Annotated in this window: 54 protein-coding genes, 2 pseudogenes and 1 other annotated feature (1 of these 57 running past the window's edge); of the genes and pseudogenes, 19 read left to right on the forward strand and 37 right to left on the reverse strand. The window is 52.1% G+C overall.

The annotated features are described in order from the left end of the window. Positions 1 to 70 precede the first annotated feature (70 nt). The 8 genes and pseudogenes from ACSZPU_RS01165 (at position 71) to ACSZPU_RS01200 (ending at position 6,713) form a co-directional block, all read left to right on the forward strand. Positions 71 to 1,144: a 1-propanol dehydrogenase PduQ gene (locus tag ACSZPU_RS01165; RefSeq protein ID WP_498994639.1), complete on the forward strand. Its 1,074-nt coding sequence runs from the start codon at positions 71 to 73 to the stop codon at positions 1,142 to 1,144. An 11-nt stretch (positions 1,145 to 1,155) separates the two neighbouring features. Continuing rightward, positions 1,156 to 2,510, forward strand: a pseudogene (locus ACSZPU_RS01170) (4Fe-4S dicluster domain-containing protein). A gap of 2 nt (positions 2,511 to 2,512) precedes the next feature. Then, positions 2,513 to 3,067 carry a propanediol utilization microcompartment protein PduT gene (gene pduT / locus ACSZPU_RS01175; protein WP_498994641.1) on the forward strand — a complete coding sequence of 185 codons (555 nt, stop codon included), beginning with the start codon at positions 2,513 to 2,515 and terminating at the stop codon, positions 3,065 to 3,067. Next, positions 3,067 to 3,417, forward strand: a complete 351-nt coding sequence (gene pduU, locus ACSZPU_RS01180) for a propanediol utilization microcompartment protein PduU (RefSeq protein WP_498994643.1) — start codon at positions 3,067 to 3,069, stop codon at positions 3,415 to 3,417. The genes pduT and pduU overlap by 1 nt, the downstream gene beginning before the upstream one ends. 4 nt (positions 3,418 to 3,421) lie before the next feature. Further along, the gene (locus ACSZPU_RS01185; protein WP_498994645.1) at positions 3,422 to 3,874 is read left to right on the forward strand and encodes a EutP/PduV family microcompartment system protein; all 453 of its coding nucleotides are present in this window, start codon (positions 3,422 to 3,424) and stop codon (positions 3,872 to 3,874) included. Beyond that, on the forward strand, positions 3,859 to 5,067 hold the full coding sequence (locus ACSZPU_RS01190) for an acetate/propionate family kinase (RefSeq protein ID WP_498994647.1): 1,209 nt from the start codon (positions 3,859 to 3,861) through the stop codon (positions 5,065 to 5,067). Before ACSZPU_RS01185 ends, ACSZPU_RS01190 begins: the two co-directional genes overlap by 16 nt. Continuing rightward, on the forward strand, positions 5,064 to 5,807 hold the full coding sequence (gene cobA / locus ACSZPU_RS01195; protein WP_498994649.1) for a uroporphyrinogen-III C-methyltransferase: 744 nt from the start codon (positions 5,064 to 5,066) through the stop codon (positions 5,805 to 5,807). Before ACSZPU_RS01190 ends, cobA begins: the two co-directional genes overlap by 4 nt. A gap of 39 nt (positions 5,808 to 5,846) precedes the next feature. Further along, complete coding sequence (locus ACSZPU_RS01200) at positions 5,847 to 6,713, forward strand: L-threonine kinase (protein ID WP_498994651.1); 867 nt, start codon at positions 5,847 to 5,849, stop codon at positions 6,711 to 6,713. Between the two features lie 25 nt (positions 6,714 to 6,738). Here the strand turns inward: ACSZPU_RS01200 and ACSZPU_RS01205 are convergent, their stop codons facing one another. From ACSZPU_RS01205 to dacD, 4 genes and pseudogenes are all read right to left on the reverse strand, one after another. Next, on the reverse strand, positions 6,739 to 7,074 hold the full coding sequence (locus ACSZPU_RS01205) for a DUF496 family protein (protein WP_498994653.1): 336 nt from the start codon (positions 7,072 to 7,074) through the stop codon (positions 6,739 to 6,741). 163 nt (positions 7,075 to 7,237) lie between these two features. Continuing rightward, on the reverse strand, positions 7,238 to 8,296 hold the full coding sequence (locus ACSZPU_RS01210) for an FUSC family protein (RefSeq protein WP_498994655.1): 1,059 nt from the start codon (positions 8,294 to 8,296) through the stop codon (positions 7,238 to 7,240). A gap of 132 nt (positions 8,297 to 8,428) precedes the next feature. After that, positions 8,429 to 8,899: pseudogene (sbmC, locus tag ACSZPU_RS01215) on the reverse strand (DNA gyrase inhibitor SbmC). A gap of 117 nt (positions 8,900 to 9,016) precedes the next feature. Continuing rightward, positions 9,017 to 10,180 carry a serine-type D-Ala-D-Ala carboxypeptidase DacD gene (dacD, locus tag ACSZPU_RS01220; RefSeq protein WP_498994657.1) on the reverse strand — a complete coding sequence of 388 codons (1,164 nt, stop codon included), beginning with the start codon at positions 10,178 to 10,180 and terminating at the stop codon, positions 9,017 to 9,019. A 208-nt stretch (positions 10,181 to 10,388) separates the two neighbouring features. On the opposite strand from dacD, the gene sbcB reads away from it, so the two are divergent. Next, entirely contained in the window at positions 10,389 to 11,813 is a 1,425-nt protein-coding gene (gene sbcB, locus ACSZPU_RS01225; RefSeq protein ID WP_498994659.1) for an exodeoxyribonuclease I, read from the forward strand. A gap of 62 nt (positions 11,814 to 11,875) precedes the next feature. On the opposite strand, the gene ACSZPU_RS01230 is transcribed toward sbcB, so the two are convergent. The 3 genes from ACSZPU_RS01230 to ACSZPU_RS01240 all read right to left on the reverse strand — a co-directional run bounded on the left by ACSZPU_RS01230 (position 11,876) and on the right by ACSZPU_RS01240 (position 14,463). Then, positions 11,876 to 13,237 (reverse strand): APC family permease, encoded by a 1,362-nt coding sequence (locus ACSZPU_RS01230; protein ID WP_498994661.1) that lies wholly within the window; start codon positions 13,235 to 13,237, stop codon positions 11,876 to 11,878. Beyond that, entirely contained in the window at positions 13,227 to 13,289 is a 63-nt protein-coding gene (yoeI, locus tag ACSZPU_RS01235; RefSeq protein WP_103245917.1) for a membrane protein YoeI, read from the reverse strand. The genes ACSZPU_RS01230 and yoeI overlap by 11 nt, the downstream gene beginning before the upstream one ends. A gap of 349 nt (positions 13,290 to 13,638) precedes the next feature. Beyond that, positions 13,639 to 14,463, reverse strand: coding sequence for an SDR family oxidoreductase (locus ACSZPU_RS01240; RefSeq protein ID WP_498994663.1), 825 nt, complete (start codon positions 14,461 to 14,463; stop codon positions 13,639 to 13,641). A gap of 175 nt (positions 14,464 to 14,638) precedes the next feature. On the opposite strand from ACSZPU_RS01240, the gene hisL reads away from it, so the two are divergent. The 9 genes from hisL to hisIE all read left to right on the forward strand — a co-directional run bounded on the left by hisL (position 14,639) and on the right by hisIE (position 21,937). Then, positions 14,639 to 14,689, forward strand: a complete 51-nt coding sequence (gene hisL / locus ACSZPU_RS01245) for a his operon leader peptide (protein ID WP_103245916.1) — start codon at positions 14,639 to 14,641, stop codon at positions 14,687 to 14,689. Then, positions 14,665 to 14,788: a sequence feature (His leader region), on the forward strand. (Overlaps the previous gene by 25 nt.) Positions 14,789 to 14,822: 34 nt before the next feature. Continuing rightward, complete coding sequence (hisG, locus tag ACSZPU_RS01250; RefSeq protein ID WP_498994665.1) at positions 14,823 to 15,722, forward strand: ATP phosphoribosyltransferase; 900 nt, start codon at positions 14,823 to 14,825, stop codon at positions 15,720 to 15,722. 98 nt (positions 15,723 to 15,820) lie between these two features. Then, positions 15,821 to 17,125 carry a histidinol dehydrogenase gene (hisD, locus tag ACSZPU_RS01255; protein ID WP_498994667.1) on the forward strand — a complete coding sequence of 435 codons (1,305 nt, stop codon included), beginning with the start codon at positions 15,821 to 15,823 and terminating at the stop codon, positions 17,123 to 17,125. Further along, the gene (gene hisC, locus ACSZPU_RS01260; RefSeq protein WP_498994668.1) at positions 17,122 to 18,183 is read left to right on the forward strand and encodes a histidinol-phosphate transaminase; all 1,062 of its coding nucleotides are present in this window, start codon (positions 17,122 to 17,124) and stop codon (positions 18,181 to 18,183) included. The genes hisD and hisC overlap by 4 nt, the downstream gene beginning before the upstream one ends. Next, positions 18,180 to 19,247 carry a bifunctional histidinol-phosphatase/imidazoleglycerol-phosphate dehydratase HisB gene (gene hisB / locus ACSZPU_RS01265; protein ID WP_498994670.1) on the forward strand — a complete coding sequence of 356 codons (1,068 nt, stop codon included), beginning with the start codon at positions 18,180 to 18,182 and terminating at the stop codon, positions 19,245 to 19,247. Before hisC ends, hisB begins: the two co-directional genes overlap by 4 nt. Beyond that, positions 19,247 to 19,837 (forward strand): imidazole glycerol phosphate synthase subunit HisH, encoded by a 591-nt coding sequence (gene hisH, locus ACSZPU_RS01270; RefSeq protein ID WP_498994672.1) that lies wholly within the window; start codon positions 19,247 to 19,249, stop codon positions 19,835 to 19,837. Before hisB ends, hisH begins: the two co-directional genes overlap by 1 nt. Beyond that, positions 19,837 to 20,574 (forward strand): 1-(5-phosphoribosyl)-5-[(5-phosphoribosylamino)methylideneamino]imidazole-4-carboxamide isomerase, encoded by a 738-nt coding sequence (hisA, locus tag ACSZPU_RS01275; RefSeq protein ID WP_498994674.1) that lies wholly within the window; start codon positions 19,837 to 19,839, stop codon positions 20,572 to 20,574. Before hisH ends, hisA begins: the two co-directional genes overlap by 1 nt. Continuing rightward, positions 20,556 to 21,332, forward strand: coding sequence for an imidazole glycerol phosphate synthase subunit HisF (gene hisF, locus ACSZPU_RS01280; RefSeq protein WP_498994675.1), 777 nt, complete (start codon positions 20,556 to 20,558; stop codon positions 21,330 to 21,332). Before hisA ends, hisF begins: the two co-directional genes overlap by 19 nt. Further along, positions 21,326 to 21,937, forward strand: a complete 612-nt coding sequence (gene hisIE, locus ACSZPU_RS01285; protein WP_498994677.1) for a bifunctional phosphoribosyl-AMP cyclohydrolase/phosphoribosyl-ATP diphosphatase HisIE — start codon at positions 21,326 to 21,328, stop codon at positions 21,935 to 21,937. Before hisF ends, hisIE begins: the two co-directional genes overlap by 7 nt. A 47-nt stretch (positions 21,938 to 21,984) precedes the next feature. Here the strand turns inward: hisIE and rfbA are convergent, their stop codons facing one another. The 9 genes from rfbA to rfbC all read right to left on the reverse strand — a co-directional run bounded on the left by rfbA (position 21,985) and on the right by rfbC (position 30,386). Further along, on the reverse strand, positions 21,985 to 22,848 hold the full coding sequence (gene rfbA / locus ACSZPU_RS01290; protein WP_498994678.1) for a glucose-1-phosphate thymidylyltransferase RfbA: 864 nt from the start codon (positions 22,846 to 22,848) through the stop codon (positions 21,985 to 21,987). Positions 22,849 to 22,850: 2 nt separating this feature from the next. After that, positions 22,851 to 23,930: a dTDP-glucose 4,6-dehydratase gene (gene rfbB, locus ACSZPU_RS01295; protein WP_498994681.1), complete on the reverse strand. Its 1,080-nt coding sequence runs from the start codon at positions 23,928 to 23,930 to the stop codon at positions 22,851 to 22,853. A gap of 192 nt (positions 23,931 to 24,122) precedes the next feature. Continuing rightward, entirely contained in the window at positions 24,123 to 25,397 is a 1,275-nt protein-coding gene (locus ACSZPU_RS01300) for a rhamnosyltransferase WsaF family glycosyltransferase (protein WP_498994683.1), read from the reverse strand. Positions 25,398 to 25,410: 13 nt separating this feature from the next. Beyond that, the gene (locus ACSZPU_RS01305; protein WP_498994685.1) at positions 25,411 to 26,274 is read right to left on the reverse strand and encodes a dTDP-4-dehydrorhamnose reductase family protein; all 864 of its coding nucleotides are present in this window, start codon (positions 26,272 to 26,274) and stop codon (positions 25,411 to 25,413) included. A gap of 53 nt (positions 26,275 to 26,327) precedes the next feature. Next, a complete protein-coding gene (locus ACSZPU_RS01310; protein WP_498994687.1) occupies positions 26,328 to 27,047 on the reverse strand; it encodes an ABC transporter ATP-binding protein in 720 nt (239 codons plus the stop codon). Positions 27,048 to 27,049: 2 nt separating this feature from the next. After that, positions 27,050 to 27,829, reverse strand: a complete 780-nt coding sequence (locus ACSZPU_RS01315; protein WP_498994688.1) for an ABC transporter permease — start codon at positions 27,827 to 27,829, stop codon at positions 27,050 to 27,052. Positions 27,830 to 27,892: 63 nt separating this feature from the next. Next, entirely contained in the window at positions 27,893 to 28,837 is a 945-nt protein-coding gene (locus tag ACSZPU_RS01320) for a rhamnosyltransferase (RefSeq protein ID WP_498994690.1), read from the reverse strand. A gap of 5 nt (positions 28,838 to 28,842) precedes the next feature. Beyond that, the gene (locus ACSZPU_RS01325; protein WP_498994692.1) at positions 28,843 to 29,784 is read right to left on the reverse strand and encodes a glycosyltransferase; all 942 of its coding nucleotides are present in this window, start codon (positions 29,782 to 29,784) and stop codon (positions 28,843 to 28,845) included. A gap of 59 nt (positions 29,785 to 29,843) precedes the next feature. Continuing rightward, positions 29,844 to 30,386, reverse strand: coding sequence for a dTDP-4-dehydrorhamnose 3,5-epimerase (rfbC, locus tag ACSZPU_RS01330; protein ID WP_498994694.1), 543 nt, complete (start codon positions 30,384 to 30,386; stop codon positions 29,844 to 29,846). Between the two features lie 943 nt (positions 30,387 to 31,329). Between rfbC and ACSZPU_RS01335 the strand changes: the two genes are divergently transcribed. Then, the gene (locus ACSZPU_RS01335) at positions 31,330 to 32,334 is read left to right on the forward strand and encodes an NAD-dependent epimerase (protein ID WP_498994696.1); all 1,005 of its coding nucleotides are present in this window, start codon (positions 31,330 to 31,332) and stop codon (positions 32,332 to 32,334) included. A 36-nt stretch (positions 32,335 to 32,370) separates the two neighbouring features. Here ACSZPU_RS01335 and ugd read toward each other — a convergent pair whose 3' ends face one another. The 21 genes from ugd to wzc form a co-directional block, all read right to left on the reverse strand. Beyond that, a complete protein-coding gene (ugd, locus tag ACSZPU_RS01340; RefSeq protein ID WP_498994698.1) occupies positions 32,371 to 33,537 on the reverse strand; it encodes a UDP-glucose 6-dehydrogenase in 1,167 nt (388 codons plus the stop codon). A gap of 198 nt (positions 33,538 to 33,735) precedes the next feature. Continuing rightward, a complete protein-coding gene (gene gnd, locus ACSZPU_RS01345; protein ID WP_498994700.1) occupies positions 33,736 to 35,142 on the reverse strand; it encodes an NADP-dependent phosphogluconate dehydrogenase in 1,407 nt (468 codons plus the stop codon). A gap of 313 nt (positions 35,143 to 35,455) precedes the next feature. Continuing rightward, complete coding sequence (gene galF / locus ACSZPU_RS01350; RefSeq protein WP_498994702.1) at positions 35,456 to 36,349, reverse strand: GalU regulator GalF; 894 nt, start codon at positions 36,347 to 36,349, stop codon at positions 35,456 to 35,458. A gap of 175 nt (positions 36,350 to 36,524) precedes the next feature. Beyond that, on the reverse strand, positions 36,525 to 37,937 hold the full coding sequence (wcaM, locus tag ACSZPU_RS01355; RefSeq protein WP_498994704.1) for a colanic acid biosynthesis protein WcaM: 1,413 nt from the start codon (positions 37,935 to 37,937) through the stop codon (positions 36,525 to 36,527). A gap of 11 nt (positions 37,938 to 37,948) precedes the next feature. Further along, positions 37,949 to 39,169 (reverse strand): colanic acid biosynthesis glycosyltransferase WcaL, encoded by a 1,221-nt coding sequence (wcaL, locus tag ACSZPU_RS01360; protein ID WP_498994706.1) that lies wholly within the window; start codon positions 39,167 to 39,169, stop codon positions 37,949 to 37,951. Continuing rightward, a complete protein-coding gene (wcaK, locus tag ACSZPU_RS01365; protein WP_498994708.1) occupies positions 39,166 to 40,443 on the reverse strand; it encodes a colanic acid biosynthesis pyruvyl transferase WcaK in 1,278 nt (425 codons plus the stop codon). Before wcaK ends, wcaL begins: the two co-directional genes overlap by 4 nt. 95 nt (positions 40,444 to 40,538) lie before the next feature. Next, positions 40,539 to 42,017: a colanic acid undecaprenyl disphosphate flippase WzxC gene (wzxC, locus tag ACSZPU_RS01370; RefSeq protein ID WP_498994710.1), complete on the reverse strand. Its 1,479-nt coding sequence runs from the start codon at positions 42,015 to 42,017 to the stop codon at positions 40,539 to 40,541. Positions 42,018 to 42,173: 156 nt separating this feature from the next. Further along, positions 42,174 to 43,568, reverse strand: coding sequence for an undecaprenyl-phosphate glucose phosphotransferase (gene wcaJ / locus ACSZPU_RS01375; RefSeq protein ID WP_498994712.1), 1,395 nt, complete (start codon positions 43,566 to 43,568; stop codon positions 42,174 to 42,176). A gap of 153 nt (positions 43,569 to 43,721) precedes the next feature. Further along, a complete protein-coding gene (gene cpsG / locus ACSZPU_RS01380; protein ID WP_498994741.1) occupies positions 43,722 to 45,092 on the reverse strand; it encodes a colanic acid biosynthesis phosphomannomutase CpsG in 1,371 nt (456 codons plus the stop codon). Positions 45,093 to 45,288: 196 nt separating this feature from the next. Beyond that, on the reverse strand, positions 45,289 to 46,725 hold the full coding sequence (cpsB, locus tag ACSZPU_RS01385) for a mannose-1-phosphate guanyltransferase (protein WP_498994713.1): 1,437 nt from the start codon (positions 46,723 to 46,725) through the stop codon (positions 45,289 to 45,291). Then, positions 46,722 to 48,026, reverse strand: coding sequence for a colanic acid biosynthesis fucosyltransferase WcaI (wcaI, locus tag ACSZPU_RS01390; protein WP_498994715.1), 1,305 nt, complete (start codon positions 48,024 to 48,026; stop codon positions 46,722 to 46,724). Before wcaI ends, cpsB begins: the two co-directional genes overlap by 4 nt. Next, positions 48,023 to 48,496, reverse strand: a complete 474-nt coding sequence (locus ACSZPU_RS01395; RefSeq protein ID WP_498994717.1) for a GDP-mannose mannosyl hydrolase — start codon at positions 48,494 to 48,496, stop codon at positions 48,023 to 48,025. The genes wcaI and ACSZPU_RS01395 overlap by 4 nt, the downstream gene beginning before the upstream one ends. Positions 48,497 to 48,498: 2 nt before the next feature. Continuing rightward, positions 48,499 to 49,464, reverse strand: a complete 966-nt coding sequence (gene fcl / locus ACSZPU_RS01400) for a GDP-L-fucose synthase (protein WP_498994719.1) — start codon at positions 49,462 to 49,464, stop codon at positions 48,499 to 48,501. 2 nt (positions 49,465 to 49,466) lie between these two features. After that, on the reverse strand, positions 49,467 to 50,588 hold the full coding sequence (gene gmd / locus ACSZPU_RS01405; RefSeq protein ID WP_498994721.1) for a GDP-mannose 4,6-dehydratase: 1,122 nt from the start codon (positions 50,586 to 50,588) through the stop codon (positions 49,467 to 49,469). A 146-nt stretch (positions 50,589 to 50,734) separates the two neighbouring features. Further along, on the reverse strand, positions 50,735 to 51,280 hold the full coding sequence (gene wcaF, locus ACSZPU_RS01410; protein WP_498994723.1) for a colanic acid biosynthesis acetyltransferase WcaF: 546 nt from the start codon (positions 51,278 to 51,280) through the stop codon (positions 50,735 to 50,737). Between the two features lie 147 nt (positions 51,281 to 51,427). After that, entirely contained in the window at positions 51,428 to 52,174 is a 747-nt protein-coding gene (gene wcaE / locus ACSZPU_RS01415) for a colanic acid biosynthesis glycosyltransferase WcaE (RefSeq protein ID WP_498994725.1), read from the reverse strand. Positions 52,175 to 52,187: 13 nt separating this feature from the next. Next, entirely contained in the window at positions 52,188 to 53,408 is a 1,221-nt protein-coding gene (gene wcaD, locus ACSZPU_RS01420) for a colanic acid polymerase WcaD (RefSeq protein WP_498994727.1), read from the reverse strand. Then, positions 53,383 to 54,600: a colanic acid biosynthesis glycosyltransferase WcaC gene (gene wcaC, locus ACSZPU_RS01425; RefSeq protein WP_498994729.1), complete on the reverse strand. Its 1,218-nt coding sequence runs from the start codon at positions 54,598 to 54,600 to the stop codon at positions 53,383 to 53,385. The genes wcaD and wcaC overlap by 26 nt, the downstream gene beginning before the upstream one ends. Continuing rightward, complete coding sequence (wcaB, locus tag ACSZPU_RS01430; protein WP_498994731.1) at positions 54,597 to 55,088, reverse strand: colanic acid biosynthesis acetyltransferase WcaB; 492 nt, start codon at positions 55,086 to 55,088, stop codon at positions 54,597 to 54,599. Before wcaB ends, wcaC begins: the two co-directional genes overlap by 4 nt. Then, positions 55,088 to 55,930, reverse strand: a complete 843-nt coding sequence (gene wcaA / locus ACSZPU_RS01435) for a colanic acid biosynthesis glycosyltransferase WcaA (protein ID WP_498994733.1) — start codon at positions 55,928 to 55,930, stop codon at positions 55,088 to 55,090. Before wcaA ends, wcaB begins: the two co-directional genes overlap by 1 nt. Positions 55,931 to 56,079: 149 nt before the next feature. Beyond that, a protein-coding gene (wzc, locus tag ACSZPU_RS01440) for a tyrosine-protein kinase Wzc (protein ID WP_498994735.1) crosses the window boundary here: on the reverse strand, positions 56,080 to 57,671 show its 3' portion. Its footprint extends 571 nt past the window's final position; 1,592 of the gene's 2,163 nt are visible here — the last part of the coding sequence; its start codon lies beyond the right edge, outside the window; it ends in the stop codon at positions 56,080 to 56,082.

Genomic DNA, 57,671 nt, shown 5'->3' on the forward strand with positions numbered 1-57,671 from the left:
GCTTCATCGGGAATATCGTAGCGAGCCATAGTTCAATATGTTGTTGAAAAAGACAGTTACTATAACTCAGGTGATTAAGGGACACAGCCTAAAGCGCTTTCGCAACAAGCATATCTGGATTATCTGCGACGGTTTTCTTGCCAGCTCGCCGCTTATTGAGATGCTGCGCCAGGCCATTCCGGCAGATAATCGCATCAGTGTCTTTAGCGACATCACTCCGGATCCGACCATCGCCACTGTGGTGGAAGGCATTACGCAAATGCATGCACTCCAGCCACAGGTGGTGATCGGTTTTGGCGGCGGCTCCGCGCTGGATGCGGCAAAAGCGATAGTCTGGTTCAGCAAACAACAGGGCGTCAATATCGAAACCTGCGTCGCGATCCCCACTACCAGCGGCACAGGCTCAGAGGTAACCAGCGCCTGCGTGATAAGCGATCCCGAGAAAGGCATCAAATATCCGTTGTTTGATAATGCGCTCTATCCCGACATCGCCATTCTCGATCCTGCACTTGTCGTCAGTGTGCCGCCCACCATCACGGCGAACACCGGTATGGATGTGCTGACGCACGCCCTTGAAGCTTATGTATCGCCTCGCGCCAGCGATTTTACCGATGCGCTGGCGGAAAAAGCAGCACGGCTGGTGTTCCAGTACCTGCCGACGGCGGTGCGCAAAGGCGACTGTCTGGCAACGCGCGGCAAAATGCACAATGCCGCGACGCTCGCTGGAATGGCATTTAGCCAGGCAGGATTAGGCATCAACCACGCTATCGCCCATCAGCTTGGTGGGCAATTTCATCTGCCGCACGGGCTGGCCAACGCACTACTGCTGGGCGCAGTCATCCGCTTTAATGCCAGCGATCAACGCGCGGCCAAACGCTATGCCCGGCTGGCAAAAGCCTGCCATTTTTGCCCTACAGGCGCGAATGACCCGGTCGCCATCAATTCGCTGATTCGCCAGATTGAGCAGCTTCGTCAACAGTGCGAAATGCCGACCCTCGCGGTAGCGCTGAAAGCCGACAAAGCCAGGTTCCGTGAGCGTATTCCCGCGATGGTCCAGGCCGCACTGGCGGATGTCACGCTGAAAACCACGCCTCGCCCTGCCGATGGCGACGACATTCGACATCTGCTGGAGGAATTGCTGTGAGCGAAGCGGCCATTCTCCCGTCCCCCTGGGGCGAACTGACACCGGCAACGGCAGAAACCATTCGCCAGCGCGTGTGTGAAGCGGGCGTCGTCGGTGCGGGCGGAGCCGGGTTTCCAACCCATGTAAAACTGCAGGCGCAGGTTGAGATTTTCCTGGTTAATGCGGCCGAATGTGAACCGATGCTGAAAGTAGACCAGCAGTTGATGCCGCAACAGGCGGCCCGACTGGTGCGCGGCGTGCTTTATGGCATGACCGCAACGGGTGCTCACGAGAGCATTATTGCCCTCAAAGAGAAATACCATGCAGCCATTACCGCACTCACTCCATTACTGCCTGCACAAATTCGCCTGCATATTCTGCCGGATGTTTACCCCGCCGGAGACGAGGTCATCACCATCTGGATGGCGACAGGACGGCGTGTGCCACCTGCCGCACTGCCGGTTAGCGTCGGGGTTGTGGTCAATAACGTGCAAACCGTCCTCAATATCGCACGCGCCGTTGAGCAGCAATATCCCGTAACCCGCCGGACTCTGACGGTGAACGGTGCGGTACGCCATCCCTTGACCGTAACGGTCCCACTGGGCATCTCACTCCGGGAAGTACTGGAACTGGCGGGCGGTGCCACGGTAGACGATCCCGGTTTTATTAATGGCGGCCCGATGATGGGTGGCCTGCTGCCGTCACTGGATGCGCCGGTGACAAAGACCACCGGCGGCTTGCTGGTACTGCCGAAATCACACTCGCTGATTCAACGTCGCTTACAGAACGATCGCACCGTACTGACAATTGCCCGTACCGTCTGTGAACAGTGCAAGCTATGCACCGATCTCTGCCCACGCCATTTGATCGGGCATGAACTGTCACCTCACCTTCTGGTGAGGGCCGTCAATTATCAGAACGTCGCCACGCCACAAACGCTGCTGAGTGCGCTGACCTGTTCTGAATGCAACGTCTGCGAAAGCGTCGCCTGCCCGGTGGGTATCTCACCGATGCGGGTCAATCGTCTGCTTAAAGCTGAATTACGCGCCGGCGGCGCACGCTATGAGGGGCCGCTGCGCGAGGCCGATGAGATGGCGAGTTACCGACTGATTCCGGTTAAACGCCTGGTGACCAAACTTGGCCTGCGCGACTGGTATCAGGATGCGCCGCTGGAAGAATGCGACCTTACCCCTTCGCAGGTCGTATTGCCGCTGCGCCAGCATATTGGTGCGCCAGCCATTCCCTGTGTAACAGAAGGCGAAATCGTCATTCGTGGACAGCGTATTGCCGATGTTCCTGGGGCGCTCTGGGGGTTCCCCTTCATGCCAGTATCGACGGCGTTATTGCGTCGGTAACAGATAAAACCATTACGGTTGTACGAGGATAACCATGTCACAGGCTATTGGAATACTTGAATTAACCAGCATCGCGAAAGGCATGGAGCTTGGCGACGCCATGCTGAAAAGCGCGAACGTGACGCTTTTGGTCAGCAAAACACTCTGCCCCGGCAAATTTTTAGTGATGGTTGGGGGTGATGTCGGCGCCGTTCAGCAGGCTATTGCCACCGGGGACAGCCAGGCCGGTGAGATGCTGGTCGACAGCCTTGTCCTACCGAATATTCATGCCAGCATCCTGCCTGCCATTAGCGGGCTTAATGCCGTAGAGCAGCGTCAGGCGGTAGGTATCGTTGAAACCTGGAGCGTGGCGGCCTGCGTCAGTGCAGCAGACCGTGCGGTGAAGGCTTCCAGTGTCACACTGGTACGCGTCCATATGGCATTCGGCATCGGCGGCAAATGCTACATGGTGGTGACCGGTGATATCTCGGATGTGGAAAATGCCGTCACCGTCGCCAGTGAAAGCGCGGGCGAGAAAGGATTGCTGGTGTATCGCTCAGTGATCCCGCGTCCGCATAAAGCCATGTGGCGACAGATCGTGGAGGGGTAATGGAGACGCAACGCAGTACTGAACGCATGATTCAGGAGTATGTGCCCGGTAAACAGGTCACTCTGGCCCATTTGATCGCCAATCCCGGCAAAGAACTCTATAAGAAACTGGGCTTAAGCGAGACGGCGTCTGCCATCGGCATTCTGACGATTACCCCCAGTGAAGCGTCGATCATCGCCTGTGATATCGCGACTAAATCCGGGGCGGTAGAGATCGGTTTTATCGATCGTTTCACCGGCGCGGTGGTCCTCACGGGGGATGTCTCCTCGGTGGAGTATGCGTTACGCCAGGTCACCCGCTCCCTTGGCGACATGCTCCATTTTACGACCTGCCAGGTCACCCGGACCTGACGTTATGAAACGAATGATGTTAATTGGCGCAAGCCAGTGCGGTAAAACATCGCTGACGCAACGCTTACGCGGCGAAGCGATGCGTTATCAAAAAACGCAGGCCATTGTCTGGTCGCCTGAGACCATCGATACACCGGGGGAATACCTCGAGAATCGCTGCCTGTACAGCGCTCTGCTCACCAGTGCCTGCGAAGCCGACGTGGTGGCACTGGTACTGAATGCTGACGCCCAATGGTGCCCTTTTTCACCCGGATTTACGCTACCGATGAACCGCCCAACGATTGGCATCATCACCAAAGCCGATCTTGTCGCAGAACAACAGATTACGCAGATCGGTGAATGGTTGCGGCAATCCGGTGCAGAACGCCTTTTTATCACCAGCGCGCAAACCGGTCAGGGTGTCGCGGAGGTAATCGCTTTTCTTCAACCCCAGGAGCACGCATGTCCCGCACAATAATGGCGATCAACGCCGGTAGTTCATCGCTTAAATTTCAGCTTCTCACCCTGCCTGCAGGCGATCTGCTTTGTCAGGGGCTGATCGAACGCATCGGGTTCTCCGACGCGATCTTTACCCTCAAACAGGGGGATCAGGAATGGCAAGAGACGCGCGCGATCGCCGACCATAAAGAGGCGGCGACGTTACTGCTGGAAAAACTGCTCTCCCACAACATTATCGCGTCGCTGTCGGCAATAGACGGGGTCGGACATCGCGTTGCCCACGGCGGAGAAACATTTAAGGATTCCGCGCTAATTACCGACGACGCGCTGGCAGAGATTGAGCGCCTTGCAGAACTGGCACCGTTGCACAACCCGGTCAACGCGGCGGGCATTCGCATTTTTCGCCAGGCGCTGCCGCATGCTCCTGCGGTTGCCGTGTTTGATACCTCGTTTCACCAGACGCTGGAGCAAAGTGCGTTTATCTACCCCCTGCCATGGCGCTATTACGAGGAGCTCGGGGTTCGCCGCTACGGTTTCCACGGTACCAGCCATAAATATGTCAGCCAGCTGTTAGCCGAAAAGCTGGGCGTTCCGTTAAGCGCATTACGGGTCATCTCCTGCCATTTGGGTAATGGCAGCAGCCTGTGCGCCATTAAAGGCGGGCGTTCCGTCAATACCTCAATGGGGTTCACACCGCAATCCGGCGTAATGATGGGCACCCGCAGCGGGGATATCGATCCCTCAATTTTGCCCTGGGTCGCATTAAAAGAAGACAAATCGCCGCAACAACTCAACGCCATGATTAACAACGAATCAGGTCTGTTGGGCATCTCAGGCGTGTCTAACGATTTTCGCGATGTCGAACAGGCCTCAAATGCGGGCAACAAGCGTGCCGCACTGGCGCTTACTCTGTTTGCAGAACGTATCCGCGCCACTATCGGCAGCTATGTGATGCAACTGGGCGGGCTGGATGTATTGCTGTTTACTGGCGGTATTGGCGAAAACTCCGCACGGGCCAGAGAGGCCATCTGCCGTAACCTGCACTTCCTCGGGCTGGACGTTGATGCCGAGAAAAACGGCCGTAACGCTACGTTTATTCAGACTGACCATTCGGTCGTGAAGGTCGCGGTTATCAACACCAATGAAGAGTTGATGATTGCCCGCGACGTTATGCGTATCGGGTTACCGGAATACGCGGAGGCGCAGGTATGACAGGCAAAGTCTGGCTGGTTGGCGCAGGTCCTGGCGACCCGGGTCTGATGACCGTAAAAGGTTTACACTGCCTGCGGGAAGCTCAGGCCGTTGTGTTCGACAGGCTGGTGAATCCGGTTCTGTTGCAGGAGGCACCGGCAGGCTGTGAGTTTCACGATGTGGGTAAAGAGGCGAACCGACACCCTATCCCACAGCCGCAAATCAACCAAATTCTCATCGATTGTGCCAGGCGAGGACTCAACGTCGTGCGCTTAAAAGGCGGCGATCCTTTTGTTTTTGGCCGGGGAAGTGAAGAAGCACAAGCACTACGGGAATGCGGTATCGAATGTGAAGTTGTTCCGGGCATCACCTCAGCCATCGGCGGGCTTGCTGCGGCAGGCATTCCCGTAACGCATCGGGATTTTGCCTCCAGCTTCCATGTGGTGACCGGGCATTTGCAGGACGGCAAAGAGCCACAGGACTGGGGGAGACTTGCGGTCCTGCCCGGAACGCTGGTGATCCTGATGGGCATGTCGCAGATAAAGACAATCTGTACAGCACTTATCGGCGCAGGCAAACCTGCCAACACACCAGCGGCGGTGGTGATGCGCGCCAGCACGCCGGAACAGAAAGTCCTCTGCGCACCACTGTCTGAGCTTGCTCACCAGAGCGAGGCCGCCGGGTTTCACGCTCCGGCGCTGATTGTGATTGGCGGCGTGGTGTCATTACGGGAAATCCTGGCGTTCAGCGGATCGGCGTGACACTATCCTCACGTTACGTACCACAATGAGAGGTTGAACTTGGCGCTGGCACGATGTCCCGCATCCTGCGGCGAAATCATTCAGGGATGGATTCTGGGCAGTGAAAAACTGGTTTCCTGCCCGGTTGACTGGTACAGCGAGGTTGAAATCACGACCGGCGCGCCCTTGCCTGATGAACGCCCCCTGGTGAGAGCGATGGTCAAACAGGTGCTGATGCACTGGCACTTACCGGGCGCATTAAGCAATGAGATCCGCATCGATTGCCGCTCAACTATTCCCGTTGCTAAAGGGATGGCGAGCAGTACGGCGGACATTGCGGCAACGGCAGTGGCCACATCACGCCATCTTGGGTTTACCCTCGATGACATCAGTATTTCTCAGCTTTGCGTCGCGCTGGAACCCACCGACAGCACCGTTTTTCGTTCTTTGACGTTGTTTGACCATAACACTGCGCAAACCCGTATTTCCTGTGAACACCTCCCCAGCCTCGACATTTTGTTGCTGGAAAGCCCGTTAACCCTTCGCACAGAGGATTATCATCGCCTGCCCCGCCGGGCCGCGCTGATGAGCAGCGCCGATGCCCTCGACAGTGCCTGGCGCAAAGTGCAGCACGCCTGTATGACAAAGGATCCTGCGCTATTGGGCGAGGCGGCATTGCAAAGCGCAATGGCAAGCCAGACGCTGCTACCGAAACCAGGTTTTAACGCGCTGATGGCCATCGTAGAACAGTGCGATTTGTACGGGCTGAATGTCGCCCATAGCGGAAGTGTTGTGGGTTTATTGCTGGACAGGCAGAGGCATGATCTGGAGAAAGTACGCGCGTTGCTCAGTCAACCTGCGTTACAACGGCACTGGCCACAGCAACATCTGTTGCGCATGGTGGAAGGCGGGGTAAGAGAACGGTGAGAGAGGCTCTCTCACCGTCTGCGAATTACTCTTCTTTCGACTCGACAGGTTTCTGCTCACCCATCGTTTTCAGTTTTTTGGAGATCTCGCGGCGCTCTTTGGAGATCTCGGCGTTTTTGATGATGTAATCGTCTACGCGATCTTCATAGTCGCTTTTCATGCTGGCGATAATCCCCTGAATAGCTTCCACGCTCATACCCGGTTTGATGTAGTCGCTCAGGTTGTCCAGCAGCAGTACGCGTTTCTGGTTATCACGGATCTTTTTCTCAACATCCTGGATTTCGCGCTGCAGTTTATTCTTACGGCGGAACAGACGAACAAACTCCAGAACGTCCTGGAATGAAGGCTTAGTTGTTTCCATTTTTGGCACCCCTACTAATGTGAGATTCGGATTCGTTAAAGCAACCGCCTAAGACCTTACTTTTAGCCGTTGCTGATGACAATGATTTTATCCTTTTGCCTAGCATAACCCCAAATCGGGCTGAATCGAAACAGCCCGCCTGCTTTTCCGGAGTATGTGAGGCTTATTTGCGCAGCGCCCGACAAATCAAATGGGACATTAACTCCAACTGCCGCGCCAGTTCCATGCTCAGCCAGACATAGCCGTGAATCGAGTTCTCCGCCAGCGCATCGCCCTGATGATCGCGCAGCAAACTACGCAATTCCGCCACAATATCAGTGAGTTTCTCGGTATTGGCAAGGATAGGCTGCGGATTTCCTTCATATAAAGCATGGGCAATGGTCAACAGCGTCTGCTGCGTCATCTGCTGCGTTTCGCGTAAGGTACTGGCGTTGATCATCACGAAGTGGCTGGCGCGCGAAGCCCAGTGGGCATTCATTTGCAGCTCCAGCACGCACACCATATTGCGGCTTACGGTCTGGATAGCCTCAAAAATGGCTTTCTGAATATGCGTTTCTTTGCTGGCAGGGGTAATCAGGCCACGCATCTTCACTACGTCATTGAGTATCTTTTGCAGATGCTTGTCCAGGCGTGGGCGCTCAACGAGGTTACGCGAAAAGCCGGCCTGATAAACCCGGTTAAAGGCCGTAACGTAGTTCGCCATTTGAATGCGCCAGTGCAGAAAAGCCCGCTGCGGCCAGATGCCGGTAAACAGCATGGCAAGTAGTGAACCAAAAATAACGTCACCGCTCCGCCACAGCGCGGTATGCATATCCCCGGCCGGAGCCCCAACAACAACTGACAGCGTGATACCGATAAGCAGCGATTGATAAGGTTTTTTACCCAGCGCCAGCCAGCCACAAAGGAACATCGCCCCTGCACACCACATCAACATCAGCGGCAGGGAGATTAGTTCAAGCTTAAGCGCGACAAGGCCCAGCGCGGAGCCGCAGATTGTTCCGCCGATACGTTCAAAGGCACGGGGAACCACATTTCCCCAAAATGAAATCGGCCCCATGATCACCACCAGGGTGATAAGTGGCCAGGTGCCTTCCGGAACATTCAGCAGGCGAACCAGCAGAAAGGTCAGAATAAATGCCAGCGCAATACGGACGCCGTGAACCACGCGATAATGTCGGTAAAGACGAATTTCAAAAGGACTGAGTGATTTGTCGGGACGCACACCCGCTCTCCAGTCAAAAACAACGAAGGCGCAATTGTAGCGATTTTTCTGTGGCTGGGATCGCTGTTCTGAACAAAAAAAGGAACGGAAGATGTTTGTCATCCGTTCCCTGTCGTCGGTATGAATGGGGTATCAGGAGGCGAGATCGACCGGAATATACATATCGATTTCCCAGTAGCCATCATCCTGCGCGCAGTTCAGATAGACCTCAAAGCACGGACGAAGCGCCATGCGATACTGGGTATCGACCATTAAATCATCAAAAAACGCTTCCCATGCCTCTTTAAATTCTTCGTTACGTACTTTGGCGCGAGCAACCGCATAAAGCCCACCCGGGAGCTCCGTTTTCATCACCCCTTCGCTGTTTTCAGGAATGACAAAATCGTCTGGCACCGAAATAACCACATCGGCACGCAGCTTTTCCGCGGGCACTTCATCCGGGTTATCGTAGTATGCACAAATCCACTCAATGGGTTGAATTTAACGACTGCTCACCCACATGCTCAGTTGCTCAAAGCCTTGTTTGACGGTGACATCCCAGGGGCCAACCAGATGAAACCCGGCAATAGTGCGCTTCTCAATCTGTTTTACGTTGTATGTCATGCGACCCTCCTTTTTACTGTTTTTTTATACAGTACATTTAAATAACAGGAAATGAGCACGAAGGTAGGATCAATTATGTGAGCGGACTCGCACCTGTGCCAGCCCGCCCCTAGAATGTCACACTTTATGATGGAGGTAGTCGCTCAGGCGCGAGAACAAACCGCCTTTACCCACATCCTCCAGCGTCACCAGCGGCATGTGCGCCACCACTTTGTCACGATCGTAAAGCTGGATTTCACCCACTCGCTGATGAGCCGCAAGCGGGGCTTCGAGGTTTTTATTGTCCATGACATAGCGTGCTTTGATGTTCGGCAGTTCCGCTTTCGGCAGCGCTAGCCAGAAGTCCTGATCGGTGCCGACCGCCATCTGTTCCTTATCACCGTACCAGATACGCTCGCTGCCCACTTTTTTACCCTTCTGCAAAATCTCCACGGTATCGAAGTTTTGCTGGCCCCAGTGCAGCAGTTTCCGCGCCTGGTCTTCACGTCCTTTCGGGCTATCCGCGCCCATGACAACCGCAATCAAACGACGCTGGCCGTCAACGCTGGAGGCAATCAGGTTAAAACCTGCACCAGACGTATGCCCGGTTTTTAAGCCATCGACATTTAACGACGAATCCCACAACAGCCCATTACGGTTCTGCTGAGTGATGCCGTTCCAGGTCAGGCTTTTCTCACTGTACATGTGATAGAAATCCGGCTCGCCGCTGATGATGGCGCGGGAAAGCACCGCCAGATCGTACGCCGAGCTGTGCTGGCCTGGCGCATCCAGGCCATGTACCGTTTCAAAGTGGGTATCGCGCAGATTTAGCTTTTGCACATAGTCGTTCATCATGCCGACAAACTGCGGCTGGCTTCCTGCTACAAAGTCGGCCAGCGCCACACAGGCGTCGTTGCCGGAATCCACAATCAGCCCGCGGCTCAGGTCACGCACCGTCACGCGATCTCCGGCTTTCAGGAACATTAATGAAGAGCCATTAAAGACCGGATTTCCCCGCGCCCAGGCATCTTTACCGACCGTCACCACATCGCTTGCGCTGATACGGTGGCTGTCGATGGCGCGATCCACAACATAGCCGGTCATCAGCTTGGTCAGGCTCGCCGGATTACGCTGTTGATGTTCATTGCCTGCAGTTAGGATCTGCCCGGTTGTGTAATCCATTAAGACCCATGAGCCTGCCTGAATTTCCGGCGGCTGGGGAGAAATCGGCATATCATCTGCCAACGCGCAATGGACAGTCGCGGACAAAAGGGAGAAGGCAAAAAACAAACGGCGTTTCAATGGAATATCCTCATTTACGTCAAATTCGCCGTTCTTTTTACGCAACTTAATATGTCGATACTGGGACAAATTGCAAACAAATGTGACGAAAGTCATTTTTCATGCCTCTTCCCTTCTCTGGAATGTCGTATCTGAACGCGTTTTCTTTCGGAAGATGCGGCGCAATGGTTTACCATGGGCAGGTTATTGATCAACAGGATGAGCTCAGGTGTCTGATTCAACGGCAACGCCCACATTTCTTTTCCATGACTACGAAACGTTCGGTACCAGCCCCTCGCAGGATCGCCCGGCACAGTTTGCTGCGATTCGTACCGACGCCGATTTCAACATCATTGGCGAGCCGGAAGTCTTTTACTGTAAACCTGCAGATGACTATTTCCCCCAGCCGGAAGCGGTGCTGATCACCGGCATTACGCCACAACACGCTAAAGCAAACGGCGTGAATGAAGCCGACTTCGCCCGCCGCATCCACGATTTATTTACCGTGCCCAAAACCTGCGTGCTCGGTTACAACAACGTCCGCTTCGACGATGAAGTGACGCGCAATATTTTCTATCGCAACTTTTACGATCCCTACGCCTGGAGCTGGCAAAACAACAACTCGCGCTGGGATTTGCTCGATGTGATGCGCGCCTGCTATGCCTTGCGCCCTGACGGTATCAACTGGCCGGAGAATGACGATGGGCTGCCAAGTTTCCGCCTTGAGCATCTGACGAAAGCGAACGGTATCGAGCACAGCAATGCCCACGATGCGATGGCCGACGTTTACGCCACCATCGCCATGGCGCAACTGGTGAAAACCCACCAGCCGCGGCTGTTTGATTATCTGCTGAGCCACCGCAGTAAGCATAAACTGGCGGCGTTGATTGATGTGCCACAGATGTCGCCACTGGTGCATGTTTCCGGCATGTTTGGCGCCTGGCGCGGCAATACCAGCTGGGTGGCCCCGCTGGCCTGGCACCCGGAAAACCGCAACGCCGTGATCATGGTGGACCTCGCCGGTGATATGTCGCCGTTGCTGGAACTGGATGCCGATGCCCTGCGCGAGCGCTTATATACCGCGAAAGCCAATTTGGGCGACAACGCCGCCGTGCCGGTGAAACTGGTGCATTTGAATAAGTGCCCGATACTGGCGCAGGCAAAAACGCTGCGTCCTGAGGACGCCGAGCGACTGGGAATCGACCGCAAACAGTGCCTGGATAACCTGAGCATTCTGCGCAACAACCCGCAGGTGCGCGAAAAGGTGCTGGCGATTTTTGCCGAAGCCGAGCCGTTCGTTCCCTCCGAGAATGTAGATGCCCAGCTGTATAACGGCTTTTTCAGCGATGCGGATCGCGCCGCTATGAAAATTCTGCTGGAAACCGAGCCGCGGAATCTCCCGGCGCTGGATATCACCTTTGCCGATAAGCGCATTGAGAAACTGCTGTTCAACTACCGGGCACGCAACTTCCCCGGTACGCTCGATTATGACGAGCAGCAGCGCTGGCTTGAGCATCGCCGCCATGTCTTTACGCCGGAGTTTTTGCAGGCCTACGCCGATGAGCTACAGATGCTGTATCAGCAGTATGCTGATGACAAAGAGAAAATGGCACTGCTAAAAGCGCTCTGGCAGTACGCGCAAGAGATTGTGTAAGCCGCAGATTGCAGGCAAAAAAAAACCGGAGGCCATGGCCTCCGGTTTTCATTTCAGTCACATTACTGAGCGATATCTTCGTACTGTGGAACCGGGTTGCGGAAGCTTTTCGTCACGCAAGCCAGGTAAACCAGACCGATAGCACCCCAGATCAGGCCCAAAATCATGGAACTCTGTTCCAGGTTAATCCACAGCGCCCCAACGGTCAGCGCGCCACAGACTGGCAGTACCAGGTAGTTGAAGTGGTCTTTCAGCGTCTTGTTACGTTTTTCACGGATCCAGAACTGAGAAATCACCGACAGGTTAACAAAGGTAAACGCTACCAGCGCACCAAAGTTAATCAGCGCCGTCGCTGTCACGAGGTCAAATTTGATTGCCAGCAGGGCAATCGCGCCCACCAGCATTACGTTCCATGCCGGCGTACGCCACTTCGGATGAACGTAACCGAAGAAACGGGTCGGGAACACGCCATCGCGGCCCATTACGTACATCAGACGCGAAACACCCGCATGCGCCGCCATACCGGAAGCCAGTACGGTCACGCTGGAGAAAATCAGCACGCTCCACTGGAAAGTTTTACCCGCTACGTACAGCATGATTTCCGGCTGAGACGCGTCCGGATCTTTAAAGCGAGAGATATCCGGGAAGTACAGCTGCAGGAAGTAAGAGGCAACGATAAACACCAGGCCGCCAATCAACGCGGTCAGGAAGATTGCTTTCGGGATCACGCGCTCTGCGTCTTTGGTTTCTTCAGACAGAGAAGAAATACCGTCAAAGCCGAGGAACGAGAAGCACAGAATAGTCGCACCGGTAATCATCGGCACCACGTGCGCACCTTCGGACCAGAATGGACGCGTGCTGGTCAGCGTACCTGCGCCTTCACCGTGGGAGACGCCGTAAATGATAAGACCGACGATAACCGCCACAATCCCCATCTGCAGAATCACAATCAGGGTATTGAAGTTGGCTACGGTCTTAATGCTGCGCAGGTTAGAGATGGTCATAAAGGCCACCAGCGCGACAACAAAGATCCACGACGGAACAGAAGGCACCAGGGCTTCAAAATAGATTTTCGCCAGCAGGATGTTGATCATCGGCATGAACAGATAGTCCAGCAGTGAAGACCAACCCACCATAAAGCCAACCGCCGGGCTAATGGATTTCTGAGCGTAGGTGTAGGCAGAGCCCGCAGACGGGAAACGGCGAACCAGTTTGCCGTAGCTCAGTGCCGTAAAGAGAATGGCAACCAGCGCAAAGGCATACGCCGTTGCGACATGGCCGTCAGTCAAGCCAGAGACGATACCAAACGTATCGAACAGCGTCATAGGCTGCATATAGGCAAGGCCCATCATAACAACCGGAATCAACGTAAGCGTTTTACGTAATTCCACGCGAGAGGTCTTTGGAGTAGCGTTATGCGACATAGTTATCCCCTTTTACGGTGAACGCCAGCGCGTAAGCAAAAGATTGCCCCATTTCTTTATATTCCTCAGCGACAACGACTGTCGGTTTTTAGTAAATATCTATCCGGTACGAAGCCCGGCCTCTTGGATTGAATGACGTTTCTAAAGTGCAAAAAAATAACCGACGTCTTTTTAACGTCGGTTAGTTTCAATTTTTTGCAGCGACATATTTTGCACCAAAGTGAGGCGTTTTGACAAGCCTGTGCGATGGTGCTCACAAAGCAGTAACAGCTAACTTACTGAATTTAAATAATTCACTTCAAACCACCGTAAATTTACAGCACTTTTTGCTAAAAAAATTCTGCACCGTTTCGAGGAACTTGCTCATTTCCCCCTCATTCACGGCATTAAACTGTTTAAAATCAGTCCAATGGCATGGTCATTGGGTTCGGAAATTCGTACTCAAACCCAAGTTCATGGCAAATACGGTTACCGTCGACCACTTTCCCTTTTTCTCCGGGGACGGAATCAAGGAATTGTGGCTCCGGCAGGCCAAGCTGTCGCGCCATTGCCGGGTAAAATTGCGCCCGCGCCGGATGCTCTGGTGCGCATAAATTATAGATATGCCCCCCTTTCGGCGACTGGAGTAGCAGCGTGATGGCCGAAATGACATCCTCCAGATGGACAAGGTTGACCCCTTGTTGACCGTCAGGCGCCGTTTTTCCGGCGAAAAAACGCCCCGGATGACGCGCCGGCCCCACGAGTCCTGCCAGACGCAAAATATCCACCGATGTCCCCGGCAAGTTGTGCAGCCAGTCCTCGAGCTCTTTCAGTACACGCCCGCTCGCCGTCAGCGGATTACGCGGCGAGTTTTCTTTCACGGTGCCATGGGCGTCGCCATATACGGACGTGGAGCTGGTAAAAATAATGCGTGGGATATGGTATGCCAGCGCGCTATCAACAATCTCTTGCATCGCCTGCAGGTAGAAGGCCTCGCCAGGGCCACTGCGTCTGGCGGGCAAGGTGATCACCAGCGCATCGACATTCATTAATGCGTCCAGATCGTCTGGTTCACAGAACAGATCCGGTTCGAGTTTCAGCACGTAGCTTTCAATACCACACATACGAGCCGCCTCCACACCATCCTGAGTGGTTTTACTGCCGGTGACCTGCCAGCCCCGCGCCGTTAATGACAGCGCCAGCGGCATGCCCAACCATCCTAATCCGACAATCGCGACCTTTTTCATGCGTCTCTCCCGACTTTTCGCAGATTCCATCTTAAGGCTACGCCAGCCCGGCGAAACTGACAATTCATACGGTCAATATGAAATGATTTAAAGATTAAAAAAAGCCCTTGCCTTTGGAGGTAAAAGTGGTTTAGGTTAAACGACATCAAATGAATAACCATTCATCGAGAATTTTATGACAGGCGTTCAATTTAAACTTCACCATCATCACCATCATCCTGACTAGTCTTTCAGGCGATGTGTGCTGGAAGACATTCAGATCTTCCAGTGGTGCATGAACGCAAGAGAAAGCCCCCGGAAGATAATCTTCCGGGGGCTTTTTTTTGAACCAAATTCAGCAGGATAATGAGGAAAAGATAATGTTAGACAATACCCGTTTACGCATAGCTATTCAGAAATCAGGCCGCCTGAGCGATGATTCACGCGAATTACTGGCCCGTTGTGGCATTAAAATCAACCTGCACACTCAGCGTCTGATTGCCCTGGCCGAAAATATGCCAATTGATATTCTGCGCGTGCGTGACGACGACATTCCGGGGCTGGTCATGGACGGCGTGGTCGACCTGGGTATTGTTGGCGAAAACGTTCTGGAAGAAGAGCTGCTGACCCGCCGCGCCCAGGGCGAAGACCCGCGTTACTTCACCCTGCGCCGCCTGGATTTCGGGAGCTGCCGCCTGTCCCTGGCAACCAACACCGACGAAGTGTGGAACGGCCCCGCGTCACTCGACGGTAAACGTATTGCTACCTCTTATCCGCACCTGCTCAAACGCTACCTCGACCAGAAGGGCGTCTCCTTTAAGTCCTGCCTGCTGAACGGTTCTGTCGAAGTTGCCCCGCGTGCCGGCCTGGCGGATGCCATCTGTGACCTCGTCTCTACCGGTGCGACTCTGGAAGCAAACGGTCTGCGTGAAGTTGAAGTGATTTACCGCTCTAAAGCCTGCCTGATCCAGCGTGACGGCGAACTGCTGGATGGTAAACAACAGCTGGTCGATAAATTGCTGACCCGTATTCAGGGCGTGATTCAGGCACGTGAATCGAAATACATCATGATGCACGCGCCAACCGAGCGTCTGGATGAAGTGATTTCCCTGCTGCCAGGTGCCGAACGCCCAACCATTCTGCCGCTGGCAGGCGATCAGCAACGTGTCGCCATGCACATGGTGAGCAGCGAAACCCTGTTCTGGGAAACGATGGAAAAACTGAAAGCACTGGGCGCCAGCTCTATTCTGGTGCTGCCAATCGAGAAGATGATGGAGTAATCCACCTTAGGATTCGCCCGGTGGCGCGATGCCAGCCGGGCCTGGATACCCAGGCAGGGAAAACGACAGCGTCACCCTGCATATAAAGGAAAACGATTATGAGCTTCAACACAATCATCGACTGGAATAGCAGCAGCCCACAGCAGCAACGCGAGCTGCTGATGCGTCCGGCGATCTCTGCCTCAGAAAGTATTACCCGCACCGTTGTTGAGATCCTCGACAACGTGAAAAGCAATGGCGATAACGCCCTGCGCGAATACAGTGCGAAATTTGATAAAACTGACGTGACTGCGTTGAAAGTGACTGCGCAGGAAATTGCCGATGCCAGCGCCCGTCTCGGTGACGAGATCAAACAGGCAATGGCCGTGGCGGTGAAAAACATCGATACCTTCCACATCGCGCAAAAACTGCAAACGATAGATGTGGAAACCCTGCCAGGCGTGCGCTGCCAGCAGGTCACTCGCCCTATCGCCTCCGTCGGATTGTATATCCCCGGTGGTTCTGCGCCGCTGTTTTCCACCGTATTGATGTTGGCCACCCCGGCACGCATTGCGGGCTGCAAAAAAGTGGTGCTCTGCTCCCCTCCTCCGATTGCGGATGAAATTCTCTATGCGGCGCAGCTCTGCGGTGTGCAGGAAGTCTTTAAAGTGGGGGGCGCGCAAGCGATTGCGGCTCTGGCATTTGGCACGGAGTCGGTGCCAAAAGTCGACAAAATCTTTGGACCCGGCAACGCCTTCGTGACCGAAGCCAAGCGTCAGGTGCGCCAGCGTCTGGATGGTGCGGCTATCGATATGCCAGCCGGCCCGTCCGAAGTGCTGGTGATTGCCGACAGCGGCGCAACCCCTGACTTTGTGGCTTCCGATCTACTTTCTCAGGCGGAGCACGGCCCGGACTCGCAGGTTATCCTGCTGACGCCGGATGCCTATATGGCCCGCGCCGTTGCCGAGGCCGTTGAACGTCAACTGGCCGACCTGCCCCGCGCAGAAACGGCACGTAAAGCGTTGTCTGCCAGCCGCCTGATTGTGGCGAAAGATCTGGCACAATGTGTGCAGATCTCTAACCAGTACGGCCCGGAGCACTTGATCATCCAGACCCGCAGCGCCCGCGATCTGGTGGACGACATCACCAGCGCTGGTTCCGTCTTCCTGGGTGACTGGTCACCGGAGTCCGCAGGCGATTATGCCTCCGGCACCAACCACGTTCTGCCAACTTACGGTTATACCGCCACCTGCTCCAGCCTGGGGCTGGCCGATTTCCAGAAACGGATGACCGTACAAGAATTATCGCGCGAAGGCTTTGCCTCTCTCGCGTCTACCATTGAAACGCTGGCGGCCGCTGAACTGCTCACCGCCCACAAAAATGCCGTCACCCTGCGTGTTAACGCCCTTAAGGAGCAAGCATGAGTATTGAGGAACTGGCTCGCGCCAACGTACGTGCCCTGACCCCGTATCAGTCTGCCCGTCGTCTTGGCGGTAAGGGCGATGTCTGGTTGAATGCCAACGAATTCCCGACGGCAGTGAAATTTAATTTCTCGCAGCAAACGTTGAACCGCTATCCGGAATGCCAGCCTAAAGCCGTCATCGAAGGCTATGCCGACTACGCCGGGCTTAAGCCTGAGCAGGTTCTGGTGTGCCGCGGCGCGGATGAAGGGATTGAACTGCTGATCCGCGCCTTCTGTGAGCCGGGTAAAGATGCGATTCTGTTCTGCCCGCCGACCTACGGCATGTACAGCGTCAGCGCGGAAACCTTCGGCGTGGAATACCGTACGGCCTTAACGCTGGAGGACTGGCAACTGGATCTGCCAAACATCGCCAACCAGCTTGAGAACGTCAAACTGGTGTACGTATGCAGCCCGAACAACCCCACCGGGCAAATCATCAACCCGCAGGACATTCGTGACCTGCTGGAGATGACGCGCGATAAAGCTATCGTGGTGGCCGACGAAGCGTACATCGAGTTTTGCCCGCTAGCGACGCTGGCAGGCTGGCTTAAAGAGTACCCGCACCTGGTTATCCTGCGTACCCTGTCGAAAGCCTTCGCGCTGGCAGGCCTGCGTTGCGGCTTTACTCTGGCGAATGAAGAGGTGATCAACCTGCTGATGAAAGTGATCGCCCCGTACCCGCTCTCCACGCCGGTCGCCGATATCGCCGCTCAGGCCCTCAGCCCGGAAGGGATTGTGGCCATGCGTGAGCGCGTGGCGCAGATCGTCAACGAGCGCGAATACCTGACGGCGTCTCTGCGCGAAATCCCGTGCGTGGAAACCGTGTTTGATTCGGAAACCAACTACATCCTGGTTCGTTTCAAAGCCTCCAGCACCGTCTTTAAATCTTTGTGGGATCAGGGCATTATCCTGCGTGATCAAAATAAACAACCGACCTTAAGCGGCTGCCTGCGTATCACCATCGGCACCCGTGAAGAGAACCAGCGCGTCATCGACGCTTTACGTGCGGAGTCTGTATGAGCCAGAAGTACCTTTTTATTGACCGTGATGGAACCCTGATTTCCGAGCCGCCGTCTGATTACCAGGTGGACCGTTTCGACAAGCTGGCTTTTGAACCGGATGCGATTCCGGTTCTGCTCTCGCTGCAAAAAGCGGGGTTCAAGCTGGTGATGATCACTAACCAGGACGGTCTGGGCACCAGCAGCTTCCCACAGGCCGATTTTAATGGCCCGCATAACCTGATGATGCAAATTTTCAACTCTCAGGGGGTGGTCTTTGAAGAGGTCCTGATTTGCCCGCACTTCCCAGGGGATGACTGTGACTGCCGCAAACCAAAAGTGAAGATGGTGGAACGCTGGCTGGTTGAGCAGGCGCTGGATAAAGCGAACAGCTATGTCATTGGCGACCGCGCGACGGATATCGAGCTGGCAACCAATATGGGCATTACCGGTCTACGCTATAACCGTGAGACCCTGAGCTGGGCAGTCATTGGCGAACAGCTGACCAAACGCGATCGCTACGCCCACGTTGAGCGCAAAACCAAAGAAACCCAGATTGACGTCAAAGTGTGGTTGGATCGCGAAGGCGGCAGCAAAATTCGCACTGGCGTGGGCTTCTTCGACCATATGCTCGATCAAATTGCCACCCACGGCGGCTTCCGCATGGAAATCGACGTCAAAGGCGATCTCTACATTGACGATCACCACACGGTCGAAGATACCGGCCTGGCATTGGGCGAAGCGCTGAAAGTGGCGCTGGGTGACAAACGTGGCATCAACCGCTTTGGCTTTGTGCTGCCGATGGATGAATGTCTGGCACGCTGCGCGCTGGATATCTCCGGGCGCCCGCACCTGGAATATAAAGCCGAGTTCAGCTACCAGCGCGTGGGCGATTTGAGTACCGAGATGATTGAGCACTTCTTTAGCTCCCTGTCTTACACCATGGGTGTGACGCTGCATTTGAAAACCAAAGGCAAAAACGATCACCACCGCGTGGAAAGCCTGTTCAAAGTCTTTGGCCGTACGCTGCGCCAGGCCATTCGCGTCGAAGGCGATACCCTTCCCTCCTCGAAAGGAGTGTTGTGATGAATGTCGTTATCCTGGATACCGGCTGCGCTAACCTCAACTCCGTGAAATCGGCGATTTCGCGCCACGGCTATGAGCCGCTGGTCAGCCGCGATCCGGATGTGGTGCTGCGCGCCGACAAACTGTTTCTACCCGGCGTAGGTACCGCGCAGGCCGCGATGGATCAGATCCACGAACGCGATCTGGTCGATCTGATAAAAGCCTGCACGCAGCCGGTGTTGGGGATTTGCCTGGGGATGCAGCTGCTCGGTCGCTTCAGCGAAGAGAACAACGGTGTGAACCTGCTGGGCATCATCGACCAGGACGTGCCAAAAATGGAAGATGTCGGTTTGCCGCTGCCGCACATGGGCTGGAACCGCGTCCACCCGAAAGCGGGCAATCGCCTGTTCCAGGGGATTGAAGACGGTTCATACTTCTATTTTGTCCACAGCTACGCCATGCCGGTTAACCCGAACACCATTGCCCAGTGTCAGTACGGCACGCCGTTCACTGCCGCAGTGCAAAAAGACAATTTCTATGGCGTGCAATTCCATCCGGAACGTTCAGGACGCGCGGGTGCACTACTGCTGAAAAACTTTCTGGAGATGTGATGATTATTCCGGCTTTAGATTTAATCGATGGCACGGTAGTGCGACTGCATCAGGGTGATTATGGCCAGCAGCGCGACTACGGTACCGACCCGCTGCCTCGTCTGCAGGACTACGCCGCACAGGGTGCGCAGGTGCTGCACCTCGTAGATTTAACCGGTGCGAAAGAACCGGCACGTCGCCAGATCCCGCTGCTGAAAACGCTGGTTGCCGGGGTGAATGTTCCGGTACAGGTTGGCGGCGGCGTGCGTACCGAAGAAGATGTTGCCGCACTGCTCGATGCGGGCGTCGCCCGCGTGGTGGTCGGTTCAACGGCGGTAAAATCACCTGAGGTCGTTAAAGGCTGGTTTGAGCGTTTTGGTGCCCATGCGCTGGTGCTGGCGCTGGACGTTCGCATTGACGCCGCGGGTAACAAACAGGTGGCGGTGAGCGGCTGGCAGGAAGACTCCGGCGTTTCGCTGGAAGCACTGGTAGAAACCTATCTGCCGGTTGGCCTCAAGCACGTGCTGTGTACCGACATCTCCCGCGACGGTACGCTGGCAGGTTCGAACGTCTCGCTGTATGAAGAAGTGTGCGCGCGTTATCCTCAGGTGGCATTTCAGTCCTCCGGGGGCATCGGCGATATCCATGATATCGCGACACTGCGTGGCACAGGCGTGAAAGGCGTGATCGTGGGTCGCGCACTGCTGGAAGGTAAATTCACTGTAACGGAGGCCATCCAATGCTGGCAAAACGGATAATCCCTTGTCTTGATGTACGCGATGGCCAGGTAGTGAAAGGCGTTCAGTTCCGTAATCACGAAATCATCGGCGACATCGTTCCCCTGGCAAAACGCTACGCCGAGGAAGGCGCCGACGAACTGGTGTTCTACGATATCACCGCCTCCAGTGATGGACGCGTAGTCGACAAAAGCTGGGTATCACGCGTCGCGGAAGTGATCGACATTCCGTTCTGCGTGGCCGGCGGCATTAAGTCCGCTGACGACGCGCAGAAGATCCTCTCTTTCGGCGCGGATAAAATTTCCATCAACTCCCCTGCGCTGGCAGATCCTGAGTTGATCACCCGCCTGGCCGACCGTTTTGGCGTGCAGTGTATTGTGGTGGGTATTGATACCTGGTTTGATGCCTCGAGCGGAAAGTATCACGTTAACCAGTACACCGGCGATGAAAGCCGTACTCGCGTTACCCAGTGGGAAACGCTGGACTGGGTACAGGAAGTGCAGAAACGCGGGGCCGGTGAAATCGTACTTAACATGATGAACCAGGACGGCGTGCGTAACGGTTATGACCTTGAGCAGTTGAAAAAAGTACGCGAGGTCTGCCACGTACCGCTTATCTCTTCCGGCGGTGCGGGTACAATGGAACACTTCCTCGAGGCCTTCCGCGACGCCAACGTCGACGGCGCGCTGGCGGCATCGGTGTTCCACAAGCAAATTATCAATATTGGTGAGTTAAAAACGTTCCTGGCAGGCCAGGGCGTGGAGATAAGGGTATGTTAACAGAGCTTCAACTGGCCCAACTGGACTGGGAAAAAACCGACGGATTGCTGCCCGCCGTGGTGCAACACGCGGTCTCCGGCGAAGTATTGATGCTGGGGTATATGAACAAGGACGCGCTGGCTAAAACGCAGGAAAGTGGCAAAGTCACCTTTTTCTCGCGGACCAAAGGCCGTCTGTGGACCAAAGGTGAAAGCTCTGGCCATTTTCTGAATGTGGTGAGCATTGCGCCGGACTGCGATAACGACACGCTGCTGGTGCTGGCCAATCCGATTGGCCCGACCTGCCACACCGGTACCTCCAGCTGCTTTGGCGAAACCAGCCACCAGTGGTTGTTCCTGTATCAACTGGAACGACTGCTCGCCGAACGTAAAACGGCAGATCCGGCCAGCTCTTATACCGCTAAGCTCTATGCCAGCGGCACCAAGCGTATCGCGCAAAAGGTGGGGGAAGAAGGTGTGGAAACCGCACTGGCCGCCACCGTTCACGATCGTGAAGAGCTGACCAATGAAGCGTCAGATTTGATGTATCACCTGCTGGTCTTGTTGCAGGATCAGGATCTCGACCTCACCGCTGTTATCGAAAATCTGCGTAAGCGTCACAAGTAATATTTAAGCCAGCCACCATAGTGGCTGGCTTAAATTAGGCAATGATTCTATTTCAGCAATTGCAAAATATATTGCCCATACTGCGTTTTAGCCATAGTGGTCGCCTCAGAGAACAGCTGCTCTTTCGTCAACCAGCCATTTCGATAAGCTATTTCCTCAAGACACGCGATCTTGAAAGCCTGACGGCTTTCAATCGTGTGTACAAATTGGGAAGCTTCGAGCAGGCTCTCGTGGGTCCCAGAGTCAAGCCAGGCGAACCCACGTCCAAGAAGCTCAACATCCAGTTCGCCAAGATCTAAATACATCTGATTAATCGTCGTGATCTCTAACTCACCACGCGCTGATGGCTTGACTTGTTTAGCCATTTCAACAACACGCTCGTCGTAAAAATAGAGACCAGTAACAGCCCACGATGATTTAGGTTTTAACGGTTTTTCTTCGATGGACAGCGCGCGGAAGTTGCTGTCAAATTCAACCACCCCAAAACGTTCAGGATCGACAACTTGATAACCAAAAACGGTCGCTCCGCGTTCTTTCTTAGAGATGGCAGTTAATTTTCGGGCAAAATCCTGGCCGAAATAAATGTTGTCACCCAGAACTAATGCGCAACGATCACCATTGATAAATTCTTCACCAATCAAAAATGCCTGGGCAAGTCCATCCGGACTAGGTTGAATCTGGTAGCTAAGATTTATACCAAATCGACTACCGTCACCAAGAAGACGCTGAAATGACGGCATATCCTCTGGTGTCGTAATAATCAATATATCCCTGATTCCTGCGAGCATAAGGACAGAAATCGGATAGTAAACCATTGGCTTATCGTAGATAGGTAGGAGTTGCTTTGATACCCCACGAGTTAAAGGGTAGAGTCGCGTACCCGAGCCTCCAGCAAGAACGATTCCTTTCATTATTATGCCCCTTTCACGTTATTGTTTAAGCCGAGGCGTTCACCTGCATAAGAACCGTTTTTAACCCGACGCCACCAGGTTTCATTTGCCAAAAACCATTCAACAGTCTTACGGATACCACTTTCGAAAGTTTCTTCTGGTTTCCAGCCCAGTTCTCGATCAATTTTAGACGCATCAATCGCATAACGCACATCGTGGCCAGGACGATCGGTAACAAAAGTAATTAACTCTTCGTATTTGCTGAAATTTTTCCCAGCAGGAGGAACAAGTTCATCCAACAATGCGCAAATAGTCCGTACAACATCAATGTTCTTACGTTCGTTATGCCCACCTATATTATAGGTTTCACCAACAACACCCGTTTTGACTACCTTATAAAGGGCTCTTGCATGATCCTCGACATATAACCAATCGCGGATTTGTCCACCATCGCCATATACTGGCAAGGCCTTGCCTTCCAGTGCATTTAGAATAGTTAGTGGAATAAGTTTTTCCGGGAAATGGTACGGACCGTAATTATTTGAGCAATTAGTTACAATCGTGGGGAGCCCAAAGGTTCTCAACCAGGCTCTGACTAAATGGTCGCTGGATGCTTTGGACGCAGAATATGGGCTACTTGGCGCATACGGAGTTGTCTCAGTGAAAAGATCATCTGGGTTATGCAAATCACCATAAACTTCGTCAGTCGAGATATGATGGAATCTGAAATCTTGTTTCCGCTGACCTTCTAGTCCGCCCCAATATTTACGCGCAGCTTCAAGCAGAACGTAGGTACCAACTATATTTGTTTCAATAAACGCTGCAGGACCGTCAATAGAGCGGTCAACATGGCTCTCTGCCGCAAGGTGCATAACTGCATCAGGCTGATAGTCATTGAAGATCTCATCCAGAGAATGGCTGTCACAGATATCAGCCTGAACAAAACGATACCGTTCGCTCGAGGACACTTCAGCGAGGGACTCTAAATTCCCAGCATAAGTTAACTTATCCAGTATCAGTACATTGTCGTTAGTTGCATTTATGATGTGACGCACTACTGCAGAGCCGATAAACCCTGCCCCACCTGTAACAATTATTTTCATAAATCCTCAAAAATATTTTCGCTCACACTTCTGGCTCTGAGTAAAAAGCAAGCATTTATTAACAAATGACTATATACACTATGATAGTAAATAATAATGAGTAAAATCTTAAAATATTAAAAGAGAGAGCAACAAGCCGTATATCACAATAAAAAATCAGCTGCAGCACACTGCAGCTGATTAAATACATATTTAGATATTTTCGCAAACATACTCATAAATTTGCGACATCTGTGATTCCCAGGTTAATGGAGCCATCGTTTTTAAACCACCATCAGCGAGTTTCTGTCGTAACGGCGCATTATTATAGAGTTCGGTAAATGCTTCCAAAACTGCCTGAGGTGTTGGATCACATAAGTATGCATTTTCATTATGCTTACAGTGCCATTCAACCTGAGGTCCATTATTCGAAATAACAGGTAGCCCAGAGGACATTAACTCAACAGGAAGGTACGACAGATTGGTACCTGAAAACGCCATCCCTATATCACATGTTCTATAGAGATCACCAGTATCTTTTAATGTCATATTGCCAAGCAGTGTTGCAGGGAAAGGTGGTTTAGCTTTTAAATCCAGGCCTGCAATGATAATTTCCACATCAGGATATGCTTGCGATATTTTCAATAGAGCTGCCATGCCCAAGTCAAAGCAACGACGCTCTGTAGAAGGACGGCCATAGAAAAAGAGACGTGTTACCTTATCTCTCACTTTACCATCTGGAGTTGCAGGATAAAAAATATCTTTATCAGTAGCAAACAGATAATTCTTCGCTGAACCACCATGGGACTCGTAGCAGTGTTTTAGCCAGCCACCACCTGTGATACCTGTAAATCCAAAGGTATAAGTCGCATTAGCTTGCATGGAAGCCGTACCGTACGCATAAAATTGGCTTTCATAATCTTGCATGAAATAGAATTTCTTGAGTGCGAAGGGAAATGCGCGCACATCATAAGCAGATTGCCATGTGGTTGCAATCGCACCCGTACACTCAGGCAGCAATTTAGGATCAATAATAACTTCCAGACGACAGTCTGGTACTGCCATGTCTAATTCTTCTTGTAACTGACGAGGTGAACTATGGCGTTCATTATTATAAATATAAATAATATTTCGAGTATCGTACTTAGCGAAATGATTTGCGAAACGGAATAACGTGTAATGGCCGCCACCCCAAACATTAGACCAATCAGGAACAAACCAAATAAATGTACGTCGTTTATCAGTGGAAGCAACTGGCGTTTTCGCACCGCCAAATTCAGTCCATGGTTTGTAATCCATAACGCTGTTAAGTGACATAACAGGGTCTACGGTTGCCATTTCAGGCCAAACACTATTATTTCCGGCGTTAACCTTCTGATGCATTAACACGAATAGACGAGGGAAAAGTTTAAACATCGCAAAAACAACGGCATTTCCATACCCAAATTGTTTTGCATAAATCATAAAGTACTTGATTTTTGTCTTCATTCTATTCTAACCATCATTTAAATGTTGAAACGTAAGCCGCAAGATCATCTTTCCAATAACCTGGGCGCGGACATCCTTCGTGCGATTCCAGGTAGATTGATTCAATACCTTCCGAGAGAGGTCTTGGTGCTGAGAGAGGGAACATAGAGGACTGTACGGGTTGAATAACACCCTCAAATTTTAACATTTCACCAATCGCCATAGCAATATCGAAGCGACTGACAACGCCAGTGCTCGCAAAATGTAATGTACCTGTAGGACGGTTCTCAACAGCCCAAATAATGAATTTACATAACTGCTGTGCAGATGTAATGGAACCAAGGCGGTCATTAACTGCTTTTAGCTCTGTAGCCCCCTCTTTAATTTGCTGAACAATTTTGCCAACAAACTTATGGTCACGTGTCGGCCCACCACCAATCATCCACCCAGAACGGATGATCAGATGACTTGTTGGACAAAACGCTCTCACTTCTTGTTCACCAAACAGTTTAGAGCGCCCATAATAATTCATAGGATTCGGCAAATCTAACTCGTTGTACATATATTTCCCCTCAGTACCAAAAACGTTTGATGAGGAAATATAAAGAATCCAGGCATTGCAATAGTTCGCTGCTTTTGCAATTTCTTTTGTTGCTACATGATTATAAGCACCAGCGCGATTCGGTTCACGCTCGCACAAGTCTACATTTGTTTCAGCCGCAATATGCAATATCACGTCAGGGTTAACTTTCATGACATAATCATAAATTTTGTCTGGTCTTGACAAATCAATTTCATTTCGGGTGGCCACAACAACATTGGGATTATTAACTCCTAATGCATCAGTAACATAAGCACCTAACATTCCAGTACCACCGGTGATCAATACCTTACTCATTATATATACCTTTTTTAAAATTTGTCTTGACGCAAAAAACGATGACATTTAACTCAAATAGAATCAATTGAAACCTCTTCAATCGAGCCGTGCGCAAGTCGGATGAAACGATTACAAAGCCGCTTAATCAGGCCCATATCATGAGAAGCGAAGACAAATATGTCGGAAGCTGAAATCCAGTCATGCATTCTTTTCTCAGCTTTATTTTGAAACTCACTATCTCCAGTTCCAAACATTTCATCAATAAGCAATATTTCAGGTTTAACTGAAGTTGCGACTGCAAACATAAGACGCATCGTCATACCGGATGAATAAGTTCTTACTGGTAACTGTAGAAAATTACCAAGCTCACAAAACTCTTCAATGTCCGTGATTTTGTGTTTTAATGAACTTTTCGAAAATCCCATCAACATAAGCATACGCATTATGTTTTCATATCCAGACAGCTCAGGGTCCATACCCGCACCCAGTTCAAATACTGTTGCGACACGTCCTTCCCGAATAATCGAGCCAGAACTTGGATGATAAATACCCGCCATAGTTCTCAGCAAAGTACTTTTCCCTGCGCCATTGTGTCCAATTAACCCAACAGCATCACCATCATTTAATTCAAAACTGACATTTTCCAGAGCTGTTACCGTTACTAATTTTTCATCCTGCCCACCAATTCTCCCCCCCGTACCAATTCTGACGATCTGTTTTCTTAACGACTGGGAACCGGCGTTGTAAATTGGATATTTTACGGTCACATTTTCAAATTTCAGTATCGACATATTCAAATCCAAAAAGCAATTCTTGTTGAGTATTTTTCAAAAACGATCATTGTTATCAGCCAACCGAAAAAGGCAATGCCAGCATTGATAGCAAAAACAAAGGGTTCAGGCGTTATACCAAATAATGGATCACGAACGAGAGTAATGAAATACGTGAACGGATTAAGCCAAATGACGAATTGGTTGATTCCTGCATGTCCAGCTTTATAAAGCACTGGAGTAAGGAAAAATATGATCGGCATTAATGCCTGGATTATTTGCTCAACATCTCTGAACCTTGCACCCAGCATACCAAAGAGAATTGATATCCAAGACAGGTTCAGGATCAATAAAACAAATCCAACAATAGAAAGCAACGTCACCGAACTCATTGCTGGAGGGTAAATCATAAACACGATAACGACTATGATTAAATTATGCGCTAATGTAATAAGTTGCTTAACAATTAGCTGAAATGGATAAATAAGGAATGGGAGTTGTAAGTTTCTTATCACCTGCGATTGTCGAACAAATACCGAGGTACTTTCAGTTACGCAGGCTGACATAAATTGCCAAAGCAGCAGACCTATTGTTAATGAAGGTATCAATGTGCTTTTATCTTGATTAAGCAGTCCACTCCAGACGAAGCCTAATCCGACGACACCAATAGCAGCACCCAGCGTCAACCACAGCGGTCCAAGCATGCTTCGCTTGTATCTGGCCTTCGTGTCGCTATATGCCATATGAACAATTAATGGCATGCGATTTAGCGTGCTACTTATTTCCTTGAAAATTCTCGGCATTACTAAAAACCTTACAGTAGTTAAAACTAATTGCATCAGACAAAAATATAGCTAACGTCAGTCTTATCTCTTATATTGCCCCATTCTTTCTTTGCAGGCATCCCAAAGACCTTGTGTGATAAACCGCCACCTTTTGCTGTTAGCACTGCAAAGAAAGCCAAAAAAAACAAAAAAAATAGCCAATCTGTATAAATGTGCAAGTTTCCAACTCATCGGCATCGCCGTTTTCTTAACCATCACTAACGTGTTGCGGAATATATAGTAGTAGCGAAAATCATTATGGCGTGGAATTTCTCGCCAACGACCTAACCAAATTTTTACAACATTTTCACCGAGTTTATGATTAAGAAAAGCATCTCTAATGCCATAAATTTTGTAGCCCAAATTTGTAACGCGAAAGCACCATTCAGTATCTACATGGTCGATAAAATAACCTGCATTCATCAGACCAACATTTTGCAGCACTTCTCTTCTGACTAGAGTGCCGGATGAGATAATAAAATCAGCTTCAACAAACTCATCCTGCGTATCAGCTGGGTAAACACGTGAAATAGAAAAGCCTTTTCTCTTAACGAATCCAGACCTGGTCTGAGTTCGCCGATCAATTAGTGTCGGCCCAACAGCACCCACATTGCCACCAGATATTAATATGTTATGTTCAGCTTTTAATAGCATCTCAACCATATTTTCTTCTGGGATACTATCATGATCCATAAAAAGGACATGGCTACAAAAGTAGTCATAAGCGTTTGTAACACCTATATTTTGAGCCTCGGCTATACCAACATTTTCTGGTAAAGAAATAATGTGAATTTTGTCATGAGATTTTTCGGCATAATTTTTCAACTCATTAACTATTTCTTTTTTAGATGCGTTATCAACAATGATAATATTAGCAACCTGCCCTATCAAGCTTTTAAGCGCATCTTTTAATCCCGCAACATTAGGATCAAACGTAATAATCACAGCACAAACACAACAACTCTTATATTCTTCAGCAATATCCATAGTGGTTATATCTTCTTAAAAATCATTGCTACAACGAGAGCTACATTGCCAAAGAATGTTTGTCTGTAAAATGGGAATTTAAAAGCACATATAAGCCTGGTAATTAAACTCCCACATTTAATTTCAAATATCTTATCAATTAGATTTTGATTTCTCTCAGGGATATTTTCTTTCAATGTATTGAGTGCCTGAATATTCAATTGCGTCCAGCTCGCATAATCGCCTCTGGAGAGACTAGCAATACGTTTTAACTTTTGCTTTATGCCATTATTTGTTCCAACAAGATTATTGCTATGCTGGCGATATTTTACTCTCGGTTCACGATCATAGATAACAACGCCACCGCATGCAGTGATAGCAATATACGTCCACCAGTCATGAGAAACGACATCTACTTCGCCAGCTTTTTCCAGGATTTTCTTTGCAGCTTTGTTGAAAACCATGGTATTTCCCCCTGCAATACTTTGCACCATTGCATTGCAGAAGCCAGGTGCTCTTTGAAACTCAGGAGAAAATCCGATTGCATTATTATCAATGTCAATTAATAGCGTTCGAGAGCAGTACAATGCGGGAACATTACTGTCAACAGCAGAAAGTTGGTTTATAGCATGGGCAAGTTTGTCTTCTTCCCAAACGTCATCCTGGTCGGAATACGCATAATAATCTGCTTTGATACTGTTATCGCAGACTAAAGACAAAAAATTAGCTGCAAATCCCCGCATAGGGCCTTTTTTGATAACACAACTCGTCTCTGGGGTGTTACCCATGCAGTCATGAATCAATTTTACACTATCGTCTGTTAAACTATCATCTGAAATATAAAGTTTCCAAAAAGGATATGTCTGGTTTGAAAACGACCGTAATTGCTGTTCAATAAATTGGTCAGCATTATAAGTTGCCATAAGTATGGCAACTTCACCTTTATAAAAGCTCTCGGTATAATTCATTATAATATATCACAAGTCTTACGGCCGAATGAATTCATCCACTTCAATGACTATTCTAATCAAAAGTCAAAATCCTTAAGGCGTTTTCCTTCTTTATCTTTATCAGACAGTTTGTAATCAACATCCATCTCTGGCCATTGAATATTAACGTCGGGGTCGTTCCACAGGAGACTATGCTCAGAGGTGGGGTCATAATATGATGTACATTTATATTCAAAGTCTGCAATATCAGACATGACAACAAAACCATGAGCCAGACCCGGTGGAATCCAGAACTGTTTCTTATTTTCCTCACTTAAAACAACAGCTTCCCATTGCCCGTATGTAGGTGACTCTGGTCTGATGTCAACTGCGACGTCAAAAACCTCACCGCGAACAACACGAACAAGTTTTCCTTGAGGATTATTTAACTGGAAGTGAAGGCCTCTCAAAACCCCTTTAGATGACCGAGAATGATTGTCCTGAACAAATTCGGTACTAATATCTAGCAGCTCTTCGTAACGTTTTTTAGAAAACGATTCAAGAAAAAAACCGCGATTATCGCCAAAAACTTTTGGTTCAATTATTTTCACGCCTTCAATTTTGGTATCAATAACCTTCATGGCATATCCTTCCGTACAGTTTATGAACAAATTCTTGTACTAGCGATCTTCAGCCGATTTAAGAGATCTAATTAAACCAACATTAAGAAAACATTAACAACAACGCTACCGCCCTTGGCTTCGAGATACCAACATTCTCTAAGAGCAAAACATGATGCCATTTCTTCACATTTCATCCTGCCTACGAAATGTTGTCAAAGTGGTCATTTTGTAACTACTGAACTTATCCTCCTTAAGAAGTTACTTTTGCCTTAGAGTTCATATTACTCATGCGGATTATAATCCTTTTGTAATACCAATCCAGCACAAACTGTTAAAATATGTATATTGAAGTTTGCAGTAACTCATTAGTAAATCAAGATTTTTTTAATTTTATTTTTACTTGACATTACAGTAATGGCGACTATGTATCTTGCCATTTTTTCGAAAATCAATAGCTGAAACTTATTAAAATGCAGCCTAATTGATATACCCAAGTAACTTCAAGATGCAGGATGGTAGTGCTTAAACAATCTATCCCTACGATTAACTTGGGTTTACTGGCTCCTGCAACTCGAAGTATTCTGGGTATAGTTAGAATTATTTCGCATTACTGCCATTCTCGATAAAACGGTGATCTTACTCACTTTTGGCATGGAATCAGTCTGGATTTGTCTTATTTTTATTAAAAGTATTAAGGAATAAAATCACGCTATTTTATTATATATCTCATTGTAACTATTGCTCATGAAATACTTCTTGACTTTCCATGAGATTAGTCAATTCTCATTATTCTGAATTAATTAAAAACAAATAAAATCAATGTATTAAACATATTTTCTTGCCGTTTTTTTAACAGCAAACATTATTGTATTGAGCACATTAGGCGTTACCTTCAGGGCATTTACCTGTATGATCTTGCCTTATCGCAACTCTTAGTAGGCACAGGATAACGAGGAAGGTTATGAAATTTTTGGTCACCGGCGCGGCCGGCTTTATCGGCTTTCACGTCAGCGAACGTCTGTTACAGGCGGGCCATCAGGTCACAGGGATAGACAATCTTAATGATTACTATGACGTCAGCCTGAAAGAATCACGCCTGAACTTACTGGCAAACGACAGTTTTCGCTTTGTGAAGCTGGATCTGGCCGACCGTGAAGGGATGGCCCAGCTGTTTGCCAAAGAGAAGTTCGACCGCGTGATCCATCTTGCGGCCCAGGCAGGCGTGCGTTATTCGCTGGAAAACCCGCATGTCTACGCCGAGGCCAACCTGATTGGCCACCTGAATGTGCTGGAAGGCTGTCGCCACAACAAGGTTCAACACCTGCTGTATGCATCCTCAAGCTCCGTTTACGGTCTGAATCGCAAAATGCCTTTCTCCACGGACGATTCCGTCGATCACCCAGTATCGCTCTATGCGGCGACAAAAAAATCCAACGAGCTGATGTCGCATACCTATTCGCATCTCTACGGTTTACCGACCACCGGTCTGCGTTTCTTTACCGTTTACGGCCCGTGGGGACGCCCGGACATGGCATTGTTTAAATTCACCAAAGCCATGCTCGAAGGCAAAAGCATAGATGTGTACAACTACGGCAAGATGAAGCGTGACTTTACCTACGTGGATGACATCGTTGAAGCCATTATCCGCATGCAGGATGTGATTCCGCAGGCCGATCCAAACTGGACGGTGGAAAGCGGCTCGCCGGCCACCAGTTCCGCGCCGTACCACATCTACAACATTGGCAATAGCTCGCCGGTGGAGTTGATGGATTACATCACCGCACTGGAAGAGGCATTGGGTATTGAAGCGCAGAAGAACATGATGCCGATTCAGCCGGGCGATGTGCTGGAAACCAGTGCCGATACGCAGCCGTTGTATAACACCATCGGCTTTAAGCCACAGACATCGGTCAAGGAAGGCGTGAAAAAGTTTGTCGAGTGGTATAAGGCGTATTACAACGCTTAAGAAAAACGGCCCTGATGGGCCGTTTTCATTTTATGCTTAGTCGTTACCGAAAAGGTCGCGGGTATACACCTTCTCTTCTACATCCGCCAGCTCTTGCGCCATGCGGTTAGAAATAATCACATCGGCTTCTTGTTTAAACGCATCAAGGTCGCGCACGACGCGGGAATTAAAGAACTCGTCCTCTTGCATTACCGGCTCATAAATAATGACCGGAATACCTCTCGCCTTGATACGCTTCATAATCCCCTGAATCGAGGACGCACGGAAGTTATCAGAGCCGGATTTCATGATCAGACGGTAAACGCCAACCACCTTCGGCTTGCGAGCCAGAATGGAGTCAGCAATAAAGTCTTTACGCGTACGGTTCGCATCAACAATCGCACCGATGATGTTGTTTGGCACAGATGCGTAGTTCGCCAGCAGCTGTTTGGTATCTTTCGGCAGGCAGTAGCCGCCATAGCCAAACGACGGGTTGTTGTAGTGATTGCCGATACGCGGATCCAGGCACACCCCTTCAATGATCTGGCGGGAATTCAGCCCCAGGCTCTCTGCATAGCTGTCCAGCTCGTTGAAGTAGGCCACACGCAGCGCCAGATAAGTGTTGGCGAACAGCTTGATGGCTTCAGCTTCGGTGGAGTCGGTGAACAGCGTCGGGATATCTTTCTTGATAGCTCCTTGCTGCAGCAGGCCTGCAAAACGTTCAGCGCGCTCGGAGCGCTCGCCGATAACGATGCGGGACGGGTGCAGGTTGTCGTATAACGCCCGACCCTCACGCAGGAATTCCGGCGAGAAGATAACGTTATCAATGCCGAGCTCTTCTTTGATGGACTGGGTAAATCCTACCGGGATGGTGGACTTAATGATCATCACGGCGTTGGGATTGATTTCGTGCACATCACGGATGACCGATTCGACGCTTGAGGTATTGAAGTAGTTGGTTTTAGGGTCGTAATCCGTCGGAGTGGCGATAATCACATAATCTGCGTTGCGATAGGCGTCCTGCTTATCCGTTGTTGCGCGGAAGTTCAGCTCTTTTGTCGCCAGATACTCTTCAATTTCTTTATCAACGATCGGCGATTTTTTCTGATTCAGCATATCGACTTTGGCTTGCACAATATCGAGCGCGACCACTTCATGGTGCTGCGCAATCAGAATACCGTTAGACAAACCTACGTAACCTGTTCCTGAGATAGTTATCTTCATTCGCTCTGCAACTTCTTCTGGTTAAAAATTTGAGGATGAATACGTCGCCTGTACGGGTGCGTATCGGATCAGCATTGCGTCAGTATATCGTGGTTTTCTACAACGGCGGCTATCAGACCTGACTGAAACCCATTTTTAGGCAATAAAAAAGCCCGGAGGAGCGCTCCGGGCCTGCATTTAGCGGTGGGCTAATTCAGATTAATCCAGCCATTCGGTGTGGAACACACCGTCTTTATCAGTACGCTTATAGGTGTGCGCACCGAAGTAGTCACGCTGAGCCTGAATCAGGTTCGCCGGCAGCACCGCAGCACGGTAGCTGTCATAGTAGGCAACGGCAGCGCCAAAGGTCGGTACCGGAATACCGTTTTGTACCGCGTACGCCACAACGTCACGCAACGCCTGCTGATATTCGTCAGCAATTTGCTTGAAGTACGGTGCCAGCAGCAGGTTAGCGATTGCCGGAGTCTCTGCGTAAGCATCGGTGATTTTCTGCAGGAACTGGGCGCGGATGATGCAGCCAGCGCGGAAAATCTTCGCGATTTCACCGTAGTTCAGATCCCAGTTGTATTCGTCAGAAGCGGCACGCAGTTGAGAGAAGCCCTGCGCGTAAGAGACGATTTTACCGAGGTACAGCGCGCGGCGGACTTTCTCGATGAACTCCGCTTTGTCGCCAGCAGGCTGCGCCTGTGGGCCACTCAGCACTTTAGACGCGGCAACACGCTGCTCTTTCAGAGAAGAGATATAACGCGCGAAGACGGATTCAGTGATCAGAGACAGCGGTTCACCCAGATCCAGAGAGCTCTGGCTGGTCCATTTGCCGGTACCTTTGTTAGCCGCTTCATCCAGAATCACATCGACCAGGTATTTACCGTCTTCGTCTTTCTTGGTGAAGATATCTTTGGTGATGTCGATCAGGTAGCTGCTCAGCTCGCCTTTGTTCCACTCGCTGAAAGTTGTTGCCAGCTCTTCATTGGACAGGTTCAGACCGCCTTTCAGCAGAGAATAAGCTTCTGCAATCAGCTGCATATCACCGTATTCGATACCGTTATGAACCATCTTAACGTAGTGGCCAGCACCGTCAGCACCGATATAGGTGACGCACGGCTCGCCATCTTCGGCAACGGCAGCAATTTTGGTCAGGATCGGAGCAACCAACTCGTAAGCGTCTTTCTGGCCGCCAGGCATGATTGATGGGCCTTTCAGCGCACCTTCTTCGCCACCGGAAACACCAGTACCGATGAAGTTAAAGCCTTCTGCAGACAGTTCGCGGTTACGACGAATGGTATCCTGGAAGAAGGTATTGCCGCCATCAATGATGATGTCGCCTTTTTCCAGATACGGTTTCAGGGAGTCAATAGCGGCATCGGTGCCAGCACCCGCTTTCACCATCAACAGGATGCGACGGGGAGTTTCTAAGGATTCAACAAACTCTTTCACGGTGTAGTAAGGAGCAAGTTTCTTGCCGGGATTCTCAGCAATCACTTCTTCGGTTTTGTCGCGGGAGCGGTTGAAAACGGAAACGGTATAGCCACGGCTTTCGATGTTAAGCGCCAGGTTGCGCCCCATCACAGCCATACCAACAACGCCGATTTGTTGCTTGGACATGCAAAACTCCTGTCAGGTGTGGTTACCCAGCCGGCAACGAGTCCGACGGGCTTAAGTGAATAGTATGTTACTTAATAGCTGATTCCAATGCTATACGAAAACTCGGACGGGGAACGATTGTACCCTCCTCACGCTATTGGAAAAGCGTTATCACTGAACGGGTGGCTTGACTTGGGAGTGTAGAGAAAAAAAGCAGAAAGATGCAGACGTTGAAGCGCTAAAAAAGGCGGGCAAATTTCGCAATAAATGCGATGTATTTGTCCGCCCTGATCTCGTCAACCGGCACTTAACTCAAGAAGTACAGATTCTGCAATTATTGCGTCAGCATTTTCTTAATACTTTCGCGGAATTTTTGACCTTCTTTGAGATTACGCAACCCGTAGTTAACGAACGCCTGCATATACCCCATTTTTTTACCGCAGTCATAGCTATCGCCCGTCATCAGCATGGCATCAACAGACTGTTTTTTCGCCATCTCTGCAATCGCATCCGTTAACTGGATACGGCCCCATGCGCCAGGGGAAGTGCGCTCCAGCTCTTGCCAGATTTCAGCGGAGAGGACATAGCGTCCGACCGCCATCAGGTCCGAGTCCAGGGTTTGCGGCTGATCCGGTTTTTCGATGAATTCAACGATACGGCTCACTTTCCCTTCGCTGTCCAGCGGCTCTTTGGTCTGGATAACAGAATATTCAGACAGGTCACCGCTCATGCGTTTTGCCAGCACCTGGCTACGGCCCGTTTCATTAAAACGCGCAACCATTGCCGCCAGGTTGTAACGCAGCGGATCGGCAGAAGCGGTATCCAGAATGATATCCGGCAGAACAACCACAAACGGGTTATCGCCCACGATCGGACGCGCGCACAGAATGGAGTGGCCGAGGCCCAGCGGCTGCGCCTGACGCACGTTCATGATGGTTACGCCAGGAGGACAGATAGATTGTACTTCTGCCAGAAGTTGACGTTTAACGCGCTGTTCCAGCAACGCTTCCAGCTCATAGGAGGTGTCGAAGTGGTTTTCGACGGCATTTTTGGAAGAGTGAGTCACCAGGACGATTTCTTTGATCCCTGCAGCAACAACTTCGTCAACGATATACTGAATCATTGGTTTGTCGACGATGGGTAGCATCTCTTTAGGAATAGCTTTGGTGGCGGGTAGCATATGCATCCCCAAACCGGCTACCGGAATAACTGCTTTCAAATTAATCATTGTACCTTCCACCTATAAATGATTGATAAATTATAGACCTTCAACTTCTGTTCGCCAGATTGCGCAGGACGAGTTACCGCGAAAGATGTTACGCCGATTGTCGTATAATTGCTGTAGATGTAATCCCAGTGGCGAAATAAAGTCACCAGGATTCATCGCAAATGAGCTCTGCGTCCTATAAACGGGACTTCGCGGGCAAATGGAAGTTGATATTTTGCGCATTCACGACCTGATGGTCGATACGGTCGATGTCGACAGAACTCTGCCCTTTTTCGTTGACCGCCTTAATGTTCGCCAGCGACAGTAGCGTATCCTGACGGGCCATAAAGCGCCCCCGTACATCCTTGCGTAAATCAAAGTTAAGTTTCAGCGCCGGCCCAACAGAAGCTTCTTGCATTACGTTGATATTGCGTAAGAAAAGGTGCTGAGGTTTGTTGTGAAACTCCAGCGTCGCGCGCTGTAAATTGAGATTGGTAATGGCCACGAACGAGGTGGCATTGCCGGAGGAAATCTGAATACCGCGCAGCTTGTACTGGTCCTGCGCATTTTCCAGGCGAATATCGTTCAACTTAAAGTTTTGCGGAATGGACAAATAATCGCCTTTAATGACGCCATACCCGATGAGCATCCCGGCGCTATTGACCATCGACACGTTGTCGATAACGAAATTATCGCAGCCGTAAATCGCCACCGTCGCGTTATCGATCCCGGCTTTCTTGCTGAAATCCGGCGTAATATTTTCTGCCTTAATGTTACGAATAATAAAATGTTTGCCGTTTTCAACGTGCACCAGTTGACGGCAGTTGCTGCCGGTAATATTGGCGACGACAAAATTCTTCACCGCCTGGTCTTCGGGGTAGGCGTTATCATAGGTGCTCCCCGCCAGCCCAATGCCGATCCCCCAGTTGATTTTGCCGTTGGTACAGTCGATATGGTCGATGACATGGTCAGAGATCAGGATATCGCGATCGTTAATGGCGACGTTCCATTCCACCGCATCCCCTTGCAGGTAGCTAAAGTGACTATTGGTGATCTTCGCGCCAATGATCTGGTTATGAAATCCCTGGCGCAGAATGGCGTAATTGGCTTTGGTCACCGTGATGTTGTCGATAGTCAGATTGCGCATCACCTTCGGCTCTTTGCCGCCAATATAGATTTGCGTCACCGGGCCATAGCCGCTCATGTTCAGCCCCTGAATAACACAGTCTGACCCGCGCACATCCAGCGTCAGGTTGTAGAGGCTGCCGCCCTTCTCACCAATTACTTTACTGCCGTCCTGCAACACAAGACGCCCACGGCCGTTGCTTTTAATGCTCCCGCGCACCAGCAGCGTCTTCCCCGGCGGGATAAACACGCCGGTGTTGAGGTTGTCGCACACCAGGCCTTCGGGAATTTCGACCGTTTGCGCTTCACTAAATGCCTGTTTCAGCGCCGCGGGCCAATCGGTTGTCTGATAGCGGCGAATATCCACTGTCTCAGCGCGCACGGTGGCCACCGGTAAAAAAGGCAGCGCCGCAAGAGCGGCACCAGCAGTCAGAAAATCGCGTCGGTTAAACGCTAGTCGATTCTTTTTTTCGAACTCAGACATAGGACCTCGATTCAGAGCGCCTGTAGCAGCGTAGCAAGTTGCTGATTGATACGTTGCTGGTTGAAGTCGGTTTCGATTTTATTGCGTGCCCGGGTGATAACCGGCGTCAGATCCTGACGCTGCATCGCGCTGAATTCAGCGAGTTTATCCGCCAGCATGCTGGCATCATTTTCCGGCACCAGCCAGCCCGACTCCCCGGCGTTAATCAATTCCGGAATACCGCTGTGTACCGTCGACACCACCGGAATACCGACAGCCATGGCCTCCATCAGGGCCACGGGGATCCCTTCCATATCGCCGTCCACACCGGTCACCGAAGGCAATAAAAAGAGATCGGCTTCATCCAGCATCGCTTTAACCTCATGGCTGGGCTTAAAGCCCGGCATGTGGATCACATCATCCAGTTGGTATTGCTCAATCAGGGTGCGCAAGCGCCGCTCCCACGGGCCAATGCCCAAAATACGCCAGGTAAATGCCACGCCGCGCGCTTTAAGCAAACGACAGGCTTCAATCCCCACATGCAGCCCTTTTTTTTCGGTCAGTCTCGCAACAGAGATCATCTGCAGCGGCGTACCGGGGGCTTTCACCGGGCGCAGGCTAAAACGGGTGATATCCACCCCCATGCGCGAGATGGCAATTTTATCTTCCGGGCAGCCCATATTGCGCAGCCTTCCGGCCCACAGTTCGCTGATGGGCAGCATCAGATCGCCACGGCGAAAAAGCTGTTGATACTCCGGGGTATAGTGGTTGAGCACATCACGATGCGAAATATCAATGCCGTGGAACACGGTGGCAATCTTGCCGCGTAACATCCCCAGCTCACGCAGTTTTGCCGCCGTGACGCCCGCCGGGCCAAAATGGGCAATAAAGACATCGGCACTGAAAACCCGCGGTGTCATACCGCAAATGGCCGCCAGAATCAGGTTGCGTGATTCATCGCCGTAGCGTGAAATATTGAGCGCTTTCCAGGTGGAGGAGCGGCCGGCACCGCGCAGTATCGCCTGTCCGCGATAGCGCAGTTTCGCCAGTTTTCCTTCCGGCTCATCCAGCAGCCAGTGGGTTTTCTCCGCCAGGCGATACTCCGTCCACGCGCTATGGGTGTTTTGCAAGTCGCCCTTGTGCAGCGCGACGATCTCCACCTCAAAGCCCATATTGATAAACGCCACAATCTGATTCAGAACAAAAGTCTCTGAGGCGAGCGGGAATTTCAGCAGGAAGAAGCTGACTTTCATTTCACCTCCCGGATGCGATCCAGTACTGATTTCACCATCAACGCCCCTTTTTCCCGCTCGGCCGCCACCGCGGTGGCAAGGCGTTCGTTGAGCGCGGGCAGTTGCCCCAGGGTGTCGGCTGCCATGGACGCCAGCGAGCCATCCAGCAGGTGGCGAATGTCCACCGCCATTTCCGGCATCCCGAGCTGCTGCATGATCCCGGCAGATTTGTGTTCGTAGTTGATGGCGATAGCGGGCGTGCCAAAGTTCATCGAGATAATGGCGGAATGCAGACGCGTACCCACCGTCAGGTCACAGGCAGCGAGGATTTTGCCCATTTCGAGATCGTTAAGCTCATCCATCACCACGTGGTAGCGCGACGGGTCGCTAATATGCTGGCGCAGATTGAGCGCCACCATCCGGTCGTCTTTGTTGTAGCTATCAATACCGGTACAGGTCGACAGCGCCATCACCTGCCAGCCCGCATCGATGATCCGGTTCACCACTTCGGCAAAGGCTTTTTCATAAGCCTGCTGGGTCGTCCCCAGGCGTTTATCAAAAGGAGCCAGTTCGCGCAGGGTAATGGCGACGGTTTTCTCTTTTGCCGCCACCTCCAGCCAGTGGCGGACGGCGTAGCTGGGGATGAAGGCGGTATCGTCCTCCACCAGCCACGCGGTATCGACGCCCTGCTCGACTTTGTCGGTGGTGATTTCACTGCGTTCCATTAAATTCAGGCTGACGCTCTCACGCAGGATCAGCGCGTCACAATGGCCAAAGACATAATTTGCCAACTGGTTAAACTGCGGATCCTGGAACGGCCCGACGCTGTGGCCAATCATGTACAACGGTTTTTTGGCCATAAAGGTACACAGGGCGTGCTCAAACTGCGGGACGCCGTAGAGATCGACAAAAAACGATCCCCCCACCTGGATGATGGCGTCATAGTTCGCCAGCAGGCGCACAAAATCGGTAAAGCCCTGGGCAATGGCAATATTGCGCAGCTTGCCGCTGTCGGTCACCCGTGAAAGCAGCACCTGATGCTGGTAGCGACGGCGCAGAACTTTTTTCACCCGCCCCATCAGCCCGGCGGCGGTGTTGTGCGCTTTCATCTGGCTGTAGAGCGGGTCGCCCATCACCGGGCGATTCAATAACCAGGAGGAACTCACCGGATAGCGGCTCATGACGTCCACTTCCGCCTGTGGTTCGATGCGTGCAATCGCATCCAGCAATCCGCGCAAAATGGCGCTGTCGCCACGGTTACCGCAGGTGTGATTGCCAAGAATTAATAATTTCATAATGACCTCTGATTAGGGGTTCTTTCTTTCCGGGTGTGGCCTCATGCCTTCACCCCTGCCCTCTCCCGCAGGAAAGGGGGAAAACCGGCTGCGGATTACCCCGCACGCAATAACGTTTTCATCTTCTCGTTGCGACAAAACTGGCGCTTCATCTCCACCACCAGCGCATTGCGGGAAAGCACAATCATCACTGCGAAGGCCAGCGCGCCCGCTGCCACCTGGACGGCAAGCAGTGCCGCGATCGGCAGGTGCCCGGCGAGTGCCAGGTCCAACCCGTAGCTCACCACCAACGTCGGCAGCGACAGGTAAAACGGCAGCCACAGACTCAGGATGTACTGGCGATAGCTGGAACCGAGAACCGGTTTAATCATCACGAAATAGCTCAGGACGGTGTTGATAATCTGCACCAGCAGAAAGCCCAGCGTGACGCCAATCGCGCCTGCCAGGTGGCCGCCGACAATGATGGCGGGAATAAACAAAAAGGTTTTAAAGACATTGAATTTAAAGCTGATATCTACCCGCGCCTTGGCCATTAACAGCGAGCCAATCGGGTTCCCTACCGCGCGCAGCAGACCCACAATGCACAACAATTGCAGGATGGGAATGATGCTGCTCCACTTCTCACCGAACACCAGCGGCACGAAGTTATTCGACACCACCAGCAGCCCCAGCAGGATCGGGAAGTTGATGATCCCCACCACCGACAGCAGCTTGTAAAAATTGAGCCGCAGCTTTTCCGTGTCATCCTGAATCTTGGCGAAGGCCGGGAACAGGACGCGCGTAATAATCGGGTTGAGCTTCATGGGCGGCACGACGGCCACGTTATAGGCCAGGTTGTACCCACCGGCGACGCTGGCCCCGAGGATACGCGCCAGTACCAGCGTGGAGAGGTTGGTGTTGACGTAGTTGATGATGCTGTCTGCCGTCAGCCACGCGCCAAACTTAAGGTTGGAGCTAACCGAACGCAGAGAAAAGTGCAGGCCAGGACGGTAGATCTTGCGGCCAAACCAGCCGAACAGCAACGTACGCACGGCGCTGTTCACCAGATAACCGAGGATGGCGGTCATTGCCAGCGGCCAGTAAAAGGCGCTCACCACCGTGAAGGTAAAGCCCGCCAGCACCGAAACGGTCTCAATGCTGCCAATCTTGTTGAACTCCAGCTCCTTTTGCATCAGCGCACGGAACTGCTGACCGTGCGGGATCACCACAAACGCCAGCGACAGGGTTTTAATAAGCGGCGCCAGATCCGGGTTATGCAGCACCCCGGCAATCAGGTCGCTGAGTAAAAAGATAGCCACGCAGACCACCAGCCCCAGCCCGACGTTCAGCCAGTACAGGGTGGTGAGCTCGAGATGGCTTATCTCTTTGCGCTGAATAATGGAGTTTGCAATGCCAAAATCTGACAGCGTATCCGCCAGCGCGATAATCACCAGCGAGACGGTCAGCAGACCAAACTGGTGGTTATCGATAATGCGTGCCAGCACCGTCATCTGAACCAGCCCAAGGCCGATAATGGTCAGCGTCGCCATGGCCGACCATTTCGCCCCGCTGATGGTTTTTTCACGTAAGCTCATGATTTTTCCTTTGAACATGACCCATAAGGCGTTATTGGCGCAGGCAGTTTGAACTCGGACAGCGCGGAAAAACCGGAACGTACACGAAGTACGTGAGGATTTTGAGCACTGCCCAGGTTCAAAATGACCAGCAAAACAGCCTTATGGGACAGGTTCCTAATACGCCGCTTTATTCACAAACCCTTTAAAAATGGTCAGAAAAACGATTTTGATATCGAACCACACGCTCCATTCGCGGATGTACTCGAGGTCGAACTCAACGCGTTTTTCCATTTTTTCCAGCGTATCCGTCTCGCCGCGCCAGCCATTAATCTGCGCCCAGCCAGTAATACCGGGTTTCACTTTATGGCGCAGCATGTAGCCTTCAATCAGCTGACGATATTGCTCGTTATGCGCCACCGCATGCGGACGCGGCCCGACGATGGACATCCCGCCGGTCAGCACGTTGATAAACTGCGGCAGCTCATCCAGTGAGGTACGACGCAGGAAGCTGCCCACTTTGGTCACGCGCGGATCGTTTTGCGTGGCCTGGGTCACCACCTTGTCGTTTTCCATCACTTTCATGGAGCGGAATTTCCACACCATGATCGCTTTACCGTCCATGCCGTAACGGGTCTGGCGGAAGATAACCGGGCCTGGCGAGGTCAATTTCACCGCCAGTGAGATCCCCAGCAGAACCGGAGAAATCAGCATCAGGATCAGCGACGCCAGCACGATATCTTCGAGACGTTTGAGAATGCGGTTGACCCCTGACAGCGGCGTGTCGTACAGCGGCACCACCGGCACCCCGTTCACCTCTTCAATACGCGAATGCAGAATATTGAAGGTGAAAACATCCGGGATCAGGATCACCGAGCAGGTGGTGTCTGCCAGCTGGCGCACCAGCCGTTTGATGCAGGCGGCGTCGTTCATCGACATGGCGATATAGACGTTGTGGATTTTCCCGGCACGGGCATCGTCCAGCAGTTGATCAAAATTCCCCACCCAGTCGCTGGTTACGCCGCCCGGTTTCGCATCGTGATACACACCGACCACTTCAAAACCCAGCCACGGCTCATTACGAAAACCGTCCAGCAGTTCCTGGCCCGCGGGAAGGTCGCCCACCACCGCAACGCGGCGGGTGTTGTAGCCGTGATTACGCAGCCAGCCCGCGGCAAAACGGATCACACCGCGGCAAATAATCAGGCCGGAACTGCTGAGCAAGTACCAGGCAAAATAGAGGGCAAAGGTATTGTTGAATTCGCTGCGAAAAGCCACCAGACCGGCGCTAAAGACAAAACTGAGGGTCCAGTTCTGCAACAGTAAAACCAGCTCGGTCATAAACCGCACACCACGCCATGAACGATAAAAATCGGTCATGCCGCCAATCATCTGGAATACCACCAGGGTAATCAGGGCCATCAGCAGATGCTGATAAAAGAACGGCAACGCATTGAACCTACAGACCACATACAGCCCACTGAACATGATGGTGATGTCTGAGAATCGCTGCACGATGGAGATTAACGATGCATTCGTTTTGGCCCGGTCGCGCTTTTTTAGATTTGTCATCGTTGTACCTATTCATTCATTTTACCCTTCACGCCAGCCCTCTCCCCCCAGAGGGAGAGGCAGAAAACCGTATCGGGCACATGACAGAAAGCGCCAACTTACGGTCCCCTCTCCCCTCAGGGGAGAGGGTTAGGGTGAGGGGAAAAACAGGGATTACTGTTTCAACAGCGCCAGAATGTCCTGCGTTCGTGCCTCCATCAGCGCGGTGTCGCTGCGCGACTCCACATTCAGACGCACGACTGGTTCGGTGTTGGACGAGCGCAGATTAAAGCGCCAGTCCGGGAAGGACATGCTGATGCCATCGGTACGGTCAACGCTAAGCGCAGAGCCATTGAAATGCGCCTCGACACGGGCGATTGCGGGTGAGGCCTGCGCCAGCTTTAAGTTGATCTCGCCGCTGGCCGGGAAGGCGGTCATGCGATCGCGAACCAGCTCTTCCAGCGTTTTACCCTGCAGACACAGCAGCTCCGTCACCAACAGCCAGGGGATCATGCCGCTGTCGCAGTAGGCAAAATCGCGGAAATAGTGATGCGCGCTCATCTCACCGCCGTAGATCGCATCCTCTTCGCGCATGCGCTCTTTGATAAACGCGTGCCCTGTTTTCGACATCACCGGCTTACCGCCTGCCGCGGTTACCACATCTACCGTGTTCCAGGAAAGACGCGGGTCGTGAATGATCTTCGCACCAGGGTTTTTCTCGAGGAATGCCTGCGCCAGCAGACCGACGATGTAATACCCCTCGATAAACTGGCCGCCGCCGTCAAAGAAGAAGCAGCGGTCAAAATCTCCGTCAAACGCGATACCGAGATCCGCACGATGCTCAATGACCGCATTGCGGGTGTCGCCGCGACACTCCGGCAGCAGAGGGTTCGGGATGCCGTTCGGGAAGTTACCATCGGGGGTGTTGTGCACCTTGATAAAGGTGACGGGGATATTGCGCGCCTTAAAGCGTTCTTCCAGGGCGTCAATAACCGGCCCTGCCGCCCCGTTACCGGAATTAATGACCAGTCGTAATGGTTTGAAATTCGACAGGTCGACATAGCCGAGCAGGTGATCAACATAGGCATCACGCAGGTTGATTTGCTGGTAGCTGCCGCGATTGTTCTGGTCGACAGGCGGGAAATCATTCGCTTCCGCCAGGCGCTGAACATCACGCAGCCCCGTATCACCGCTGATCGGACGCGCGCCTTTACGCACCAGCTTCATCCCGTTGTAGTCCATTGGGTTATGGCTAGCGGTAACTTCGATACCACCATCCACACCCAGGTGGAAGGTGGCAAAATAGATCTCTTCGGTACCGGAAAGTCCAATATCCAGGACGTCCACACCGGCATCTTGCAGCCCTTTGGCCAGCGCCAGTTTTAGCGTTTCGCTGGTCAAACGGACATCGCCGCCCAGCACGATCGTTTTCGGTTTTAAATATTCGCCGTAGGCCCGGCCAATGCGCCAGGCAATGTCTTCATTCAGCTCTTCACCCAGCTTGCCGCGAATATCGTAGGCTTTAAAACAGGTTAATTTTTCCATCATTACCTCGTTTTCAGGCAACAGTTCGCCCTCTCCGGAGTGGAGAAATAATCAAAAGAATTCAGTCGTTATATCCATTAGATTTCGCGTTGCAGGAAGGCAGCGTCTGCGCGAATCCCCAGGGACTTAGTCAACTAAGTAACTGGGGTGAGCAAAGGCGCTAACACACCTGCGGCACGAAAGATGATGGATAGAATTAGATGCGTCCGTACCGATCTTCAAATCGCACAATATCGTCCTCTTCAAGATACGAACCGGACCGTACTTCAATCAGATCGAGGGGAATTTTCCCCGGGTTCTCCAGACAGTGGCGCGCGCCGAGCGGAATATAGATTGACTCGTTCTCGCCCAGCAGTTTGATATCGTCATTGATGGTGACTTTTGCCGTACCGGCCACCACCACCCAGTGTTCAGCGCGGTGATGATGCATCTGCACGGAAAGCCCTTCGCCGGGTTTCACGGTGATGCGTTTCACCTGGTAGCGGTCGCCCGCATCGATGGAGTCATATTTGCCCCATGGACGGTAAACTTCGCGGTGAATGTGGTGCTCATGGCGGCCATCGGCTTTGATTTGCTCCACCACTTTTTTCACGTCCTGCACATGATTGCGGTCGGCAATCAGCACCGCATCCTTGGTCTGAACCACCACGAGATCTTTCACGCCGACGGTGGTGACCAGACCGGACTCCGCATAGACGAAGCTGTTTTCCGTTTCATGACTGATGACGTCGCCGTGATGGACGTTTCCCTCGGGCGTATGGGCGCTGATTTCCCAGAGTGAAGACCAGGAACCGACATCGCTCCAGCCGGCATCCATCGGAACCACTACCGCATCGGCGGTTTTTTCCATCACCGCGTAGTCGATAGACTCTTCCGGACAGGCGAGGAACGACGCCTCATCCACGCGGATAAAATCGAGATCCGGGTCCGTCGCATCCATAGCCCGCTCACAGGCCTCATAGATATCGGGACGGTATTTTTGCAGCTCTTCCAGGTAACGTCCGGCGCTGAACAAGAACATGCCACTGTTCCAGTAATATTCGCCGCTCGCCACATAGCCCTGCGCGGTGTCGAGATTCGGTTTTTCCACAAACTGCGCCACGTCAAAGGCCAGTCCGTCACCTTTGCCTGAGGTCACTTCGCCACGGCGAATGTAACCGTAGCCGGTTTCCGGCAGATCCGGCACGATGCCAAAGGTCACCAGTTTGCCGCTTTCGGCATAGGCCAGCGCCTGGCGTACCGACGCGCGAAACGCCTCTTCATCCTGAATAACGTGATCCGCTGCCAGCACCAGCATCAGCGGGTCGCTGTCCGGGTTATGACGTTTGACCGCCATGGCGGCCAGCGCGATCGCCGGTGCGGTGTTACGCCCCGCCGGTTCAAGAATGATGTTTTCTGTCAGCTTATTGAGCTGGCGCAGCTGCTCGGCAACGATAAAACGATGTTGTTCGTTGCAGATAACCACCGGGCTTTCACACTCCACCCCGTCCAGACGGCAGACGGTTGTCTGCAGCATGGTCAGGTCGCCTTTCAGGCACAGGAACTGTTTTGGGTAAAGGACACGGGACAGTGGCCACAGGCGGCTGCCGGAGCCTCCGGCCATCACGACCGGATACAGTTGCGTTTGACTCATGATTTATCCCCATTCCCTTCGTAATGCAGGCGTTCGTCTTGTGCATGGGCAGCCTGCCCTGCACTGACCACCGGATCGCGTCGGGAGATATCAGTCATAAACTGGGTTAACACGCTCTCTTTCTCGAGCGTGCGTTCGGCATATTCACGTGCCACCGTGTTGGTTTTGGGCATCAACAGCGCCTGTTCGATGCCCGCCGTGAGGGCAGGAACGGATTCCGGCTCCACGCACACGGCAATACCCGGCGATGCCAGACAAAGCTGGCCCAGCTCGGTGGACGCCTCGGCGGTGATAACGGCATTGCCGCCCACGGCGAGGATATTGGTCAGTTTCGATGGCAGTACGGCATCCGCCGCACCGCGTTTTTGAATCACCAGATGGCAGTCGGCCATCTTGAGCAGCGCAGGCAGCGCGTCGTAAGACTGCAACGGGAAGAATTTCACGTTATCCAGCCCTTCTTGCAGGGCCTGTTTTTCCAGTCTGAGCTTGCCGCCGCCCTGGCCGACAATCACAAATAGCCACGGCTGGTCGCGAAGGTTTGCCGCTGCAGCAATCACATTTTCCAGCCCCTGCTTCTCGCCGATGTTGCCGGAATAAAGAATGATTTTTTTGTCGTCCGGCAGTTCCAGCGCGTCTCTCAGCTGCGCCACGGCCTGCGGGTCAACCTCACGAAAACGGGCCACTTCTGACCAGTTCGGGAAGAAGATTATCCGCCCGGCTTCCACCCCTTTTTCCCGTGCTTTATTCATCATTGAGCGGGAAATGGTGGAAACGTTGTCGACGTTATGCAGACCGCTGCGCTCAAACGCGGCGGCCAGCTTTGCCACTTTGCCGGTTTTGCCCTTTCCGGCCATCCCTAAGCCAAGCATGGCGTCAACTTCGTAATCCTGAACGTGCAGCAACGTGCGGGCGCCGGTCAGTTTTGCCAGCAGCCGCATACCCGGCGTGCAAAACAGCGTTGGCACCACGCCGATGATGCGATCCGGCTTCCAGCGACGCTGCGCCATCAGCGGGAAAAAGCTGCTCACGGCGAAGCTGGTCAGGTGAATCAGTCGTTTCAGGGTCGACGGCTGTTTCGGCACATACAGCGGACAGCGCCAGACGGTCGCGGCACCGTTTTCCCGGCGATAACGCCAGCCAGAATAGGCCTCGCCGACCTGCCACTCGGGGTAGTACGGCGGTGCAGTAATCACCCGGACGTCATGCCCCTGACGGGCCATCCATTCCACCATTTCGCCGGTGTATTTACCGATGCCGGTTAACTCCGGCGCATAGTTGATGCCGTAAACGAGAATTTTCATAAGCCCGGTACTCCCCGCGCTTCCTTAAAGTAGGCACGGCTGTTGTCATGTACCAGCGGGTCGGCAATCAGCCTATCCGACGTCAACCAGCGATAGTCATCGTGCTGATCCGGCGGCAGCGCCAGAGTGGACGCATCCACCCGCACGCGGAACCCGAGCACGATGTAGTGGGTCGAGAAGTCGCTGCCGGAAAAGTTATCGTCGTAGAAATGCTGCCAGACGCCATAAAACTCTCCTGCCGACATCGGCAGGAGTACGCCCAGTTCTGCCAGCGTCAGACGCTCAAAGGCGCTCGCCAGCGGTTCATCTTTCTGCACCCGCCCACCCGGCACAAACCAGTAACCCTGCGCCGGACGATTCGTACGCTTACCGAGTAAAAACTCGCCGCTGTCGTTCTCCACGATGAGATCGATGGAGATGAGCGGGGTCGAACGCACGACCGTGGCAAAATCTTCCGGACGTAAAAACATGCTTACCCCCGGAACCGTTGCTGGTTTTCAAGGAACCACTGATAGGTGCTGGCCAGCCCCTGCTCCAGTGAGATCTCGTGATACCAGCCGAGCGCATGCAGGCGTGACACATCCAGCAGTTTGCGTGGCGTGCCGTCCGGTTTGGTGGCGTCAAAGACCACGCGGCCTTTGTACCCCGTCACCTGGGCGAGCGTTTGCGCCAGCTCGCGGATGGTGCAGTCCACACCGGTGCCAACGTTAATGTGCGACAGCATCGGTTCGGTATTCTCCTGCCACACTTCCCTGTCCAGCTCCATCACGTGGATGCTGGCCGCGGCCATGTCATCCACGTGCAGGAATTCACGCATCGGCGTGCCGCTGCCCCACACCACCACGTCAGGCGCGTTGCCAAGCGTGGCTTCATGAAAGCGGCGCAGCAGCGCCGGGATCACGTGGGAGTTGCTCGGGTGGAAGTTGTCATTCGGCCCGTACAGGTTGGTCGGCATCACCGAGCGGTAATCACGGTTGTACTGACGGTTGTAAGACTCGCACAGCTTGATCCCGGCAATTTTGGCAATGGCGTACGGCTCGTTAGTCGCTTCCAGCGTCCCCTGCAGCAGTTCGCTTTCCGCCATCGGCTGATGCGCCAGCTTCGGGTAGATACAGGATGAACCGAGGAACAACAGCTTGTTCACGTCGTACAGATGCGCCGCGTGAATGATGTTGCTCTCAATCATCATGTTCTCGTAGATGAAATCCGCCGGGTACGTGTTATTGGCGACAATGCCGCCCACTTTCGCCGCCGCCAGATAGACCTGGTCGATACGTTCGCTGGCAAAAAACGCCTGCACCTGTACCGTATCGAGCAGATTTAGTTCATCACGGTTGCGCAGTACCAGCTCCACGTCTTCGCGTTGCGCCAGCAGTCTGACAATGGCCGACCCGACCATGCCGCGGTGACCCGCGACAAAGATACGTTGTTTCGTCATGCTTAAGACTCCAGCGCGATGGCAACCTCGTAACCGTGGGCTTTCAGCAGCGAGTGTTTTTTCGCCGCTTCAAGATCTTTGGCTACCATCTCAGAGACCATCTCCTGTAGCGTGGTTTCCGGTTTCCAGCCCAGTTTCTCATGCGCTTTGGTCGGGTCACCGAGCAGGGTTTCCACTTCCGCCGGACGGAAGTAGCGCGGGTCAACGGCAACAATCACATCACCCGGTTTCACGCCCGGTGCATCGTGACCGGTGACGGAGACCACAATCCCCTTCTCTTCCACGCCTTTGCCTTCAAAGCGCAGTTTGATACCCAGTTGCGCCGCCGCCATTTCCACGAACTGACGCACGGAATACTGCACGCCGGTGGCGATAACGAAATCTTCCGGGTGGTCCTGCTGCAGCATCATCCACTGCATTTTCACGTAGTCTTTGGCATGACCCCAGTCACGCAGGGAATCCATGTTGCCGAGGTACAGGCAGGATTCGAGGCCCTGCGCGATGTTAGCAATCGCACGGGTGATTTTGCGGGTCACGAAGGTTTCACCACGGCGCGGAGATTCGTGGTTGAAAAGAATGCCGTTACAGGCGTACATGCCATAGGATTCACGGTAGTTGACGGTGATCCAGTAGGCGTACAGTTTTGCCACGGCATACGGAGAGCGTGGGTAGAATGGCGTGGTCTCTTTCTGCGGGATTTCCTGCACCAGGCCGTACAGTTCAGAGGTGGACGCCTGGTAGAAACGGGTTTTCTTCTCCAGGCCGAGGAAGCGAATCGCCTCCAGCAGGCGCAGAGTACCCATGCCGTCAACGTCGGCGGTGTATTCCGGGGATTCGAAAGAGACCGCCACGTGGCTCATCGCGCCAAGGTTGTAGACCTCATCCGGCTGTACTTCCTGCAGGATACGGGTCAGGTTGGAGGAGTCCGTCAGATCGCCATAGTGCAGGTGGAATTTCGGGTTGCTGGTGTGCGGATCCTGATAAATATGGTCCACACGCTCGGTATTGAATGAAGAGGCACGACGCTTGATGCCATGAACTTCGTAACCCTTCTCGAGAAGCAGTTCGGCCAGATAGGAACCGTCTTGTCCGGTTACGCCAGTGATGAGTGCGACTTTAGTCATTTTTAATACCTCTTAAATAATCCCCTAAATAGTTCGGGTTGTAGCAAGGCGGCAACACAGCTTAGCCAGGAGCTTACTGATGTAAGTGACTGGTTAAGCGAGGAAAGCCAACACAGCTACAGCCCGAAATATGACGGGGAAACTGTTTATTTTTCAACGCGTTCGCGTGTTACCACTGCGGGATTGCCACGACAAACTTTGTTTGCCGCAAGCGTCTTAAACACACTACTGCGCGCACCAACAACCGTTCCGTCGCCGATACACACGCCGGGAGCAACAAACACATCCGTTGCCAGCCAGCATTTGTCGCCAATCACGATAGGCTGCGCGGTAATATCAAAATGCGCGCTCATAAAATCGTGACTGCCGGTACACAAATAACATTTCTGCGAAATCACAGAATTAGCACCGATTGAAATATCGCCCAGGGTGTATAACACGGCGTCATCGCCAACCCAGCTATAATCCCCAAGCGTTAATTTCCACGGATACGTTATTTTCACCGACGGGCGAATCACTACGTTTTTTCCGATTTTTGCACCGAATAAACGCAGCAGGAACGCGCGCCAGCGATACATAATTTGTGGTGACCAGGCAAATAATGTTGCTTGTACCGCCCACCACAGTTGAACCTTAATAGCATTCCCGCCCCGAAAGCCTTTCGGCACGGAGAATCCCTGTAATTCTTGCATCGTGATTCCTTATACGTGTGCCCGTTATTCTTCAAGCCCCCGGTGCGTTGACTGCGTTCGTTCATCCGAATCACTTACTTGAGTAAGCTCATCGGAATTCTCTTACTTGTCGCCTTCCTGCGACTCGAATTATTTAGGGCATTCACATTATGCTTTGTTATATAAGGCTTTCGCTTTACCGGTAGTCCGCAGGCGCAACAGGTACGATAATTCCGCCCAAAATCCCGGTACGCGTAATATTTTTCGTTGGACGTCACGAGCATCCCGACATAATTCAAGGTTATTCGATGTTGACACGCCGCCCATGGAAAATTCGGACACCAGACCGTGCAGGCGCTTAAAGGAGAATCCCGCCTTAAACATTCTGGCTGCCAATGCGTAATCGGAAGAGACTTTATATTGTAAGTCGTAGGGGTAGGTTTTCAGGCCACTCATCGGGAAGAATATTGCCTGATGACTGGCGGGCAAGCTGTGATAAATATACCAGCCGCGCTTTGCGCTGCGGCGTATTTTGTTGCCATCGCCAAAATCTAATAATGCATCGCCAATGTACATCGCATTGTCACGTTCTTGTGCCAGCTGGCGAATCACCTCCACGCTTTCCGGGTGCAGAATATCACCGGAATTGAGGAACAGCGCGAAGCGACCATCTGCCATGTTGATGCCTTTGTTCATGGCATCATAGATGCCTTTATCTTTCTCGCTGACGTAGCGTAAGTGGTACTGGCCATTGAGGTTTTCCAGAAATTCTGCGGTACCGTCTGCCGAGCCGCCATCAACAACAATCCATTCGAAAACGATATCCTGCGCCTGTGCCAGATGGGCCAGCGATTTCCAGGTATTCATCACGCCTTCATAATTACGAAACGCAACGGTAATAACGCTCAGTAACATGTGACCCACCTCGTCATATGCTCGAAATATTCAACGCTTTGCGGAAAATAAACGGGCAAACAATTAAAAATGCGTATTCAGGACTAAAAATCGACCCCGTAAAAAACCACGATATAGGAGCAAACAGATAAAGTTGAACACGAAAATTCTGATTATTACCAAACGCATTGACAGTCATTCTTGCTACTTTGAACAAATACCAACCGGTCAGTAATACGGCAAACCATGAAAAATAGATAATTAACAGATACAACCCATTGTCTATGGTTTTACCGACATCTGCACCGTTAAAGATTCCGAATGATGCGACATATTCGTAAAGTGAGCCAAATCTTACGACGCCATCAACATTGGCCAGGGAATATCCCACCATCGCCAGCGGACCGATAATGCGATAATACGAGGAGGAGCCTTCTGTCCCTAAATCACCGAGTCGTTCCGCAATATAAGGAAAGGCGAACACTACCCCGACAACAAATACCGCCAGTGAAATAATGGCTAACGGTAACTTCTTGCGTATCGCTTCCTTGTTTAAATACTGGAATGCCCACTCCAGCAGATAAAAAAGGATAAATGTCATTACCCCTGAAAACGATCCCGAAAGAACTATCCCTGCCAGAATCATAGCATCTGTCTTCGGCGTTTTGATACCAAACTGTTTGATGCTGAGCCAAATTGAGATTAATGCCAGAGCGAAGAATGCCGGTTCGAAATAAAGTGCCGTGGTTCGCTTACCGCCAAATTTGATAAAATTCAGTACGTAGCTGTTACTGTAGATCAAATATTTCGAAATCATCTCCATCAGGCTACTGCCACCGGAGAGAATAATTTGCGCCATTTCCGCCGCGGCCAGCATCACCACCATCCCCACCACCACGTAGAAGAAGCGCAGAATTTTTCGGTAGTTATGCGGTGACACGGTTTTAAAGCGAATGCTCCACACCATGCCGATGATGATCACGATGTAGACAAACAGCATCGCGGAGGTCACGTATTTCCCGGCGTTGAGCGACTGGCCAAAAATGTAGTTAAACAGCGTCAAAAAAGCACCCGTGCCGAGGGCAATCATCAACTTTTTCAGGTTGATTCTGTCCACGTAAAGCAACAGCAGCAGCGGCAAGAACGTCACGATGGTTATCGGAAAGCTTTCGCCAAGCTGGAAAATCTTCACGTTAACCAGCAGGTAAATTAGCGGCAGCAGGAGATAACTACAGACCCTGATAGAATGAGACATATTCCTCCAGCATCTGTTGCCCGCTGTACGCGCGGCGGCTGCGTGCGCTAAACGCCTCCAGCGAGGTCGAAAATACGGCCTGCGCGATATCGGCTTTGTGACGTTGTACCAGCGGTACCACTTCCGCTTCGCTAAAGGTTTTACCGCCCGACTTTTCCAGCACCTCACGCGCCGCGTCGCTGTGCGTGGCGATAACCGGCACGCCGATGGACAGCGCTTCACACAAAATTAGCGGGTAGTTGTCCACGCGAGAGGTAAACAGCAGCGCATCCATCTTGTTGAGTTCGCTCATCAACTGACGCTTGTCCGTCAGAAACCCGTGGTTCACCACGTTTGTCCCCTCAAAGGGAGAAAACTTGCCAAAGGTGTGCACTTCCACCTTCTCGCCCAGCGCCAGCACGTCGCGAACCAGCTGTTGGTTCGTCTTGCCGTCATAGCGCAGGTCGTGGGCCACCACGGCGATTTTCGGTCGCCCGTGGGTGACGGTAATCGGGGATAAATCCGCCAGAATGGCCTCGGTCGCCACATCAATCCCGTTATTGATAATGCGGCAGCGACCGGCACCGTACAGGCTGTTGAACGCCTCCGCCACGTGCTGGCTTGGCGAAATGAACTGGCAGCCAAGCGCCATCATCTCGTTAAACAGATGACGCTTCTCGTCCACCAACTGATGCGCGCGATCCACTTTGACCGGCGGATAGTTCGCCAGGGTCGGACACTTCTGGCAGCCCTGCTTCCAGCCTTCACAGCCATCGGTAAACGCGCAGCGCCCGGTGACGCTCCAGTGGTCATGCAGCGTCCAGACGAAGGTCACATCCGGCTTATGCGCTTTCAGCTTCTGGCAAAATGCCACTACCTCGGCCAGGTTCAGCCAGTAGCTATGCATCACGTGAAAGTGCAGCACTACCGGCCCATTGATGCGGCTGACGCTGCGATAGAGATTATTGAGATTGCCAAACACGTCGCGATTAAACAGGCGAAACAGCGCCAGGTTCGCAATAGACGTCAGACGCGGGGTCTGTTTGAACACTTCGGGATACTGGTCATGGCTGACACTTTTCTTGCCGCCTTTCCCGTAGCCATAAACAAAACGTGAATGCATGCCCTGCTGCAGTGCCCGCTGGTGCAAATCCAGCGCGACACCCGCCGCGCCACCTTCGGCGAGGCGAACGTTAAACTGTAATATATTCATTTGATTGCCTTCACCCGCGCTTTTTCACCCACCACCAGCGCATTGTCCGGCACGTCGTCGAGCACGACGCTGCCTGCGCCCACCATGACGTTATTGCCGATGGTGATCTCACCCAGCAAGACCACGTTGGCGCCAAGTTCGACGTTGTTGCCGATAACCGGGCAGGCCAGGTTGCTGGCCCCGCGATTGCCGATGGTCACGCCATGGCGAATGGTGAAGTCATCACCGGCAACCACATGCTTATTGATCACCACCGCGTAGCCGTGGTGAATGGTGAAACGGCGGCCAATGGTCGCGGCAGCCTGAATCTCATAGCCGAACAGACATTCCGTGATAAAGCGGTAAGCCAACAGCATGGGCGCCGCCCACAGGTTGTTGAGCACATTCTTCTTGCGCCACACCGAGCAAAAATGGGCGACGCGATAGGCCGCCACCATGCAGCACGGACGCAAACTCCATTGATTGGCGCGAAAATCTTCCAGACGCATCATTTTCCTCGCAGACCGTCAGCCAGACGTTTGCCGTTACGCACCGAGAAAAGGGTCAGCAGCGTGCGCCAGTTCATGCGTTTATTGCGGATCTGGTACAGCGTGAACAACTGATATTTCTTGCTGGCGCGGTCAAATTTGGCTTTGTGTTTACGGTAGAAATGGAAGTAGCCGGAGAACTTCTTCGGCGACGAGGTAATCTGCATCTCACCGTGGTTGATGTGCAGAATTTGCGTCGCTTTTTCGATTTTCCACGGTTCGCCGTACTGCTCCACCATGCGCAAAAAGATGTCGTAATCCTGTGCCGCTTTCAGCTGCGTATCGAACAGGCTCTCTTTGAAGCGCCAGGCCCAGCTAAACACCTGGTTGCCAACGATATTGCGCTTGTAGAACAGCTTGCGGGAGAACGGCGATTTCGGGTAAAGCGGCAGACTGGTCGGCTGCGAATAGACTTCGCCTTCACAGACATAGTCATTGGCATACAGAAAAGCCCGCGATACCAGATGCTGTTTATGTTCCAGGAACACGGACAAACGGTCCGGGGTCCACTCATCGTCATCGTCGATACCGGTAATAAACTGCCCCGTCGCCTGCATGATCGCCTGGTTGCGCACCGCACAAGCCCCGGAGTTAAACGCGTTACGGGTATAGCTCACGCGGGGGTCATTTAACTCCTCAACAAAGCTCTGTAACTGTTCAAACGTGGTTGAGCAGTCGTCAACAATGATCATTTCCCAATGGGGGTAATCCTGACGCAGGACCGATTTGATGGCGCGGATCGCCAGCTGTTGACGGTTCCATGTCGGCATATAAATCGAGATTAACGGACGTTCTGTGGTCATTTTTTCCTCGATTGATCAAGATTCCCCTCACCCAAACCCTCTCCCCGAAGGGGCGAGGGAACTGTCTGTGCCCATGTGCCAGCGACTGCAGTTATTTTCCCCCTCTCCCCTGTGGGGAGAGGGACGGGGTGAGGGGTAAGGGTTAAACGTTATTTGCTATCAGACTTGTATTCGTATTCGTAATAGCCGTAATCCTGATAGCCGGTCGCGCGGCGGAAAATGGAGTTCAGGATGACGCCTTTGACCTGAATACCGTTTTGCTCAAAGCGGCTCAGACTGGTCTGGACCTCTTTCACCGTGTTCACCGCATAGCGCACCACCATCAGCGTGGTACCCGCGTGGCGACCCACGATGGCGGCATCCGTCACCGCAAGAATTGGCGGGGTATCAATCAGTACCAGGTCGTAGTGTTTGCTCGCCCAGGCCAGCAGTTGTGAGAAGCGCTCGCTCATCAGCAGTTCCGACGGGTTAGGCGGAACCAGCCCGCGTGGCACAAGGTCAAAATTGGCAATCGAGGTCTGTTTCGCACAGTTTTCGATACTCCCCTTGCCGACCAGAATGTCCGACAGGCCGTTGATGTTATCGGTGCCCAGCAACTCATGGGAGTAGCCTTTGCGCATATCACAGTCGATCATCAGCACGCGTTTATTGGTTTGGCTTATCACTGCCGCCAGGTTGGCACAGACGAACGTTTTACCAATCGACGGGCTGACCCCAGTCATCATCAGAACGTTATTCGGTGCCTGCATCATCGCGAAGTGCAGGCTGGTGCGCAGGCTACGTACCGCTTCAATCGCCAGATCTGCCGGGTTACCCACCGCCAGCAACTGGCTCTGCTTGTGACGTTTACTGCCCTTAATGGTTTTGACCGTGTCACGCGCTTTTTGCCATTCAGACAGCGGGATGCTGGCGTAAACGTTGATCCCTTGCTCTTCCAGTACCTGCGGGCTTTCGATACCGCGGTTGAAGAGTGAACGCAGCAGAACAATCACCACCGACAGGATCAGCCCGAGGATGATGCTGCCGAGAATGATCAGCGCTTTTTTCGGTTTCAGGATACCAGGCTGGGTGATAGCCGCATCGACGATACGCACATCGCCCACGGTGCTGGCCTCAGTGATACGCAGTTCCTGCTGTTTATTGAGCAACTGCATATAGACCTGCTGGCCGGATTCCACATCACGCGTCAGACGGACAATCTCCTGCTGCGTTTTCGGCATCGCCGTGACGCGGGTGTTGAGTTTGGCCTTTTCATCTTCCAGCGCTTTGCGTTTTTCCAGCAGCGTGCGGTAAGCCGGATGCACTTTGGTGTACAGCTTGGAGATCTCTGCCTCTTTAAAGGTCAGTTCGTTAAGCTGTGCATCAATGTTGACCATCGAGTCGAGCACCGACTTCGCTTCCAGCGGCAGGTCGACGGAGTCTTGCTGCTGGCGATAACTGTTGAGTTTGTTCTCTGCCACGTCCAGCTTGGCGCGCACTTCCGGCAGTTGTTTATCGAGGAACTCGAGACTCTTCGCCGCTTCCTCTGATTTACGCTCAACGTTCTGTTGCAGGTAGTTGCGGGTGATACTGTTGAGGATGTCGCGAATCTGATCGCGATCTTCGCCGATATAGCTCAGGCTCAGCACCCCGGTGTCTTTCCCGTTCTCCGTCACGCTCAGGCTGTTCTGCAGGTTGTTGATCATCCCGAGAGTGGAGAATTTGGTGACGGTGAACTCGCTGTCGTTAGCTGCCTTAATGG

It is taken from the genome of Phytobacter sp. V69, assembly GCF_965644215.1.
Taxonomy (GTDB): domain Bacteria; phylum Pseudomonadota; class Gammaproteobacteria; order Enterobacterales; family Enterobacteriaceae; genus Phytobacter.

Excerpts from the sequence above, each read along its gene's own strand:
- pduT (WP_498994641.1), top strand. The coding sequence starts at position 2,513 with ATGTCACAGGCTATTGGAATACTTGAATTAACCAGCATCGCGAAAGGC.
- pduU (WP_498994643.1), top strand. The coding sequence starts at position 3,067 with ATGGAGACGCAACGCAGTACTGAACGCATGATTCAGGAGTATGTGCCC.
- ACSZPU_RS01185 (WP_498994645.1), top strand. The coding sequence starts at position 3,422 with ATGAAACGAATGATGTTAATTGGCGCAAGCCAGTGCGGTAAAACATCG.
- ACSZPU_RS01190 (WP_498994647.1), top strand. The coding sequence starts at position 3,859 with ATGTCCCGCACAATAATGGCGATCAACGCCGGTAGTTCATCGCTTAAA.
- cobA (WP_498994649.1), top strand. The coding sequence starts at position 5,064 with ATGACAGGCAAAGTCTGGCTGGTTGGCGCAGGTCCTGGCGACCCGGGT.
- ACSZPU_RS01205 (WP_498994653.1), bottom strand. The coding sequence starts at position 7,074 with ATGGAAACAACTAAGCCTTCATTCCAGGACGTTCTGGAGTTTGTTCGT.
- ACSZPU_RS01230 (WP_498994661.1), bottom strand. The coding sequence starts at position 13,237 with ATGTCGCATAACGCTACTCCAAAGACCTCTCGCGTGGAATTACGTAAA.
- ACSZPU_RS01240 (WP_498994663.1), bottom strand. The coding sequence starts at position 14,463 with ATGAAAAAGGTCGCGATTGTCGGATTAGGATGGTTGGGCATGCCGCTG.
- hisG (WP_498994665.1), top strand. The coding sequence starts at position 14,823 with ATGTTAGACAATACCCGTTTACGCATAGCTATTCAGAAATCAGGCCGC.
- hisD (WP_498994667.1), top strand. The coding sequence starts at position 15,821 with ATGAGCTTCAACACAATCATCGACTGGAATAGCAGCAGCCCACAGCAG.
- hisC (WP_498994668.1), top strand. The coding sequence starts at position 17,122 with ATGAGTATTGAGGAACTGGCTCGCGCCAACGTACGTGCCCTGACCCCG.
- hisB (WP_498994670.1), top strand. The coding sequence starts at position 18,180 with ATGAGCCAGAAGTACCTTTTTATTGACCGTGATGGAACCCTGATTTCC.
- hisH (WP_498994672.1), top strand. The coding sequence starts at position 19,247 with ATGAATGTCGTTATCCTGGATACCGGCTGCGCTAACCTCAACTCCGTG.
- hisA (WP_498994674.1), top strand. The coding sequence starts at position 19,837 with ATGATTATTCCGGCTTTAGATTTAATCGATGGCACGGTAGTGCGACTG.
- hisF (WP_498994675.1), top strand. The coding sequence starts at position 20,556 with ATGCTGGCAAAACGGATAATCCCTTGTCTTGATGTACGCGATGGCCAG.
- hisIE (WP_498994677.1), top strand. The coding sequence starts at position 21,326 with ATGTTAACAGAGCTTCAACTGGCCCAACTGGACTGGGAAAAAACCGAC.
- rfbA (WP_498994678.1), bottom strand. The coding sequence starts at position 22,848 with ATGAAAGGAATCGTTCTTGCTGGAGGCTCGGGTACGCGACTCTACCCT.
- rfbB (WP_498994681.1), bottom strand. The coding sequence starts at position 23,930 with ATGAAAATAATTGTTACAGGTGGGGCAGGGTTTATCGGCTCTGCAGTA.
- ACSZPU_RS01300 (WP_498994683.1), bottom strand. The coding sequence starts at position 25,397 with ATGAAGACAAAAATCAAGTACTTTATGATTTATGCAAAACAATTTGGG.
- ACSZPU_RS01305 (WP_498994685.1), bottom strand. The coding sequence starts at position 26,274 with ATGAGTAAGGTATTGATCACCGGTGGTACTGGAATGTTAGGTGCTTAT.
- ACSZPU_RS01310 (WP_498994687.1), bottom strand. The coding sequence starts at position 27,047 with ATGTCGATACTGAAATTTGAAAATGTGACCGTAAAATATCCAATTTAC.
- ACSZPU_RS01315 (WP_498994688.1), bottom strand. The coding sequence starts at position 27,829 with ATGCCGAGAATTTTCAAGGAAATAAGTAGCACGCTAAATCGCATGCCA.
- ACSZPU_RS01320 (WP_498994690.1), bottom strand. The coding sequence starts at position 28,837 with ATGGATATTGCTGAAGAATATAAGAGTTGTTGTGTTTGTGCTGTGATT.
- ACSZPU_RS01325 (WP_498994692.1), bottom strand. The coding sequence starts at position 29,784 with ATGAATTATACCGAGAGCTTTTATAAAGGTGAAGTTGCCATACTTATG.
- rfbC (WP_498994694.1), bottom strand. The coding sequence starts at position 30,386 with ATGAAGGTTATTGATACCAAAATTGAAGGCGTGAAAATAATTGAACCA.
- ACSZPU_RS01335 (WP_498994696.1), top strand. The coding sequence starts at position 31,330 with ATGAAATTTTTGGTCACCGGCGCGGCCGGCTTTATCGGCTTTCACGTC.
- ugd (WP_498994698.1), bottom strand. The coding sequence starts at position 33,537 with ATGAAGATAACTATCTCAGGAACAGGTTACGTAGGTTTGTCTAACGGT.
- gnd (WP_498994700.1), bottom strand. The coding sequence starts at position 35,142 with ATGTCCAAGCAACAAATCGGCGTTGTTGGTATGGCTGTGATGGGGCGC.
- galF (WP_498994702.1), bottom strand. The coding sequence starts at position 36,349 with ATGATTAATTTGAAAGCAGTTATTCCGGTAGCCGGTTTGGGGATGCAT.
- wcaM (WP_498994704.1), bottom strand. The coding sequence starts at position 37,937 with ATGTCTGAGTTCGAAAAAAAGAATCGACTAGCGTTTAACCGACGCGAT.
- wcaL (WP_498994706.1), bottom strand. The coding sequence starts at position 39,169 with ATGAAAGTCAGCTTCTTCCTGCTGAAATTCCCGCTCGCCTCAGAGACT.
- wcaK (WP_498994708.1), bottom strand. The coding sequence starts at position 40,443 with ATGAAATTATTAATTCTTGGCAATCACACCTGCGGTAACCGTGGCGAC.
- wzxC (WP_498994710.1), bottom strand. The coding sequence starts at position 42,017 with ATGAGCTTACGTGAAAAAACCATCAGCGGGGCGAAATGGTCGGCCATG.
- wcaJ (WP_498994712.1), bottom strand. The coding sequence starts at position 43,568 with ATGACAAATCTAAAAAAGCGCGACCGGGCCAAAACGAATGCATCGTTA.
- cpsG (WP_498994741.1), bottom strand. The coding sequence starts at position 45,092 with ATGGAAAAATTAACCTGTTTTAAAGCCTACGATATTCGCGGCAAGCTG.
- cpsB (WP_498994713.1), bottom strand. The coding sequence starts at position 46,725 with ATGAGTCAAACGCAACTGTATCCGGTCGTGATGGCCGGAGGCTCCGGC.
- wcaI (WP_498994715.1), bottom strand. The coding sequence starts at position 48,026 with ATGAAAATTCTCGTTTACGGCATCAACTATGCGCCGGAGTTAACCGGC.
- ACSZPU_RS01395 (WP_498994717.1), bottom strand. The coding sequence starts at position 48,496 with ATGTTTTTACGTCCGGAAGATTTTGCCACGGTCGTGCGTTCGACCCCG.
- fcl (WP_498994719.1), bottom strand. The coding sequence starts at position 49,464 with ATGACGAAACAACGTATCTTTGTCGCGGGTCACCGCGGCATGGTCGGG.
- gmd (WP_498994721.1), bottom strand. The coding sequence starts at position 50,588 with ATGACTAAAGTCGCACTCATCACTGGCGTAACCGGACAAGACGGTTCC.
- wcaF (WP_498994723.1), bottom strand. The coding sequence starts at position 51,280 with ATGCAAGAATTACAGGGATTCTCCGTGCCGAAAGGCTTTCGGGGCGGG.
- wcaE (WP_498994725.1), bottom strand. The coding sequence starts at position 52,174 with ATGTTACTGAGCGTTATTACCGTTGCGTTTCGTAATTATGAAGGCGTG.
- wcaD (WP_498994727.1), bottom strand. The coding sequence starts at position 53,408 with ATGTCTCATTCTATCAGGGTCTGTAGTTATCTCCTGCTGCCGCTAATT.
- wcaC (WP_498994729.1), bottom strand. The coding sequence starts at position 54,600 with ATGAATATATTACAGTTTAACGTTCGCCTCGCCGAAGGTGGCGCGGCG.
- wcaB (WP_498994731.1), bottom strand. The coding sequence starts at position 55,088 with ATGCGTCTGGAAGATTTTCGCGCCAATCAATGGAGTTTGCGTCCGTGC.
- wcaA (WP_498994733.1), bottom strand. The coding sequence starts at position 55,930 with ATGACCACAGAACGTCCGTTAATCTCGATTTATATGCCGACATGGAAC.